The 57,671-nt window shown below is 39.6% G+C and carries 50 protein-coding genes, 1 tRNA gene and 1 pseudogene (2 of these 52 running past the window's edge); 32 read left to right on the top strand and 20 right to left on the bottom strand.

Annotated elements, in window-relative coordinates; genetic code table 11:
- Window positions 1-81, top strand: partial view of a hypothetical protein gene (locus tag KUL10_RS10890; RefSeq protein ID WP_110428952.1) — the end only. 216 nt of this gene lie to the left of the window's left edge; the window shows 81 of its 297 coding nt (coding positions 217-297); its start codon lies beyond the left edge, outside the window; it ends in the stop codon at window positions 79-81.
- Window positions 82-92: 11 nt separating this feature from the next.
- Entirely contained in the window at window positions 93-686 is a 594-nt protein-coding gene (locus tag KUL10_RS10885) for a hypothetical protein (RefSeq protein ID WP_110428951.1), read from the top strand.
- 23 nt (window positions 687-709) lie between these two features.
- Here the strand turns inward: KUL10_RS10885 and KUL10_RS10880 are convergent, their stop codons facing one another.
- The 4 genes from KUL10_RS10880 to KUL10_RS10865 form a co-directional block, all read right to left on the bottom strand.
- Complete coding sequence (locus KUL10_RS10880; RefSeq protein ID WP_233499788.1) at window positions 710-1,102, bottom strand: TerB family tellurite resistance protein; 393 nt, start codon at window positions 1,100-1,102, stop codon at window positions 710-712.
- A gap of 189 nt (window positions 1,103-1,291) precedes the next feature.
- Window positions 1,292-2,224 (bottom strand): WYL domain-containing protein, encoded by a 933-nt coding sequence (locus KUL10_RS10875; RefSeq protein ID WP_110428950.1) that lies wholly within the window; start codon window positions 2,222-2,224, stop codon window positions 1,292-1,294.
- A gap of 87 nt (window positions 2,225-2,311) precedes the next feature.
- A complete protein-coding gene (locus tag KUL10_RS10870) occupies window positions 2,312-3,208 on the bottom strand; it encodes a histone deacetylase (RefSeq protein ID WP_110429027.1) in 897 nt (298 codons plus the stop codon).
- A 14-nt stretch (window positions 3,209-3,222) separates the two neighbouring features.
- On the bottom strand, window positions 3,223-4,647 hold the full coding sequence (locus tag KUL10_RS10865) for an undecaprenyl-phosphate glucose phosphotransferase (RefSeq protein WP_110428949.1): 1,425 nt from the start codon (window positions 4,645-4,647) through the stop codon (window positions 3,223-3,225).
- A gap of 586 nt (window positions 4,648-5,233) precedes the next feature.
- On the opposite strand from KUL10_RS10865, the gene KUL10_RS10860 reads away from it, so the two are divergent.
- The 5 genes from KUL10_RS10860 to KUL10_RS10840 are packed head-to-tail and all read left to right on the top strand — an operon-like array spanning window position 5,234 to window position 10,746.
- A complete protein-coding gene (locus KUL10_RS10860) occupies window positions 5,234-6,436 on the top strand; it encodes an outer membrane beta-barrel protein (RefSeq protein ID WP_110428948.1) in 1,203 nt (400 codons plus the stop codon).
- A 28-nt stretch (window positions 6,437-6,464) separates the two neighbouring features.
- Entirely contained in the window at window positions 6,465-7,007 is a 543-nt protein-coding gene (locus KUL10_RS10855; RefSeq protein ID WP_110428947.1) for a polysaccharide biosynthesis/export family protein, read from the top strand.
- Window positions 7,008-7,018: 11 nt separating this feature from the next.
- Window positions 7,019-9,286, top strand: coding sequence for a polysaccharide biosynthesis tyrosine autokinase (locus tag KUL10_RS10850; RefSeq protein WP_110428946.1), 2,268 nt, complete (start codon window positions 7,019-7,021; stop codon window positions 9,284-9,286).
- Window positions 9,283-10,011: a tyrosine-protein phosphatase gene (locus KUL10_RS10845; protein ID WP_110428945.1), complete on the top strand. Its 729-nt coding sequence runs from the start codon at window positions 9,283-9,285 to the stop codon at window positions 10,009-10,011. Before KUL10_RS10850 ends, KUL10_RS10845 begins: the two co-directional genes overlap by 4 nt.
- Before the next feature lie 9 nt (window positions 10,012-10,020).
- Window positions 10,021-10,746 (top strand): VpsP family polysaccharide biosynthesis protein, encoded by a 726-nt coding sequence (locus tag KUL10_RS10840; RefSeq protein WP_110428944.1) that lies wholly within the window; start codon window positions 10,021-10,023, stop codon window positions 10,744-10,746.
- 1 nt (window position 10,747) lies between these two features.
- Here the strand turns inward: KUL10_RS10840 and KUL10_RS10835 are convergent, their stop codons facing one another.
- From KUL10_RS10835 to KUL10_RS10820, 4 genes are all read right to left on the bottom strand, one after another.
- Window positions 10,748-12,025 (bottom strand): O-antigen ligase, encoded by a 1,278-nt coding sequence (locus KUL10_RS10835; RefSeq protein ID WP_110429026.1) that lies wholly within the window; start codon window positions 12,023-12,025, stop codon window positions 10,748-10,750.
- A gap of 242 nt (window positions 12,026-12,267) precedes the next feature.
- The gene (locus KUL10_RS10830; protein ID WP_110428943.1) at window positions 12,268-12,855 is read right to left on the bottom strand and encodes a hypothetical protein; all 588 of its coding nucleotides are present in this window, start codon (window positions 12,853-12,855) and stop codon (window positions 12,268-12,270) included.
- Window positions 12,856-12,943: 88 nt separating this feature from the next.
- Window positions 12,944-14,881, bottom strand: coding sequence for an EAL domain-containing protein (locus KUL10_RS10825; protein ID WP_110428942.1), 1,938 nt, complete (start codon window positions 14,879-14,881; stop codon window positions 12,944-12,946).
- A gap of 56 nt (window positions 14,882-14,937) precedes the next feature.
- On the bottom strand, window positions 14,938-15,564 hold the full coding sequence (locus KUL10_RS10820) for a transglutaminase-like cysteine peptidase (RefSeq protein ID WP_110428941.1): 627 nt from the start codon (window positions 15,562-15,564) through the stop codon (window positions 14,938-14,940).
- Window positions 15,565-15,790: 226 nt separating this feature from the next.
- Here KUL10_RS10820 and KUL10_RS10815 point away from each other — a divergent pair, with 226 nt between their 5' ends.
- The 4 genes from KUL10_RS10815 to KUL10_RS10800 all read left to right on the top strand — a co-directional run bounded on the left by KUL10_RS10815 (window position 15,791) and on the right by KUL10_RS10800 (window position 19,847).
- On the top strand, window positions 15,791-16,681 hold the full coding sequence (locus tag KUL10_RS10815; RefSeq protein ID WP_158525370.1) for a glycosyltransferase: 891 nt from the start codon (window positions 15,791-15,793) through the stop codon (window positions 16,679-16,681).
- A 162-nt stretch (window positions 16,682-16,843) separates the two neighbouring features.
- A complete protein-coding gene (locus tag KUL10_RS10810) occupies window positions 16,844-17,950 on the top strand; it encodes a glycosyltransferase family 4 protein (RefSeq protein WP_110428939.1) in 1,107 nt (368 codons plus the stop codon).
- Window positions 17,951-18,024: 74 nt separating this feature from the next.
- A complete protein-coding gene (locus tag KUL10_RS10805; RefSeq protein WP_158525369.1) occupies window positions 18,025-19,122 on the top strand; it encodes a glycosyltransferase in 1,098 nt (365 codons plus the stop codon).
- Window positions 19,122-19,847, top strand: a complete 726-nt coding sequence (locus KUL10_RS10800; RefSeq protein WP_110428937.1) for a WecB/TagA/CpsF family glycosyltransferase — start codon at window positions 19,122-19,124, stop codon at window positions 19,845-19,847. Before KUL10_RS10805 ends, KUL10_RS10800 begins: the two co-directional genes overlap by 1 nt.
- A 198-nt stretch (window positions 19,848-20,045) precedes the next feature.
- Here KUL10_RS10800 and KUL10_RS10795 read toward each other — a convergent pair.
- Window positions 20,046-21,058 (bottom strand): annotated as a pseudogene (locus tag KUL10_RS10795) (acyltransferase family protein).
- A 242-nt stretch (window positions 21,059-21,300) separates the two neighbouring features.
- Here KUL10_RS10795 and KUL10_RS10790 point away from each other — a divergent pair.
- The 3 genes from KUL10_RS10790 to KUL10_RS10780 all read left to right on the top strand — a co-directional run bounded on the left by KUL10_RS10790 (window position 21,301) and on the right by KUL10_RS10780 (window position 26,471).
- Window positions 21,301-22,554, top strand: coding sequence for an O-antigen ligase (locus KUL10_RS10790; RefSeq protein ID WP_110428936.1), 1,254 nt, complete (start codon window positions 21,301-21,303; stop codon window positions 22,552-22,554).
- Between the two features lie 92 nt (window positions 22,555-22,646).
- Entirely contained in the window at window positions 22,647-24,512 is a 1,866-nt protein-coding gene (locus tag KUL10_RS10785; RefSeq protein ID WP_110428935.1) for an acyltransferase family protein, read from the top strand.
- A 30-nt stretch (window positions 24,513-24,542) separates the two neighbouring features.
- Window positions 24,543-26,471 carry an acyltransferase family protein gene (locus KUL10_RS10780; protein ID WP_110428934.1) on the top strand — a complete coding sequence of 643 codons (1,929 nt, stop codon included), beginning with the start codon at window positions 24,543-24,545 and terminating at the stop codon, window positions 26,469-26,471.
- Window positions 26,472-26,499: 28 nt separating this feature from the next.
- On the opposite strand, the gene KUL10_RS10775 is transcribed toward KUL10_RS10780, so the two are convergent.
- From KUL10_RS10775 to KUL10_RS10755, 5 genes are all read right to left on the bottom strand, one after another.
- Window positions 26,500-27,306 (bottom strand): sulfotransferase family 2 domain-containing protein, encoded by an 807-nt coding sequence (locus tag KUL10_RS10775; RefSeq protein WP_110428933.1) that lies wholly within the window; start codon window positions 27,304-27,306, stop codon window positions 26,500-26,502.
- A 9-nt stretch (window positions 27,307-27,315) separates the two neighbouring features.
- Window positions 27,316-28,233: a capsular polysaccharide synthesis protein gene (locus KUL10_RS10770; RefSeq protein WP_110428932.1), complete on the bottom strand. Its 918-nt coding sequence runs from the start codon at window positions 28,231-28,233 to the stop codon at window positions 27,316-27,318.
- Window positions 28,234-28,239: 6 nt separating this feature from the next.
- On the bottom strand, window positions 28,240-29,736 hold the full coding sequence (locus KUL10_RS10765) for a lipopolysaccharide biosynthesis protein (RefSeq protein WP_146216776.1): 1,497 nt from the start codon (window positions 29,734-29,736) through the stop codon (window positions 28,240-28,242).
- 65 nt (window positions 29,737-29,801) lie between these two features.
- Entirely contained in the window at window positions 29,802-30,422 is a 621-nt protein-coding gene (locus KUL10_RS10760; protein WP_110428930.1) for a hypothetical protein, read from the bottom strand.
- Between the two features lie 186 nt (window positions 30,423-30,608).
- Window positions 30,609-32,654, bottom strand: coding sequence for a hypothetical protein (locus KUL10_RS10755; RefSeq protein WP_110428929.1), 2,046 nt, complete (start codon window positions 32,652-32,654; stop codon window positions 30,609-30,611).
- A 176-nt stretch (window positions 32,655-32,830) separates the two neighbouring features.
- Between KUL10_RS10755 and KUL10_RS10750 the strand changes: the two genes are divergently transcribed.
- A complete protein-coding gene (locus KUL10_RS10750) occupies window positions 32,831-33,850 on the top strand; it encodes an NAD-dependent epimerase (protein ID WP_110428928.1) in 1,020 nt (339 codons plus the stop codon).
- A 246-nt stretch (window positions 33,851-34,096) separates the two neighbouring features.
- Here KUL10_RS10750 and KUL10_RS10745 read toward each other — a convergent pair whose 3' ends face one another.
- The 3 genes from KUL10_RS10745 to KUL10_RS10735 all read right to left on the bottom strand — a co-directional run bounded on the left by KUL10_RS10745 (window position 34,097) and on the right by KUL10_RS10735 (window position 38,354).
- Complete coding sequence (locus KUL10_RS10745) at window positions 34,097-35,626, bottom strand: peptidoglycan-binding protein (protein WP_110428927.1); 1,530 nt, start codon at window positions 35,624-35,626, stop codon at window positions 34,097-34,099.
- Complete coding sequence (locus KUL10_RS10740) at window positions 35,616-35,960, bottom strand: hypothetical protein (RefSeq protein ID WP_110428926.1); 345 nt, start codon at window positions 35,958-35,960, stop codon at window positions 35,616-35,618. The genes KUL10_RS10745 and KUL10_RS10740 overlap by 11 nt, the downstream gene beginning before the upstream one ends.
- A gap of 63 nt (window positions 35,961-36,023) precedes the next feature.
- Window positions 36,024-38,354, bottom strand: a complete 2,331-nt coding sequence (locus KUL10_RS10735) for a GGDEF domain-containing phosphodiesterase (protein WP_233499787.1) — start codon at window positions 38,352-38,354, stop codon at window positions 36,024-36,026.
- Window positions 38,355-38,697: 343 nt separating this feature from the next.
- Between KUL10_RS10735 and KUL10_RS10730 the strand changes: the two genes are divergently transcribed.
- Genes KUL10_RS10730 through KUL10_RS10710 form a run of 5 tightly spaced genes read left to right on the top strand, consistent with a single transcriptional unit; the run spans window position 38,698 to window position 44,102 of the window.
- Window positions 38,698-39,246: a heme NO-binding domain-containing protein gene (locus tag KUL10_RS10730; protein WP_110428925.1), complete on the top strand. Its 549-nt coding sequence runs from the start codon at window positions 38,698-38,700 to the stop codon at window positions 39,244-39,246.
- Between the two features lie 57 nt (window positions 39,247-39,303).
- Window positions 39,304-41,277, top strand: coding sequence for an ATP-binding protein (locus KUL10_RS10725; protein ID WP_110428924.1), 1,974 nt, complete (start codon window positions 39,304-39,306; stop codon window positions 41,275-41,277).
- A gap of 3 nt (window positions 41,278-41,280) precedes the next feature.
- Window positions 41,281-42,432 (top strand): PleD family two-component system response regulator, encoded by a 1,152-nt coding sequence (locus KUL10_RS10720; protein ID WP_110428923.1) that lies wholly within the window; start codon window positions 41,281-41,283, stop codon window positions 42,430-42,432.
- Between the two features lie 3 nt (window positions 42,433-42,435).
- A complete protein-coding gene (locus tag KUL10_RS10715; RefSeq protein ID WP_110428922.1) occupies window positions 42,436-43,650 on the top strand; it encodes a hypothetical protein in 1,215 nt (404 codons plus the stop codon).
- Window positions 43,650-44,102: a hypothetical protein gene (locus KUL10_RS10710; RefSeq protein ID WP_110428921.1), complete on the top strand. Its 453-nt coding sequence runs from the start codon at window positions 43,650-43,652 to the stop codon at window positions 44,100-44,102. Before KUL10_RS10715 ends, KUL10_RS10710 begins: the two co-directional genes overlap by 1 nt.
- On the opposite strand, the gene KUL10_RS10705 is transcribed toward KUL10_RS10710, so the two are convergent.
- Entirely contained in the window at window positions 44,077-46,161 is a 2,085-nt protein-coding gene (locus KUL10_RS10705) for an EAL domain-containing protein (RefSeq protein WP_110428920.1), read from the bottom strand. The two genes, KUL10_RS10710 and KUL10_RS10705, sit on opposite strands and share 26 nt — an antisense overlap.
- Window positions 46,162-46,411: 250 nt before the next feature.
- Here KUL10_RS10705 and KUL10_RS10700 point away from each other — a divergent pair, with 250 nt between their 5' ends.
- The 3 genes from KUL10_RS10700 (at window position 46,412) to KUL10_RS10690 (ending at window position 49,906) form a co-directional block, all read left to right on the top strand.
- A complete protein-coding gene (locus KUL10_RS10700) occupies window positions 46,412-47,728 on the top strand; it encodes an HD domain-containing phosphohydrolase (protein ID WP_110428919.1) in 1,317 nt (438 codons plus the stop codon).
- 233 nt (window positions 47,729-47,961) lie between these two features.
- The gene (locus KUL10_RS10695; RefSeq protein WP_110428918.1) at window positions 47,962-48,843 is read left to right on the top strand and encodes a DUF1295 domain-containing protein; all 882 of its coding nucleotides are present in this window, start codon (window positions 47,962-47,964) and stop codon (window positions 48,841-48,843) included.
- Window positions 48,844-48,871: 28 nt separating this feature from the next.
- On the top strand, window positions 48,872-49,906 hold the full coding sequence (locus KUL10_RS10690) for a serine hydrolase (RefSeq protein ID WP_306305332.1): 1,035 nt from the start codon (window positions 48,872-48,874) through the stop codon (window positions 49,904-49,906).
- Window positions 49,907-50,303: 397 nt separating this feature from the next.
- Here the strand turns inward: KUL10_RS10690 and KUL10_RS10685 are convergent, their stop codons facing one another.
- Window positions 50,304-51,080 carry a helix-turn-helix transcriptional regulator gene (locus tag KUL10_RS10685; protein ID WP_158525368.1) on the bottom strand — a complete coding sequence of 259 codons (777 nt, stop codon included), beginning with the start codon at window positions 51,078-51,080 and terminating at the stop codon, window positions 50,304-50,306.
- Between the two features lie 119 nt (window positions 51,081-51,199).
- Here KUL10_RS10685 and KUL10_RS10680 point away from each other — a divergent pair, with 119 nt between their 5' ends.
- The 3 genes from KUL10_RS10680 to KUL10_RS10670 all read left to right on the top strand — a co-directional run bounded on the left by KUL10_RS10680 (window position 51,200) and on the right by KUL10_RS10670 (window position 53,649).
- Entirely contained in the window at window positions 51,200-52,234 is a 1,035-nt protein-coding gene (locus tag KUL10_RS10680; RefSeq protein WP_110428915.1) for a M23 family metallopeptidase, read from the top strand.
- 130 nt (window positions 52,235-52,364) lie between these two features.
- Window positions 52,365-53,114 carry a type 1 glutamine amidotransferase domain-containing protein gene (locus tag KUL10_RS10675; RefSeq protein WP_110428914.1) on the top strand — a complete coding sequence of 250 codons (750 nt, stop codon included), beginning with the start codon at window positions 52,365-52,367 and terminating at the stop codon, window positions 53,112-53,114.
- 103 nt (window positions 53,115-53,217) lie between these two features.
- Entirely contained in the window at window positions 53,218-53,649 is a 432-nt protein-coding gene (locus KUL10_RS10670; RefSeq protein WP_110428913.1) for a GNAT family N-acetyltransferase, read from the top strand.
- A 181-nt stretch (window positions 53,650-53,830) separates the two neighbouring features.
- Here the strand turns inward: KUL10_RS10670 and KUL10_RS10665 are convergent.
- A tRNA-Ile gene (locus KUL10_RS10665) sits at window positions 53,831-53,907 on the bottom strand.
- A gap of 192 nt (window positions 53,908-54,099) precedes the next feature.
- On the opposite strand from KUL10_RS10665, the gene KUL10_RS10660 reads away from it, so the two are divergent.
- The 6 genes from KUL10_RS10660 to KUL10_RS10635 form a co-directional block, all read left to right on the top strand.
- The gene (locus KUL10_RS10660) at window positions 54,100-54,429 is read left to right on the top strand and encodes a hypothetical protein (protein WP_110428912.1); all 330 of its coding nucleotides are present in this window, start codon (window positions 54,100-54,102) and stop codon (window positions 54,427-54,429) included.
- Window positions 54,410-54,835, top strand: a complete 426-nt coding sequence (locus tag KUL10_RS19005) for a CidA/LrgA family protein (RefSeq protein WP_110428911.1) — start codon at window positions 54,410-54,412, stop codon at window positions 54,833-54,835. Before KUL10_RS10660 ends, KUL10_RS19005 begins: the two co-directional genes overlap by 20 nt.
- The gene (locus KUL10_RS10650; protein WP_110428910.1) at window positions 54,825-55,511 is read left to right on the top strand and encodes an LrgB family protein; all 687 of its coding nucleotides are present in this window, start codon (window positions 54,825-54,827) and stop codon (window positions 55,509-55,511) included. Before KUL10_RS19005 ends, KUL10_RS10650 begins: the two co-directional genes overlap by 11 nt.
- A 161-nt stretch (window positions 55,512-55,672) precedes the next feature.
- The gene (locus KUL10_RS10645) at window positions 55,673-56,665 is read left to right on the top strand and encodes a response regulator (RefSeq protein WP_110428909.1); all 993 of its coding nucleotides are present in this window, start codon (window positions 55,673-55,675) and stop codon (window positions 56,663-56,665) included.
- A 3-nt stretch (window positions 56,666-56,668) separates the two neighbouring features.
- Window positions 56,669-57,151: a PAS domain-containing protein gene (locus tag KUL10_RS10640; RefSeq protein WP_110428908.1), complete on the top strand. Its 483-nt coding sequence runs from the start codon at window positions 56,669-56,671 to the stop codon at window positions 57,149-57,151.
- 76 nt (window positions 57,152-57,227) lie between these two features.
- A protein-coding gene (locus KUL10_RS10635) for a DUF1566 domain-containing protein (protein ID WP_110428907.1) crosses the window boundary here: on the top strand, window positions 57,228-57,671 show its start. 1,287 nt of this gene lie beyond the right edge of the window; 444 of the gene's 1,731 nt are visible here — the first part of the coding sequence; it begins with the start codon at window positions 57,228-57,230; the stop codon falls past the right edge of the window.

Below are 57,671 nucleotides of genomic sequence, written 5' to 3'. Positions count from 1 at the left end.
ACGCAAACAGCAGGCAGGCATTGGTATATCAAGTGGTATTTTATTGAGCCAAACGCTGTATTTATAAGCGTACATAATTAACAGATAAAAATATGAAAATTTACAAAGTAGGCGAAACTCAACTAGCAGCATGCCAAAATTGTGAGTCATTTCAAAATGCCACCTTTAAGCTAAGAGATGTTCCATTCAGTGATGGAAGTGGCTTAGCGAAAAGAGTGCTAGTGGGTGTTTGCGATTCATGTAATTCTGTTATTTTACTCCCTCATCAATCTACGCCAGCCGTCAACAAACAATATGAAGCCAAACGAAGACCTGTTGAAGGCAGGTTACCTGCTCATTTAATCGATATACTGAATTTAGCTAGTTTAGAAATTGGCGCTTCAACCGATTTTGCACCCTCAATAATGAAATACTACATACATACACTTGCAGAAAATGAGGACGAACTCATTCAGATTAAAGAGTTCTTATCCGACGAACTATCAAAGGGAAAGGCAGATAAGAGAATTTCTTTAAAAGGACGCTTAATTCTTAAAGATATCAATAAGTTGAAAGATTTGACAGGTATAGGCAATACAACCGAGTTACTGAAACTGATCATCCTCAAAATAAAGGACGACGTTTTAGTTAAAAAAGATTCAGTTCACAAAAAACAGCTCAGACTGATAATGACAGCGGTTGCCTAAACTAGCAGTTTATCTAGCGGGCATTAAGCCACCAAACCTCTAGCCAACACCCGATTAGCCAATAAAGCCAACAACTCAACTTCTTCTTCGCTGCGCTCGCCATCAGCTTTAGTGATTTCCATTGCCACTTCTAAGGTGCGGGCTGCATCTAGGTTTAAGCTATCACCAAGTGCGCGGATAAAGTCAGCGGCTTCGCGGCCATCAATAGCTTGGCGTGCTTGATGAATGGCATCATTGATAAACGCGGGTTTTGAAATACCGCTGTGCCATTCCATCGATTCAACTAATTCGTCAAAATAGTCTTGTTCTGTCAGCGTGACTTTACCGTCGATTTGATACAACAACACGCATAATTTAAGCAGGGCTTCGTTATAGGTTTGTTGTTGCATATGCAACTGTTCATTGTTTTCGGTCATACATTACACCATTTGGGGTTGTGCCCGTGAATCGACTTGCCAAAGTGCGAAAAGCCTATCGCAGTTATTGCGAATATTAAAGACTCCGGTTAATGACTATAGTTCAATTATAAATACTTAATTTTTTGTTGCTTGTTGGGCAACATTGGTTTCACGAGAGCTCCCGTTGTACACCGAAGTCAAGCTGCACTAGTTTGCTGAATACCCAGGCGCTAATGTGGGATTTTCGATAAAACTGAGTACCTGTCGATTCTCAAGTGCCAGCTGACAACCTTGTTGTACAAAGCGATAGCCTTCCGAGCAATCTACTTGCCATTGGCGCAGTACGTATGCTGCTAGCGCTGCTTTGGTATAAAGCACTTTACGACCGTTTTGCATATCGTAGTCCATTTCAATTGCACGTGCCTTTTTGATACTTGGATGGGGCATCAATACTAATTCTACTTTTTTATGAAACTGAATATCAGCGGCATCCATTTGATGCGCATCAGCATGTTCATTTGATACTTCAACGTTAGTGAAGCGTGTGCATACAAAATCACGAAAATCTTGATGTCGACAGTCGTAACCGCGCACATGCCACCTATGTCCGTTGTTGATCAATGCATGAGGCACAAAGTCGCGCTGTGTTTCGCCAGATGAAACAGAAACGTAGGACACTTTGCACACTCTTTGGTTATGGATTGCACGCATCAGTGCTGCGATAATTTCTGAATCAGGATGAATCAGTTGAATTGCATCAAAGCACTGTTCAGAGGGCTGAACTAAGTTTGTAATACCATTTCCAAAACCACGGCTAAGAGAAGCTAATATCACTTCAGAGGGGTGTTCAAAGACGGCACAAAACTCGTCCTTGCGCATATACTGCTTAGTAGAATGATCGAGCCAAAGGTTTGCAGGTGCGAGTTCACGATACATTGCAAAATCACGAGTACACGCAGCTAAACCGGTTTGAAACCTATCCACTAAATCATTGCGACTAATATGACCAAAAAATTGAAGACTAAAATCAATAAATGCCAATCGCTCTTTTTGAGCATGAGGCAACTGATTGATGAAGTCTATTTGTGCTTGAACGTCTTCTTTTTGTTTGTCTGGTCGTGATAATACTTGCTCACTCATCAAGGTTTTCCGTTTCAATCTTGATAAAAATATTAAAGTAAGACTACTGTATATAAATACATATTGCAATCATTTTGAGCGGATGTTTTAAAGCACCCCTGCCGCCTTAAACAACTGCAAATGCACTTCAACCAAGGCATCTATATCACGCTGATAGCCACCACCAATTACGGCCGCAATGGGTAAGCCCAAATCTTCACAGCGCGAAAACACAAAATGATCGCGAGCATAAACACCTTCAGTAGATATTTCTAAATGGCCTAAATCATCATTTACATGCACATCAACGCCCGCGTCGTAAATCACAGCGTCTGGTTGGCAAGCCCTGATGGAGAGCTCAAAAGCCTCTTCGACGGTTTCTAAGAATAATCGATCTTGCGTGCCTTTTGGCAATCCAAAATCTAAATCAGATTGTTGTTTGCGATAAGGAAAGTTTTTCTCGCCGTGCAAGGACACGGTATAAACAGCTGGATTATTGGTTGCTAACTTGGCAGTCCCATCACCTTGATGAACATCACAGTCAAAAATCAAAACGCTGTCAACATTTGGTGATTGAAGCATTTTAAGCGCAGCCAAATACAAATCATTCACCATACAAAAACCAGAACCAAAATTGGCAAAGGCGTGATGATAGCCACCAGTGAGATTGAGTGCTTTGCCGTGCTTCAACGCTAGCTCGGCCGTCAGCACGGTTCCACCTGAGGCCGTTAGGGTTCGCTCAACCAACTGTTTCGACCAGGGAAAACCGATACGACGCATTGCTTTTGGGTCAAGCGTACCAGTAGTAAGCTGCTGAATATAGCCGGGGTCATAAATAGAAGCGAGCGCGTCAACATTCAATGGAGATGGCGAAAAAAAGCTACTGTCAGGCACACCCTTTTGCGCAAGTGCGTCCCTAATCCCTTGATACTTTTGAATAGGGAAGCGATGCCTAACAGGTAAGTCAAGTTGACTGTAAATAGGATGAAAGACAAGCGGAGTAATTAACACAAACTCAATTAATAGGCGTTTTTATCAATAAAGCCTTTAAACACCGTCGCGATAATAATTTTAATGTCTAACCAAACTGACCAACGATGGATGTAGTCAAGATCATACTCGACACGCTTAACCATCTTATTCACGGTTTCAGTTTCACCTCTAAAGCCATTAATCTGCGCCCAACCTGTGATACCAGGTTTCACCTTATGACGAAGCATATAACCTTCGATTAACTTGCGGTATTGTTCATTATGCGCAACGGCATGAGGCCTAGGCCCCACAATAGACATTCGGCCTTGTATAACATTAATAAACTGAGGTAACTCGTCTAACGAGGTGCGTCGTAAAAAACCACCAAAAGGGGTAATGCGCGCGTCGTTCTTGGTTGCTTGCTTAACATCAGGACCATTATCTTGAACGCTCATTGAGCGGAATTTGTAGACTTTTATTTTTTTACCATCTAAGCCGTAGCGATTTTGCTTAAAGATGATTGGGCCTTTGGATGTTACTTTTACGCCTATAGCAATTGCAAGCATCGGAATCGCAATAAGCAGCAATATCATCGAACCTACAATAATGTCCTCTGCACGTTTTAGGACATTGTTTGCACCTTGAAAGGGCGTATCGAACACACTGAGTGTCTGAACCGATCCAACCGTTTGCCAGCGAGCATTCAATAAATTATAGATGAAGAAGTTAGGAATGATGTAAACGTTACAGGTTGTATCCGAGCACATGTTAAGGATTTCCATGATACGATCTTCAGCAGACATCGGCATTGCAACGTATATATAGTCGATTTCGCCAGCCTTAGCGGCCTCTAATACACTTTCAATTTTACCCGTGACTTGGTTTTGAAACTCGTGTGGTAAGCGTGAAGGGGCACGATCATCATAAATTCCTTTTAATGAAATTCCTAAATGCTCATTTTCCATTATCTGAACAGCCAGATTATATCCCGCCGGGGTTGCACCAATCACAGCTGCATAGCGCGTATTACGACCTTGTTTACGAATAGAGAACAATATTTCTCTAAAAACAATACGCCACGCGCATAAAGCAGGGTACGTCGCCCCTATCCAAAACAGAGTTACCGGTTGGCCGTGGCCTGTGAGAGAGGGGAAGAAATAAGCGAAACCGATTATCACCACTGAAGTAATGGTCCATGTAATGGCGGTGAACTTGATTAATGTTGTTGTGGTTTGAGTACGCCATGAACGGTATAGGTCGAGGGCTTCGGCGATTAGGTTAAAGCTGATGATGCCGACTAGGAGTAGGACTAGATTATCGGGTCTCACAGCGATGTCGCGATTGAGTAAAACGAAAAAATATAAAGTGGTAATTGATATCATATCAACCAGACGATACAACGTAGAAAAACTACTTTTGTTCGACTGAATAATGCCGCCACCGCGGGATTTATTGGCCTTTTGTTTTTTCATTTTTTCGTCCCTCTTCCCTTCTATTCGTCATTCTAACACTCTATGCTCACTAAGTTAAAAGATTCACTGGGCAAGTTTGTTGAAAACGTATTCATCATGCTTCATTGCACTAATTTAAAAATTTCATACATATGTAACAAGCACTATTTACACTATGGAGACTATTACGCAGGCTTGACATACGATACCTAAGGCACTGTTGTATGACCTCAAGTGCGCAAATAAGTGAAGCTACAACCATGTAAGTATTTTTGATAGTATCATACGATTTTTGTGGTTTTATTACGACAAATTTTAATTTAGTTTGAATTAAGAACTTATTGTTGCGATTAAAAACAAATAAAGTGACTAGCAAAAACACTGATTATTAAACAAAATATTCTATATTTTACAATTATTTAACAGAGCTTGGTTTTCTCAAATCTAAATTGTAAGATCACACGGTAATAGGGTATACTTTCGATTAATAAAAGAACACACAAAGAGATTGGGTGCTGCAACCAGTACTAGTTATTCAGAATTATGGCACGGCAATGGCTTCTTCGAATAAATATTAAGTTTAAAATACAGAGTAAAAGGTAAAAAAATGAAACTATGGAAAGTTGCTGCACTATCAACAGCAGTTGTTACTGCGATGAACGCACAAGCACAACAGTTTGACGACGCTGCGCCTATAGCCTTTGGTAGCTTTGATTTTATTCCTACTGTAGATGTGGGTCTCAGGTACGATGATAATGTAACCAGACAAAACGAAGACAAAATCAGTAGTTTCTCTTCAATCATCTCTCCTCAGTTTGTCTTATTGAACAACTTTGGTGCAAGTCAGACGCGATTTGGGTACAGATTGAGGAATGAGCGTTTCTTTAGTAGTAATGCTGATAACTATACTGATCATTTCTTATCCGTTGGTGTTGAGTATGAATTGAATATCAGACATCGTTTAGATGTTTCCTTTGATTTTGAAGATGGGCATGAGCAGCGTGGTACAGGCTTTTCAATTCTTAACCTAGGCGAAACTCCTGATACCTATAAAAAGTCAGATCTTGGTTTCCAATATAGCTACGGGGCGCCCGGCGCTACAGGAAGAGTCGACCTAGGTTTCGATATTTCAGATCGTAATTATGATTTACAAACAGATGAAGGACTCGCTCGAGATCGAGTTGTCAGTACAACACGCGCTGGGTTTTTCTATAAAATTGGTACCGCGACCGATGCAACGTTTGACGTGATTTTGAGGAACGTTGCTTACGGTTTTGAGCTTGACGCTAATAATCCGCTTGATTCTAGTGTTGCTTCATACCTAATCGGTGTTCAGTGGGAAGCGACAGCAGAAACTTCAGGCTTTGTTAAGTTGGGCTACGAAGAAAAAGACTTTGATTCGTCGCTAAGAGAAGATTACAACGGATTCGACTGGTCGGCCGGCGTAACTTGGGAACCAACAAGCAATTCTCAGTTCAGATTCATTACTTCAAACGATACAAATGAGTCGAATGGTGAAGGAAACTTTATTCGTCAGCGAGATTATACCTTGCAATGGAATCATCAATGGTTAGAAAGGCTGCGTACTAGAGCATCTTTTACTTTGTCGACAGATAGGTATGAAGGGCAACCTACAGAGTTTGGTGCACGAGAAGATGATTTAGAACGTTTAAATTTAACAGCTTATTATCAGTTTAGACGCTGGTTTAACGTTGAAGTAGGCTATGTGTTCGATACGCGTGATAGTAATAGAAGCGAGATCAACTATGATCGCAATCAATTCCTCATTAATGCTTATATAACGTTGTAATAAAGTTTTGAACTTAGAGCGAAGGTGTATGCAAAAGTTTTATCGTTGTTTTTTGGTTTTTATTGCTGTATCTGCGTTTTTTAGCACAGCTCAGAGCCAACAACTTAATGTTGACCAATATACATTAGGTGCCGGTGATATGATTGAAATCACCGTATTCGGTCAAGAAGATTTAACCGTTGAGACTCGTCTTTCTAATACAGGCACAATAAGTTACCCATTCATGGGTGATATTGAGTTGGTTGGTCTTACATTAAACCAAGTTGAGCAGCTAATCGATGATGGACTCAGAGGCGATTACCTAGTTAACCCTTCGGTATCAGTGTCTGTTATCGAATACAGACCTTTTTTTATCGACGGTGAAGTAAATCGGCCTGGCGGCTATCCATACCAACCTGGTCTTACCATAACAAAAGCAGCAGCACTTGCTGGAGGGTTTACAGAGCGCGCAGCAAAAGACAAAGTCACAATTGTTAGAATGATTGCTGGTCAAGAGCAGACCTTTCAAGCAAGCGACAAAGACATGATTTTCCCTGGTGACATTGTTACCATTCAGCAACGTTTCTTTTAGAGGTTAAATCAATGTCACAACAATTAGGCTCTAATAATGAGCAAGACGTGAAGTTATTTGACGAAGATGTGTTCGACCTCGCTCAATACTGGCAAACAGTCGTGAGGTATATCTGGCGCATTTTGGGTCTTGCTGTATTCCTTACAATACTAGTAGGATTGTTTGTTTTCTCTATTACTCCTCGGTATATTGCTACTGCTTCTCTAATGATTGAAGCAGAGCAAGCAAATGTTCTTTCAATAGAAGAAGTATATGGCTTAGATTCGAGCCGAAAAGAGTATTTCGAGACACAATATCAAGTGCTTCGCTCGCGTCAAATTGCGCAAAAGTTGGTTGAAGAACTGTCTCTTCACGAGCATCCCCTATACAACTTAGATATCATTTTAGAGAATCAGAGTGGTATCAGTCAGGTCCCCGCAAACCTAATTGCATGGCTCAAAGAATCCCTTCCGTTTCTTCCACAAAAAGAAGAGGTAACATTAACGGAAGAGCAGCAGTTGGAACGTCGTATATCGTTCGCCGTTAACGTAGTTATGAAGAATCTAACAGTGGCGCCGATTAGCAAAACACAAGTGGTTAACTTGTCATTTGAAAGTGAAAGTCCCCAATTAGCGGCTTCCATAGCAAATACGGTAGCCGACGTATACATCGAGAACTACCTAGAATCAAAAATGGATATGACAACCAAAGCGAAAACTTGGTTGAATGAAAGCTTACAAGGTTTGCGAGAAAAGCTCGATAATGCTGAATCAAATTTGGCGGCATTTTATGAGCAAGAGCAAGTCGTTGATATTGATGGTGTCGTCGGTTTGGCTTCAGAAAGACTACAAAATTTAAGTAACCAGCTAATCAATGCTCAAGTAGTATTGCAAAGAAGTGAAGCGATATATCAGCAAGTCGTAAATGCCGGTGCTAGCTTGGAGCAACTTTCAACACTTCCTGAGGTTTTAAATCATCCTTCTATACAAAACATAAAGAGAGATGAGACCTCTGCTAGAAGCCGAGTCTCTGAATTAAGAGAAACCTACGGTCCTAAACACCCGACAATGATCGCAGCAAATGCAGAGTTAGCCTCAATCGAAGAAAGTTTAATGACACAAATTCGAGCGCTTACTTCAGGGATTACATCAGAATTTGAATCAGCTTCATCAAAAGTGGCATCGTTAGAAAGAAATGTCGAACTGGCAAAGGCTGAGTTCAGAAAACTTAATAACCTTGAAAACCGTCGACGTGTACTTCAAAGAGAAGTGGATATCAATCAACAGCTATACGATTCGTTTTTCACACGTTTAAAAGAAACCGACGAGCTTGGTGGTTTTGAGTCAGCTAATGCAAGATTGCTTGACGCAGCTGTTCCACCTACTCAGGCTGCGAAGCCACGTAAAAAGCTAATTGTTGCACTTGCGTTTGTGGGTAGTTTTGGCTTTGGTATTGCGCTGGCTCTATTGTTTGAAATTTTAAACAGCGGCATACGTTCAGTTGAAGATGTTGAACGCAAGCTTGGTCAGCGCATGTTAGGCATTATTCCTTGGCAGCAACACAAGAAAAAAGAAAATCTTGCGCTACGTCATTTCTTCGATAATAAGCATCATACGTTCAGCGAATCGGTAAGAACACTTCGCACTAGTTTACAGTTATTGAATCTAGATAAGCCATCTAAGACGATACTGGTAACATCAAGCGTGCCACGCGAGGGTAAAAGTACTGTTTCGGTTAACTTAGCATTTGCGATGGGCCAATTGAGTAAAGTACTTATCATTGATACTGACCTTAGACGCCCGTCAGTAGGTAAACTATTCGACTTACCTGGCTTTCAGCCTGGTCTTGCAAACTTAATTGCAGGTACACACACGCTAGATGAGTGTGTGGTTAAAGATGAACAATCAGGCGTTGATGTGATTTGCGCAGGCTCTGTACCGCCTAATCCACAAGAATTACTTGCGTCACCAAATTTTAAATCTTTGTTAGCTGATTTGAGTGAAAAGTATGATCATATCATCCTCGATAGTGCGCCTACGCAAGCGGTCAGTGATTCGGTGTTAGTATCTAAGCTTTGTGACTCAGTCATTTACGTGGTGCGCGCTGACAGCACTAGCCATAAAGTGATTAATCAAGGTTTAAGCCGCTTCTTGCAAATCGGTCACAGAGTAGACGGCGTTGTCTTAAATCAAGTTGACTTAAACAAAGCAAAGAAAACCGGTGGATACTCAGGTTTTTATGATCAATATGGTTATAATGCCTATTCAGAGAGTACATACCAGAGCAATAAGCAGGCTTGATAGATTTACACAGTCACATACTGCCGGGGATCGATGACGGTGCTTCAGATATTGGTGAAGCGCTAGATATTGCGCGTCAGTCCGTCGATATTGGTGTAACTCATATGATGTGCACCCCTCACATCAACCAAGGGGTGTTCGACAATTCTTCAACAACTATCACCCCTTCATTTCTTAGCTTGAAAGAAGCTCTAGAGCATCAAGATATTCCCTTGAAAATTGCGTTTGCTTGCGAAGTCAGAATCGGTGTAGATATTCTACCTTTGGTACTGCAAAAAAAGCTTCCATATATTGGAGAGTGGAATGGGAAGCCTTGTCTTCTGTTAGAGCTTCCCCATAGCCATGTCCCACCCGGTGTTGAAAATCTAATAAAGTGGTTGTTAAATAATAATGTTCAGCCGATAATTCCACACCCAGAGCGCAATCGAGATATCATGGCGGATTATAGTAAGTTACTCTTTTTAAAGCGTTTAGGCTGTTTGTTTCAAGTCACTGCTGGTGTCTTTGCGTCCCGCTTTTCAGAAAAAAGCAGCGAGCTAGCAGAACAAATGCTTGAAGAGGGTTTAATTCATTATGTCGCGTCAGATACGCATAGTGTAAAACGTCGCCCTAATGATATGAACGTAGCGCGAGACAAAATTAGTCGCTTACGCAACGATGCTTGTGCAAAGCGTTTAACTCTAGATACGCCTGCACTTATTACGCAAAACATACATTGGGTTTGATAATTTGTTATGACATCAAATATAAGCTCCTTAAAACACAATGTCCTGCGTTTAGTAAAAAGCCCGCTGTCATTGTTTTTGCTAGTTATTTGTAGCATTGGTTTTTTTCAAGCTGCCCGCTTTGGTGCTGCAAGCCTTGATTATTACCTTGTTAAAAATATTATTGATGATTGGCAAAATACGCTTAACAATACTGATAAAGCTGATTACGCAAGGGCGAACAAAGCCATTGCAGAAGCCCAAACATCTCATCCTAGTCATCCGCTGTATCGTGATTTGCAAGGGCAACTGCTTGAGTGGGCAGCTATAAAAAAATTCTCTGATCCGCAAGGTGCGCTTATTGAGGCAAAAAACTATTATCTAAACGCAATAAAACTGAGACCCGCTTGGCCTGTTAGCTACGCCTCACTTACATTTATTAAATGGAGATTAGGCGAGTTTGATGACGAAATGAAGTTCTATTTAGAACAAGCTAACAAGTTTGGACCACTAAAATCAGAAGTGCATGTCTTATACGTAGAGCTGGGGCTTGCGCTATACGCGGCTAATCATCCGTTTTACTTAAATCTTCAACCTCAGATTAAGCAACGAATCAGCTACGGTATGCGCAATAATCAAAGTAGAGAGCGCGTGTTAGCCAGTATCCGAAGTCTAAACCAATATGACACAGCTTGCCGTTGGATGAAGTCGTTCGACCCCTACGTGCACAAACAAATGCTTGGGTGCCCTAGCTAACTTAATTAGCTTTTCTTCGTTTTCTTTTCAACTTCAGGCTATTTATCACCATCGCTAACGCAAGGAAAACGCAAAAGTAAGTGGCGTTAGCAAATGCTTGTAGCGGGAAGTCAACCGTCATGTGAACAAGCATCCCCAAAATCGCCATTGAACAAGCAAAAGAGGAACCTTTAAAAACCGAATTCTGACGACGGTACATGGGCCGAAGTGCTTTGTAAGATAAGAATATAGTCATTACGGCAATGATAAAAAACGCGGGTAATCCGTATTCAATTGCCATTTGCAAGTAGTCATTGTGCGTATGATCATAAAAATTATGTACTTCTGAGCTCTGGTATTGTGGAAAGCTACTGTAAAAGCTACCACCACCCGTGCCCAGTAGAGGGTAATCAAAGATCATTCTGGAAGCATCTCTAACAACCTCATCACGGCTTTCTTGCTGCAAAGAGGTTTGTACCAAGCGTTCTTGGACTTTTTCTAAGCCAAAATAGGCAGATACAATAAACAAGTCGATAATAAACATGCTGATAACTAGTATTGTTAGCCCTTTGCTTTTATTTTTTATTAGATACAGCGATATAAAACCGATCACAGTCATTGCTACAAAAAACGCAGTGTTACCCATCCTAGAACGCGACATGACCAGACCAATCACCATGATAGCGATAGATATTCTAATGATTGCCTTGCTACTCAGCATAGTTGAGACAAACGCTCTTAGCATGTCTTTAGGACTTGCGTTCCGATTCTTCTGTAATGATATGACTAGCAGTCCGATTCCGGCTGACGCGCACATCATCAAGAAGTTAGCGTAATGGTTTTTGTAGACAAAACTGCCGGTCGCAGCGTTACCCACATCAAAACCGAAGACTAAACTCTTTTCCAAACCAAGCAATACTTCAAACGAACCGTACACCGCTTGTAGCGTGCCAGCAGCGACCATCGTCATCAACAACCATTTAATACGCTTTTCATCAGTGACAAGCATTAGAACGCAACAGAAAAAACAAAAGTAAGCTAGCAACTTAAAAAAGCTAATAACGCTTTGCCCTATATCTAATGAAAAATAAAAACGCGAGGCTCCGGCACTATTTTGAAGCAACTCAGCGTTTGGTGAGAGTAGAGCAACAACACTTGAAGGAAGCGCAATAATTTGTAGGCTAGCAAGTATGATTATTGCAAACCAAAAATAGAGTATTCGCTGATAGGCCAACATCCCCAACAAGGGTTTAGCTTTAAAATGATAAACGCATGCAAAAGTGAGTGCAAATATGAGCATTTGAAACACGCTCCACGCCCAAGGACGATTTGCGCCTAAGGGAAGAGGTAACAAAAAAAGTATCACTAAAAGACAATAAAATAGTTTATTTGAAAAAGTGGTTTGCACAAAGCTCTCTTTTATCTGTTAAAAACAACTGCGTTCAAAGCGTTAAAAGTAAATCCCAAAAATTAACCCTCTAATATCAATGATATTAGAGGGTTATCAATTACTCAACAAAACTGTTTGTTTTACAACGTGACCTAGTTTGTAGAGGCTGTAGTATCACCACCACCTGCGCCACCGCCACCAATGCCCGCACCAATTGGCGGAGTCGCGACAGGAGCCGCAGCAGCTGCCGTTGCTGTTGTGATGGTTGTAGGATCTGCGCCTGAAGCAAGTGCCATTGCAATTGCATCTTCTTCAGTCATTACGCCTGTAAGCATGGCGCCATTTACAACTTCTTGTGCAAAGTCAGGGTAAAGATAAGTACCTAACGCAACAACTTGGCTAGCAAGGGCGTTATTTTCTTCAATCAATATTTTTGTTACTTCTATCAAGCTGTTTGAAACTAACATTTGAGTATAAAACTCGCCCGATAGCTCTATGTTAACTGACACTGCGATTTTAGAGTCAGTAGTTAAAATAGTGCTTTCTTCAGTAAGCGCATCGACAATAGACGCTTGAATAGCTTCCGCTTCAGATGTGCCTTGTTCAATTGACGTGACAATCTGTTGATGAAGTCTATTACCAGGCTGTTGATCGTCGCCAAATAAACCTGTTTCTTGTGCAAAAACGCTAAAGCTTCCTGCTAAGAGCATAAACACACTCAGAATAATACTGCTACGCATGATAATCGTTTCCTTTTATGAGAATCGTGACGTAAATTTCCGACACCACCTAATTTTACTAGTCCATTGACTATTAATCAACCAAGTTCTAAACAATTTTAGGAGCGGACAAATAAAAACCTTGGAAGAAGTCAACACCTGCTGTTTTTAACCATTCATATTCTTCATTGCTTTCAATAGTTTCCGCAATAATTTTAATATTGAGGCCATGTGCAATAGAAATTAGAGAATTTACAAATAACTGGTTATCAGATTCATTCGCAATATCGCGAATAAACCGACCGTCGATTTTAAGATAATCCGGCTTAAGGTTCTTTAAATGACGCAAGCCTGCCAGTTGAGCGCCAAAGTGTTCGATTGTTACTTTTACGCCTAAGCCCTTCACCATAGAAATAAATACAGGTAGCATGGTTTCATCATTAACCAATGCGCGTTCAGGTATTTCAATTGTTAACCTAGCACAAACATCTGGCTTATTTGAAAGTTGATTTATAAACCACGATTGAAACTCAGTATCAAACAATGACATTCTAGAAATATTAAGCCCCACACTCACATTTGATAGTTCAGCCGCTTCAAGCTTTTGGATAGCTGTTGCTATAATCATACGGTCTAGTTTTTCTGAGGCATCTAGACGAATAGAGGCAGGGATCAATTGCGCCATGGGTATTAGTTCATTACTTGCTTTACTTGGAAGCCTTGCAAACCATTCAACGTACAATAAGTCACCCTGTTTGGAGCTAATAGGTTGCGCCGCAAAGTCAGCATTATTAGCAGCAAGTAGTTTGTCGATTTGAGCACGCCATTGTGTGTTACTCATATTAACTTGCGCGTCCGACGCGAACTGAAGTGCAGGTTCAGCATTGGTCGCTATTGCTAGTGCATTGTCTGCTTTTTGCATCAAATCAGCATACTCCATGGCATGGAAAAACGCCGTTACCCCAATATGGGCTGTACCATGTGCATATTCTGATTTTTCTAAACGTTTAAATGACTCACATAGCTGCAATGCTAATTTTTCGCACTGTTCATGCTTCATACCGTCTAAAACAAGTGCAAAGTCAGCACCCGAAAGCCTATACATCGAATAGTCAGTATGTGCTTGCTTAACAAGCTTTTGCGTTTGCTCACATACTGATAGCACATAGTTATCACCTTCGTCTTTACTCAAGGAATTATTGACATCAGATAAGCTAGCCAACCTTATTACCATCATAAAACCTTGTGTTTGCGCTTCTTGATCAGCTAATAGACTTTTAATAAACAAATCAAAAGCGCGCCTGTTTTCTATTTTTGTAAGTTGGTCGGTATAGGCAAATTGTCGGTACTGTTCAGACTGCGCCGTGAGTTGATCAAACATGGTTGAAAGTTTGCCTGCCATTTTATTAATTGCAGTTACAAAGGTTTTTAATTCGGGCGTGCGAGGAATATCTTTAATAACATCAAACTGACGCTTGCTAATATGCTCAGCGCTGTTTACCACATCGTTTATTGGTTTAGTAATGGCCTTAACCAAAAAATAAATAAAGATAAGAGCTAAGGCAAAAATAGCTGTGATTACCCAAAACGTAGAAATTGCATTGCGCCACAACTGCAAGTAACCAAATCCAGGGTTACTCGCTACTTTAAGTTGTCCAGCAATATTCCACCCATTGCTCAATTCAGTTTGTGCAACAGGAGCATAGATTGGAAACATTGACATAAACCACTCAGGCACTGCCTCAATTGCAGTTGGGTTTTGCTTAGACAAAACCAATTGATCGGTAGCGTCCTTTAGCTCGATAGATTGATAATAACCACGATCGAAAATCGCATTCGTCATGGTGTCGATAATCGCTATATCTTTTTCATTGCCAATATAGGGCGTAATCGACAACCCCAGAGACGTTGCAGTATCTTGAGCATGCGATTGGAGCTGCAGTTGAATAAAGTCACGAGTATTCGTCACATTAATCCATAACGAACCAATAAATACCAATACAAGCACAGTAAAAAAGCCAAAGCCTAGCTGTTTTGACAATGACATAAGTAATTCCCTCTTATTTGCATATTCTTATAGTAATTCATCTTTGGTGTATTCCGTTAAAAACCGTTCTTCATGCGTTCATTTAAGTCAACCCATAAACTATTGTTTCCACCCGATTGAACTTGGCGACCTCGCCCCTGTGATTTTGCCAACCATAAGCCATCACCATTAAAACTATAGATTGGGATTAAATCACGACGCAGATTAGCAGGCAGTATTCGCTTGTTGATATTGTCTAAAATCAATGGGATTGAATTAGGTGTTTCGTAGTAACCAAGAACCATATGGGCTTGGCGTGGTCGTAAGGCTGTCACGTAAATGAGGCGTAATTTTTCGTTAGGTATACCCAACTCCAACAAGCTAAAGTATTTTGCGATTGTGTAGTCTTCACAGTCGCCGGCTTGGGTTGCTAAAAACTCGATTGGAGTGGCCCAGTAGTCGGGTTGGTTCCAGTGATCGATGTCATCTTTAAATTCCAAGCGGTTAAAAAAACGGTTAATCTCAAAGAGTTGATCTTGAACATCAGATGACTGATTTGCTTCGATAATAGATTGCCACTCACGCACGCGCTCTGAGGCTGCTTGGTTATATCTTTGCGTGATTTGAGAGAAGAGTTCTTCTGTAAATTGGATGTTGGGGGTTAGTTTAAAGCTGCAAAGCATTGTCAAAAACACTAAAGCCATCGAAAAATAAAACCTTTTTGCTTCAAAACAGAAATGCTCAAATTGTGAGTTAATTCGCTTCAAATGTGCTCAGTCTCAATGATGTTTTGATGGCTAAAAAGTTGTAACACAGTACCTTACTCTTAAAGAGTATAAAGCATAGCTTGCTGAAATCGTATTCATCTTTTTATATCGAAAGATGTAACATTTTTTAAACAGACCTAAAACTTTTAATTTGGTAAGCTATTTGCCTATTGGTTATTTATCAGAATATACAGCGTTCGATGAGGTGTTTTTGTTAGTCACAGTTTATATTACAACGTTTAATCGAATTGCGTTACTTAAAAGAGCAATCGAGTCTGTGCAAAATCAGACTTACCCTAATATCGAAATCATTGTTGCTGACGACGGTTCGTCTGATGGCACATCAGAGTATTTAAGAGAGCAAGAATCCTTAGGGCATCTTAAGGCAGTTATCAATGACAGTGGCGCATCGCGCGGTGCTTGTTATGGTCGAAATGCAGCGATTTTTGCTGCAAAAGGCGAATTTATCACGGGTTTAGACGACGATGACTATTTTGAAACTTGGCGTATTCAAACCTTTGTCGACAAATGGAGCGAATTTGAGGCTAGTAATGAGCCCTTTGCTGGCTTGTTTGACAGCATCGTCGAACATCGCAAATACGGTGTGGTTAAGTGTTATGACACTCCACAAGTAAGGTATCAAGAATTGCGCAGATCAAACCTGATTGGTAATCAAGTGTTCACTAAGACAAGTTTTTTGCGCGAGATAAATGGCTTTGATATTGAAATGCCGGCTCTCCAAGATTGGGATACATGGCTGCGTTTGACTGAAAAGTTTGGAGTGCTTCATAATTGTTTATCTTTTTCTTATGTGCAAATTCATGACCATGGTGGGGTTAGGATTTCTGAAAAGCCTGAGGAAAAAGTGAGGTTTGCTTTTGAACGATTAAAATCAAAGCTTCGCCCAGTCTCACTTAAGGAAAATTTGGACTTGACCTACACAATGTATGGTTACTCTCAGGTTAGACCTATTTTGGGAGAAATTTTGCTATTACTTGCCGGTGGACAACTACGACGTGTCGCACAAGTATTTAAACGTGAACTATTAAAATGAATAGCCTTGACACCGTGATACAAATATTAACTTGCATTAATAAAGAGTTGTGCGAATGAACATTCTCTATCTTATAAACCAATATCCCAAAGTCAGTCACACATTCATTAGGCGCGAAATTCTTTCATTAGAAAAAAAGGTTTTAACATCTCAAGGGTGGCTATGCGCAGTGACGATCCATCTACGCTTGGCGCTGTAGATGCGGAGGAGCACAACAAAACGTTCTATGTACTTGGGCAAGGCACCATAAAAACCATGGTAGTGTTTTTTTCTACCGTGTTTAGAAAACCCATGGCTTTTTTGACAGCACTGGGCCTTTTAAGAGACATGAACAAAGCGTCAAAAACTAGTTTAGTAAAACATTTAATTTATCTGGTTGAAGCTTGTATCGTTGCAAAGCACTGCGAAGATAATGCGATTGAGCATATACATACTCACTTTGGTACTAACCCAACAGAAGTTGCGATGTACGCAAGCGCATTAAGCGACGTCAAATACAGCTTTACTGTTCATGGCCCGGAGGAATTTGATAAGCCTCTTACCTTAAACCTCAAGTTAAAAATACAACAGGCGAGTAGCGTGGTCGCTATCACGAGTTATTGTCGTTCACAATTGTATCGTTGGGCAGCAGTGAGAGATTGGCATAAGGTCACTATTGTTCACTGTGGTTTAGAGGATGATTTTTTTGAGGCGCCACGTTGTCTTGAAAAATCAAAAACTGATTGCATTCAAATGCTTTGCATCGGAAGACTGTGTGAGCAAAAAGGGCAATTGCTTTTGTTAGAGGCTTTTAAACAATATTTGGATAAAGGCTTTGATGCGCATCTCACGCTAGTCGGTGATGGTGAAATGAGATCTGATGTAGAGGCGTATCTAGCGAAACATCGGATGGAAAATAAGGTCACTATCACAGGCTGGGTAGACTCAGACCGAGTAAAAGACTATTTGTCTAAAACCGACGTAATGTTACTTCCAAGTTTTGCAGAAGGATTGCCCGTTGCAATAATGGAAGCAATGGCGACAGGCGTTCCTGTCATTACCACTTCAATTGCAGGTATTCCTGAACTCATCATCAATTCTGCAACTGGATATTTAGTGTTTCCTGGATCTACAGAACACTTGGTGGCTCGCCTTGTTGAATTCAGTGTTTTAACAACAGACGAAAAACGAGTTCTTGTTAAAAACGCATTTGATGCTGTCAAGCAAGAGCATTCAGTTGATACTGAAACCGACAAGTTAAATAAAGTGTTTAAAAAAGGCTTGGCATAATGTTGTTTGAAATAATTATTTATGCTTTTTTGGTAATAGTGCTCTTTTTTTGCCTACAACTTTTTTTGGGCCTTGTGTTCGTTAATAAAGGCGAGCAATCAAAGCAGACAATTCGACGCATAGGTTCTTGCGTTGTGATTATTCCGGCACATAACGAAGAGTCGGGAATAACAGATACACTCAACAATATTAAACAAGAATTAGGTGAAAACGATCGAATGGTCGTAATTGCTGATAACTGCAGCGACAACACCGCTTCGATATGCCGAGAGCTTGGTGTTGAGGTGTTGGAAAGATTCAATAAAGAGCATGTAGGTAAAGGGTTTGCACTTCAACACGGTGTTGACTATGTAAAAGAAAATTATCCAGAAACGCAAACCATTGTGGTGATGGACGCTGATTGCCTTTTTGAAAAAGGTGCCTTTAGTAGAATTGTTTCGAAGTCTCAAGCGCTAGACTCTGTGGTTCAGGGCAAGTATTTAATGCTATCTCCTAATCAAAATAACATTAAGCTCAATATTGCTGAGTTTACGTGGATGATTAAAAACTGGGTGCGCCCAGTTGGGCAAAAAATGCTTGGGATAGGGTGTCATATTCAAGGTAGTGGAATGGCATTTCCTCTTAGGGTATTAAAAGCGCATTCACTAGCGTCATCAAGTATCGTGGAAGACTTGGAATTAGGGCTAAACCTTACAAAAGCAAAAGAAGAGGTGTTTTTTTTCGATGAACCGAGCGTTTATAGTTATTTTCCAGAAAATGAAGTGGGCTTAGAAACTCAACGAAAACGATGGGAACATGGGCACATGGCGATTGTGCTCAAAATGCCAAAAGTTATCTTAAAAGCTATATTTAAATTAAACTTACCGCTGGCGCTAAAAGCACTAGACGCGGCAATTCCACCGACGGTTTTGTGGTTGGCTACATCCATACTCGTAATCATAATTTCTCTTGTCGCATCATATTGGCTCGGATTCGGATTGTTTTTTATATCTTCGCTAATAACGCTAACAATGCTTGGCCTTTTGTTTTTAATTTGGGTAAAGCTTGGAACCAAAATACTGCCTGCAAGGCAATTGAGTGGGGCGCTCAATTTTGTGCTGTCAAAATTCGGTGTTTATAAAAGTTTCATCAAGAACCGTGAAAAAGAATGGAAAAGGACAAATAGAGATTAATGAAGACCCTCAATACTAATATCTGTAAACTTCACGATATCGACATGGCTGCGACCATGGATTATGTTTTTGATAACTCAAACAAGAATCAGTACGAGTATATCGTCACTCCAAATATTGATCACCTTGCTAGATTAGTTGACGCAGAATCGGCGACAAAATATAAGATGCTATACGATAAAGCGGCTTTGTGTATTTGTGACTCAAGAATTTTAAAAAAACTCATTAAAGCAAAGTACTCACAAGATATGAGCGTTGTTCCTGGTAGTGACCTGACTGCTAATTTGTTTAATGATGAACGACTAATTGCTAAGCGTGTCCTCATATTTGGCGGAGAAAACTCAGTGTACGAAGAGTTTAAAACTCAATATAACCTGCCAGATATGCATCACATTAACCCTTCTATGGGGTTTATTAACAAGCCTGACGAAGTAAGTAAACTTGTTGATAAAGTTAAACAAATCAGACCTGACATTATATTTCTCGCTGTAGGTTCACCACGTCAAGAAGAGTTTGCTTTTAAGCTTACCTCCGAGCTTAAACATGGTGTCGCGCTGTGTATTGGTGCTTCCATTTTATTTCTAACGGGTGATGAGAAACGAGCGCCAAAAATAATGCAAAAATTAAGTCTTGAATGGTTGCATCGTATGTTTAGCGACACTCGATTGTTTAAGCGTTATTTGTCTAATGCGCGTTCATTGGTCAGGATTTACAGGGCGCTTTGAAATTTGTGAAACATTGTTTGTTGTGAAATTTTATTGACTAAGTAAATTTAACTTTGTTTTATTTGAACCAAAATTCAAACAAGTTTAAATCGGAATGGATGAGACAGTTAACGAGCGACTAATCCATATGGTGACTACGAACATCAATGACCTGTCTATCGCCCCCAACTTAGAGGAGATTTTACTAAACCACCCTTGTTAGTCTTTCATCCGAGCTACAAACAAATTGCTAATTGGGGCTGATAGAGCGTATTTGATTCTAAATATTCGAAACAGTCTCAACGCTAAAAGAGGGAACATTATTCCCGCTATACAGCCTAGAACCAAGTGAAGTGTCGCAGATTCTAACCCAATGCCTTTTTGCAACAAAATGCGAACTCCGCTCCCTGCTAGGGTATGCATTAAGTATATTGCAAGTGACGATGCTCCTACATAACCTAGTACGTTAGAAGGGGTTTTGCAAAGGTGAATAGAGACGGTTGTCACCATAAAGATCCCAATTGTAGCTACAACTAACGATGCAATCCCCACGTCGAGATAAGTCATACCCAACAAAAAATGAAACCAGTATTGGCTAATTACAAATAATATTGAAACAGTCACTAAACTTAAATTTGAATTAAAAATACGATGAAGTTTATAGTTTGTGAAAAAAACACCTAGCAAAAAGAAGACTAAGTTACTAGCTGTAAAATAAATAATCGCAGTATTTGGTAGTATGTTCTTAAAAATGTATAAGGCACAACTTAGCAAAAACAGAGCAAATATGTGGTCATAGGAAATATATGAAAAGATGAAACCGCTTATCAAAAATATAAAGAACAAAGAGTAAAGAAACCAAAATTGCGCGCGAGGCTCCCACAGTGCGAGCACTTCAGTAAATGTAACACTGCCATTTGTATAGTTTGCCAAAAAAGCTTCTATAGAGCCTTGTAGGAGCGACCACAGAATAAAGGGGTAGACAATTGTATCTATCTTATTCAACGTTAAGTGTCCAAACCCCCTTTTGGATAATGAATTGATAAAAAATAGGCCCGATAGAAAAAAAACAAAGGCATGTGAAAGGTATAAATCACGCTGTCAATCAATTTGAAAAGCTCATTATTCATATCAAGCCCAGCATTAAAAACTCCTCTCGCCGTATGACCATAGACAACTAAAATTATTCCTAGTGCCTTGGCATAGTCTACCCAATCAGTTTTTGAACTCATGTTTGTCTCTTCATATTATCTATTAATGTAGTTTGTTACTGTTACTATCAAAACTTTTACCGAATCAATCAAAACAGAAAAGATTTGACACAATTGTGATATTAATTCTTTGGTGTCGTTGAATATATTTGAAAGTGATGCTTTATAGCTGACTTTTGTTTTGATCCTATCAGTATCTTTACATCAGTGATATATTAACGTTTCTCCATTATCAGTCATACCCTAATCAAAAGACAAAAGAAATGAATTTGTTTAGAACGCCCAAGCTCTATTTATATAGTCCTGTTTTACTTGCTATTTTATTAATACGCCCATCTCTGGATAGCATTGCAAGCAAGTTTAAAATCGCTGGTTTTAGTTTTGGTGCTGTATTCAATTTATTTATTTTAGTTTGCTTATTGACAATATTATTGAAACTAAAGTTTAAGATCTATCGTGAAGCGGTTTGGTGGTTACCACTTCTATTTCTAATGATTATCTCTTTAGCTTGGACTCCCAACCTGACAGCAGGAATACGCCTTTCTCTGGTAGCTGTTACGTATGCTGCGATGTTCACAATTCCATTTCACTTTATAAAAACTGAAAGCGATTTTGTGGAGTGTATCAAAGCTATTATCATATCAGCGATCATTCCTATTTTGTTTACACTCTATGAAGTTGTATTTCCTGCTGGAAGCACAAATCACCATGGGTTTAGACTGTTTGGAAGTTTTAGTCATCCAAATGTTTTTGCTTTTTTTCTTCTCACTATATTTGCGACTTGTTTTTATGCGATAAAAAGTTCACTTTTTATCAAAGAAGTGACACTTCGCAAATTTTGTATGTTGTTTATTTTTATAGTTGGCGTATGTATTTTAGGTACTAAAACTCGATCTGCGTGGTTAATTGTTTTCTTTATAATATTATTGTTTGGATTATTTAGTGAAAAACGCTTCCTTATATACTTAGCTATCGCTAGTCTGATAGCATTGTCGGTACCAAGCGTTCAAGAACGTCTGATTGATCTCACTAAAGGTAATGATATAGATGCATTTGTCGATGATTATCAGGCTCTAAACTCTTATGCATGGCGAAAAGTTATTTGGGCGGGCGCATTGGATAAGTTTTGGGAGGCTCCAATCTTAGGTTTTGGTTATCAGAGTTTTATGAACTATTCGCATGATTTTTTCTTAATTCCCCTTCCAAGCGGAGCAGCTGCACATAACACTTATGTACAATTATTGTTTGAACTGGGTGTTTTAGGAATCATTGCTTTTTTCTATCTGCTCTTCAGTGTCATGACTAAACTATGGCTCCTTGTCAAATTAGAAAGGCATAATATTATTATATTTGGCCTATTTGTTGGTTATATGCTGTCACATTTTTCAGACAATATTTTAGGATACCTAGTTTTTAATTGGTATTTTTGGTTTTTAATAGGGGCGATTATTGCTCAATCAAAAATTAACAAAACAAAAGCTCCTATCCATTCAATTGGCAAGCATGAGTTTTCTTAAATGTTTATTGAGTTTAGTCGAAGTCCAAAATATTTTATCAATTCTGAACACGCCAACTTGTATCGCTTTTAATTAGGTCGGAAAATAAAATTATGCCACAAAAAAGTATTATCTTGGAGGTGCAAGGTTTAAGAGGCCTTGCCGTCATAAGTGTTCTCTTATTCCACGTACAACTTCCATTTATTCATGGTGGCTTTGTTGGTGTAGATATATTCTTCGTGATTTCTGGATTTGTAATAACAAGAATTATCAAAAAGGAGGTTGGCAATAACAACTTTAATTTAAGCGCGTTTTTCATACGACGTTTTTGGAGAATTCTTCCTGCTCTTTTTGTTACAGTGTTTTTCACCGCTTTAGTTTTTGGTCCTCTTTTTCCCTTAAGTAGCAACGATACTTTCTACTATTCGATGTTCTCTTCGCTTTTTGGGTTGTCAAATATCTACTTTTATTTTACGTTGGATTACTTTTCCAGTGGAATCGCAAATCCCCTATTACACACTTGGTCATTGGGTGTTGAAGAGCAGTTTTACTTGTTTTTTCCACTTTTAATTCTTGGTGTTTTAAATATCAGACAGAGTATCAATCATTTATTCTTTGTTATATTTATATTATCTTTTTTTGGCGCTGTTATTGTTACTTACACCAACCAAAGCGCTGCCTTTTACTTGCCGTGGTACAGGGCATGGGAATTCTGTACAGGAGCGATAATAGCTTGGAACGGAATCGCACTTAGGAAATCAGGAGTTTCAAAATCAGTTTCCTTGCTAGGGTTATTAATACTACTAGTCACTATACTTTTTTATAAAAAGTCTTTTGTATTTCCTGGTGTAGGTTCGATATTACCTGTTTTAGGTACCGCTTTATTACTAATATCTTTAGACTGTTCTTCTAACATCAATGGTATTTTAAGAAATAAATTTATGACATTCTTTGGTGATATTTCTTATTCACTATATCTTTGTCATTGGCCAATAGTCTGTTTAGTGGGTATGTTCTTACCGATCACAAATGTTTTTATAACAGTCTCTTTGATCGTAATGAGCGTTTTAGTGGGTTGGTTAATGTATCTACTGGTTGAGTTACCTGTTTTAAGGTTTTACAAGCAAAAAAGTCAATCTCTACCTAAACTTACCCTTGGCAGTGCAATGCCTATTTTTGCCTTAGTTCTATCTGGCTTCATTGTTTTATGGATAGCCTTCGTTAATGGCGTTTGGGAGCGAAACCCAGAGGCTGGTAAATACTTGAAGATCGAAAATGAAGCATCTCTATTTAGACTTAATGAATGCTTCTTTGTAACGAAAGAAGATAATCTCGATGAGAGCTACAATAAATGCCTAGATATTAGCACGGACACAAAAAACGTTTTAGTTACAGGAGACAGCCTTTCAGCAAATATAACGAGTACGTTTATAGATACTTTTCCAAATGTTAATTTTCTGCAAGCAAGTGCCGTGAATTATAAACCCGGTCTAGAAAGTAGTTGGACGAAATCTGCTAAAACGCTTGATCGGTTAGTGAGGAGTAAATTATGGGAAAGAGATGTTAAAATTGATTTAGTGGTCATTTTCGCAATGTGGCAATCTTCAGACCTCCCAATGTTGGTAGAAAATGTGATAGCGTTAAAAGAAAAAGGTACCAAAGTGCTAGTTATAGGGCCCCCAGTAGACTACTACACCAACGTCCCATTGCTTCAAGGAATGAGTGAGCTTATAGATTATGACCTAGTACCTCACGTTCGACGAAAAGGGCGCTCCGAAATGGATCTAGAGTTTCGTTCTGAACTTGAATCAGTTGCCACTTATTATGTTTCTGTAGTCGATGCTTTTTGTCAACAAAATCAATGTATACACAAAAATGATAATTCTGGACTTTATACTGATAAGGTCCATCTAACGCGCCTAGGGACAGAAGTATTAATCAGCGATATTCGTAAACACCTCAATGGCTTTTTAAATTAATGATATATCAACACAAATTAGGGTTTAGTTGTGGGATTTAGACAAGATATAAACGGATTACGAGCAATTGCTGTTTTGGCGGTTGTATTGTTTCATTTCAACGCTGCATGGCTTCCCGGCGGCTTTGTTGGTGTTGATATTTTTTTCGTTATTTCTGGCTTTCTAATGACAGGAATCATATTCAAAGGTATAGAAAATGAAGACTTTTCATTAGCTACATTTTACTTAGCTCGCGCAAACAGAATCATTCCCGCTCTAGCGATACTTTGCATATTTATGACAATTTTTGGTTGGTTTATGTTAGTTCCTTTGGAGTACGAAAAACTCGCGACGCACGTGATTAGTAGTTTAGCGTTTGTTTCCAATATTGTATATTGGAAAGAGTCGGGGTACTTCGATGTGGCATCGAATGAAAAATGGCTGTTGCATACATGGTCACTATCAGTCGAATGGCAGTTCTATATTATTTACCCAATAGTGCTGCTATTTTTAAAAAAATTCATGACTCTTAATTCATTGAAAGTGATCCTTATTATTGGAGTGTTTCTCGGTTTTTTGCTTTCTCTTCTGGCTACACCGATTTGGCCGAATCCTGCATATTTCCTTCTTCCAACTCGAGCTTGGGAAATGATGCTGGGTGGTGTCGCTTTTTTGTTTCCTCTTCGTGCTACTTTGACCGTAAGAAAATTTATAAATATGCTAGGTATTCTTCTGATAGTCTTATCAGTTTTGTTTATCCATGAAGAAGATTTATGGCCTGGTTACCTTGCTGCAGTGCCTACATTTGGTACATATCTAATAATACAAGCTAACTTACAATCGAGTATATTTACCAATAATTTAGCATTTAGATATCTGGGGAAATGGTCATATTCAATCTATTTGTGGCATTGGCCAATAGCTGTTTTTATTTATTCTTATTCACTTGGGCTGGTTTTTAGCATGCTTGGAGTGGCGATTTCGGTACTTGCTGGGATGATTAGTTTTCAGTATGTCGAGCAAATGAAATTTAGAAAGACATGGGGAAGTGGGATCTCAGTTATAAACCACAAGCCTATACTTTTTGCTGCTATTGCATCTGTATTTGGTCTCGTAGTTTATGTGAGTGAAGGAGTTGACTCATCCGTGAGAGAAGTAACTAATTCTGAACAAGCTAAGTATATGGCAAAATATCATCGAAGTAATTACAAAAAATATTTGGATAGTGCATATAGTCAACAGTGTAATTATTTTGATGCGGAAGCGTTTGTTGCAAAATCTGAAGAAATAGCGAGTGAGTGCATCCAAACAGGTAAAGGCGGTATTTTCATTTGGGGAGATTCACACGCCCAATCCATCTCATATGGAGTTCGTCAGACTTTTACGAAGCAACCTATCTCACAAATAGCTAGCTCCGCATGTAGACCATTGGTAAAAGAAGATGATGTATCGACCGGTCAATTTAAAATTGCTTGTGATAGAGCAAACAAGAGAGTTTTGAAAGCGCTGTTAGAGGTGAATCCCAAAATTGTTTTACTTGCCCAACAAACAGACCACGACAAAAATAATTTTATAGATATTGTAGACTATTTACGAAAAAACAAGCTTAATTCTCATGTGGTGCTAGTTGGTCCAGTACCTCAATGGAAACCGTCTTTACCAAGCGCTATCGCTAAAAGACATTTTGATTCAACAACAGTTCGGTTTGATGATCCATCTTTTGTATCCAGAATACTTGATATAGATGAAAAACTTAAAGAAAAGTACGAAGGCTCTTCGATCAATTACATTTCAGTAACAGATGGTTTATGCAACAAGGAAGGATGTTTGGCAAAGGTAGATGATGAAAACACACCTGTAGTTTGGGACTACGGTCATTTATCGTTAGAGGGATCTATAATGGTTAGTCAAACAATATTGAAACCATATATCGATAAGTTCTTTCTGGAGGAAGCAGGCACTGTGATATCAGCACATTGATGCGAAGATAGCATTTAGTGGTAAGAAATTAAATTAATTTTTCGATTCCTTTAAAGATCCTCGTTGTTAAGCTAAGTGTCTTATTAAGTGCGGGTAACACTTTAGCTTGTTTGAAAGCGACCAAACTGGCTCCTTGGGATGCTTCATCGTCTTTTAATTTACCTAATTTATGTGTTTTGATTTCTTGTTTTAACTCTGAAGAGCTAATCACTTCACCATCATCTATTTTTAGCTTTTGATAGCCAAAAAGTGTAAAATCTGCGTCATAAAAGTTTTGTACGCTATTAACCGTCCGGCCTGTTATTGTATATTCATCTTGATTGCTCATGTTGACCTTCGGGCTGGAGCTTTCTTCAATCATACGATTCTCTTCAGGTATTAGAATTGAATTGCAAAACTCTAGTGGCCGTTTAAGTCCCTCTTCCAGTCTAAAGACTTTGGTAGTCTTTAAGTAAAATTCACTTTGGGGACGGATATGGTTGTCGTATGTGAAGGGGTCGAAAGAATATCTAAAGAAAAAGCGTCTTACATGAGCTTCAAATTGTATATTTCCTGAGTAACCCTGTGTTTTTTGATAACCGTGCTCAGACATTACTCTGAGTATTGGATGCCTCACTATCATAAAAGAAGGGATAGTTTCAACGTCATGAATCATTTGCTTAAGTAACGGAGCATGAAAATGTTGTGGATTGCAACGAAAGTCGTGTTCACTAGTTTTATGAAACAAAAATGAAAAATCACTGTGGCGCTTCAAGTGTTTCTCAACACTCGTTCCAGCGCACTTCGGAACATGTATATATAACAACTTTCGGTTACGGTTAAAAAATAATGGCATATGGAAATCTTACTCTACAAGTTCAGCTAATTTGTGATAAGTACTTTGGATATTTTTAGGTGGATTCGACTTCCAGTTTAATTTGTGAAGGCTATCAAAGTGACAAATATTATTATATTTTTCTGAATCAAAAGGTTGGTTGAGGTTCGACAATAATTGATAGCAGTCTAAGGAGTTTATCGGTAAACTGTCAATTTGCTCAGCCGCGACTTCTATATTTTCGTACGCGATTGCAATTAAATAATCTACGAGAAAGTAGTCCAGAAGTGTAGAATTTTGAGCAAAATGTTGCTCAAACATATCGCTTAAGAATTTGAAAACTGGGTTTTTTGAGGATGAACCTAATGCGAACGCAGTCCAGTTTTTATTAGAAACATACTGAGACGCACCTGCTCTTTTAATTGAAAAAAAATCCTGATTCTCATCTGCTGAAGGTTTTTCTGTCACGAAAATCGTTGCATCAAGCCAAAAGCCACCATGTTGATAAAGTAATTTTGCTCTTAACAAATCAGAAAAGGTTTGAATCGTTATCGAGTTCGTTTCAAGCCGTTTCAAAATATTAGAATCTATATCAACATACTTTCCCACATTCTCTTTAGTAATCAAAGTTACGTTCGCAGAGCCAAATTGTTTATTCATGCTTGCAATACATAATTTGCAAATTGGAGGAAGAGTATGTTCGCCTGTCCACCAACATACCCAGACTTTGTTAGGTATGCCTTTACTTGCAGTTAACAAATTATAGGTGCTGAAACGTTGTTTGTTCAAACCAAGGTTTTTGACAATAGCACTCTTGGTCATTTGTTGAGATTTTAACGTAATGCGTTTACCTAGCGTACTTGAACTATTAATTTGTTGCGAAAGCTTTTTTATCAATAGAGCAGAAATACCGTATTCGTTTATTTTTTGCAATATCTCGTTGTTCAAACCGAATTACCTAATATTTTTGAAAAAAGCGAAATTAAGAAGTTTTGGTGGTACTCCTAACTTTTCGAGAGCTGTCTTTATTTGTTTTATTTCACGCCTGCCAAACAGTACCAAAAAGCACAGAAAACTTGCAAGGCCTATTAATATTTTAATGGTCATTAAGATTGTGCCCGACAGTTCTAAATTAGTTTCTAGGAGAACTCCAGATATGAAAACTGTAAAATACATTGAAAAACTGGTAATAAAAGGTGTTTTCATCGAAGCTATGTAAGCTGTCAATTTCATCTGTATATGTTTTTTCAAAAGGTAAAGAAGGAAGACAAATAATAAAGGGTAACAAATAGCCCACGCAGCTGCCGCCCCAAACACGCCATAGTTGATCGCGCCCAAAGCCACAGCAACAGGAATGACTATCGCGCACAAAGTTGTAAAAAGTGCGGTAATATTTTGTTTGCCTGTTGAAATAAGAAGCTGTGTCAAGAGAGGATCAAAACACTTAAAACAGCAAAATACTGCAATTAGCTGGAACAGAATAACGGAATCAGCCCACTTATCACCAAGTAGTAATGGTATCATTTCAGGTGCTATCGCTATTAGACCAAACATTAGAGGGAAACAAACCATAGTTAAGCCAAATGTTAATTGATTAAGAGCCGTAAAGAGTTCATTTTTGTTGTGCTTTAATTTTGCAAAAGTTACTGGCGCAACCCCCATGGCTAGAGAAACGATAGTGTTAGAAGGGAGTCTAGCTAAATTCATCGCCATGGTATAATAGCCGGTGTCTATTGGAGAAGAATACTTTCCGACTAGCACCATATCAGCTTTGTTATATAGCATCCACGTTATTCTTGTATATGTTACACTAAGTCCAAATTTTATTAGGATAAGTGACTTTCGTATTGAAAATAACAAGGATGGAGCCCAACAGCTCGACAATATATAGCTCACACTCCGAAAAGTGCTATAGCCTAAAATACCCCAGGCCAGCGCCCAAGCTTCGTATTTTAAGATAGCTAGAGTTATAGTTAGAATTGATTGAAACATTACAGCTAGAACTTCAATTTTAGCGATTAGAGCAAATCTCATTTGTTTTTGAATGATTGCGTAATGAATCACAGAAAAACCATTTATTAATAATGAAAAAGAGATTAAAACAAAAATTCTTCCTATTTCGTCATTGTTATAAAACTGAGCGAGAGATGTTCTAGTAGATAATGCGACACTGAAAATCAAAATCGAAAGCGCTATTGATAAGAAAAAGCAACTGCTTAATTGCCTTTGGCTGAGTCTCCTTTTTTGCACAACAGCAGCCGCTAAACCAATGTGATTAAATATTTCTGCAAAAGCAATGACCGCCGTTACAACTGCGACAAGCCCAAAGTGTTCTGGTGATAGCAGTCTGGCAGTGACTATTGTGGTTATAAATGATATGACTTTGCTCGCAGATGCCCCTAGCCCAAGAGATGCAACACCTCTGAACATCTTTTTTCTAACTTCATTCAAATTTTTCACCCAAAAAAAAGCGGCATTTCTTATGCCGCTAAAATTTTTAATGTTTTAGATTGTTTTTATCGCTTGCTGCGTCTTGTTCTTGCAGCAGCGAGCAGCGCTAAAAACAAAGCACTTGTATATATAGGTTCACTGATTGAAGAAGAACTCGTAACTTGTTTTGTTGCTTCTAATACAATTTCTCTCAACTCCACCTTATTGCCCTGACTACCGAAGATATTTACCGTAAAACTATCTACTCCGAAAGCGGCAATGCTGCCTAAATCAATCACGCTGAAAGTGTTTTGAACCAACATGCTATTAGACACTGCTATCTGTCCAGTATCTGTATTGAATATAATTTCCAAAGCACTAACCTGCTGTAGGAATAAACTTCCAAAATCATTCGCTATGCCAGCACCGAAAATATCAAATTTACCGTTTAATGCAAATGTCAGCGAGATGGGCAGTGCACTACTAACGCGAGTTCCACCTTGAGCATTCGCAGTAAATGCGACATCAGGGCTCGAAGTTCCAAAAATGCCGTCGAACAGAGCGTCTATATTTGCTATTGTATAATTTGAAGGAGCAGCGTCTACTGAAACGCTCGCAATGTCGCTATTCGTAATAAATGCTGCGTTTGCGTTAGAACCGATAATTGTTATCACCGTTAGCGCTATTTTAATAAAAAGCTTTTTCATTGAATTTCCTTAACCATTGATAATATTTCTATACATGGAAAGCATGAAATATGCCAACATTTAGCTGCATGAATTTAAAGAAGTTTATTTTGTCGGTTTTAAGTAATGTAAAAAATCCTGACTTGTTATTGTTTGCCATAAACCAATAAATTTAGTCGAAGTTTGCTCTTTACTGTAATAATAAATTCAACATCCATCAAACCCCTCCAAAAACCATACATCTAGTTTCATTACTCCACCTACATGCATAAGAACATACGCATACTCACCCCATTCATCAAACTCTATATCAACTGCGCCGCTTCGATTTTCCATGAGGCAAGAGATATCTTTCCAGTTGTCTCCCTGATCAGCGGACATGAGTACCTCGGCGTCTTTTTTTGAGCTCCAGTTAACAGTTGATGCAAACATCAGGCTTCCGCTTGGGTTCGCATTAAACGCCAGAAATGAGCTTGATTGGTCTCGTGTTAATACTGCTTTTATACTGCCGTCTTTTAGTTGATAGATGACAGGCTTACCTTGATCTCCCAAGAGGTATAGTGAATTATTTATTGTCTTTAGTTCAAACACCCACAAGTTACTAGGCAGTAGTATTGTTGACGTTACTTCACCAGTTTCCATATCGGAAAATCTAAGTGTGTTTTGTTCTTCGATATGATACGAAACAAGTTGATTTTCAAATACAACTAATCCTCTAAACACTCTATTGTTTTCATCTTGCCTTAATGCTGCAATTGGCGCGTTTTGCGTTTGTTCATCTGACGTTTTATTTTGGTAATCTGCAATTTTGAATAAACCGCCTGTTTTACCGTCTCTAACGGTAAAGATATCACTATCTCCCAGCACGAGTTGACGACTATACCCGTTACCCCAAAATGCCTTTTCATCGCGTCTGTTTGTATACTCACCAAGTTGCTGCGCCCACTTTACCTCTTCGTTTTCATCAAATGCTAAAACAAAATCACTGGCTTGGTTCCAAGGTGATATCGTTGCGTAGACTTCACCTTGCTGATGTTTAATGGACCATACATGACCAGCCATTCGCCAATCGGTCCCAGTTCTCGGAAAAACGCTATTAAATCTTTGGTCTGAGAATGAGAATTGGGGAGTTGAAACGATGCCATTATCCATACTTGCTATAAAGAGTGTATCTCCGTCTAGCTCGATATCTGTACCTACAAAATTTGATGCATCAAGAGAATATTCTTCAAAGCGCTTTGCGTTTTGTGAGTATTTGTAAACTCCCCAATAATCCGCAAACCACATGTTATCACCGACCATGATGGGCGTACCCAACGGCATTGTTATTGACTTGCGCCACTTACGAAATGGAAGTGATTCATCATAAGAAATGCCCACGCGGTCGCCTACCACCAAAGCATTGTTTTCATATGTTAAATAATGAAGCTTGGTATTCCATTGGCTACCGAGTGCAATAAAGTTTTGGCTGGTTTCTCCGTGTTCTGAAACAAGTACATTTATAATTTTTTGATCAGTGTTGATCCCAAGTTTTGATAAATCACCTAGTTTGTAAATAGCAGTTTCTGTGACCACAAGCTGCATTGAATCTTCCGAAACGGTAACGATTCTTAAAATTTTACTATCGAAGGTGTTAATCAGTTGATAAGTTTGGTCTTGAGTATTTAGGCGATAAAGATTTTTATCTGCAAATCCATAGACATCGTTGTTTTGGCCTTTGTCAAAATGAATACCATGCAGTCGAGATAGTTCGTACTGATGCTCTTCAATAGTCCGTCCATTTATGCAAACTAGCTTTGCTTTTAAGTCGCTTACACAAATAGAATCGTCGTTTGCGACTGAGTAAACTTGTTTACTAGTATTTCGCTTGGTGTTGATTGAGATGTTTAACGATACCCATGTTTTATCATCATCGAGTGTGAAAAGACCCGAACTGCTAATCGCCAATAAGTTCTCGCCATGCACAGCTAAACTAGTGACATTATAGTCTTCTAAGCCATTTACCGTAGGAATCCAACTATCATTATCCAATCGCCAAACACCAGCAACATCAGATGATATGTACGTATCGCCCTTATACATGACAACGCTTGTAAAAGCGCCACCACCACCCCAACCAATGTGCTCAACCGCCTTAGCGGGAATAGGAGCATGAGCAATACCATCGTCAATCGAAACTGAAGAACAGGCTGTGACGGGATAAAGCCCGAAAAATAATATAAATAAGACAACTAACGAATTCACGTTTTTCATTTTTACAACTCAAAAAAAATTAAAATCAACTGGTGAGTCGAAGAATAGTTTTATTTTGTAATGTGTAAGAGGGGGCAAAATGATACAAAGGTATTTGAAATAAATTTTGTGATAAACTTTCGTCATCTAAAAGCCCCGTATTTTGTTGAACTTCAACATTAATTGGAAATAGCTTAATGAAAATCCTAACCACCGGCACCGCCGGCTTTATCGGCGCCCACACCGCCCGACAACTCCTCGACCAAAACATCCAAGTGATCGGCATAGACAACATCAACGACTACTACGATACCAGCCTTAAACACGCGCGTATCGACTGGATTAACGAACACGAAAATGCAGCAAACTTCAGCTTTATCAAAATGGATATCGCCGATCGTGCTGCTATGGAAGCTTTGTTTGCAGAGCATAAGTTCGATCGTGTTATTCATTTAGCTGCTCAGGCGGGTGTACGTTACTCGATTGAAAACCCTCATGCTTATATTGATGCGAATATCCTTGGTTTTATGAATATTCTTGAAGGTTGTCGTCATCATAAGGTTGAGCACCTTGTTTATGCGTCATCTAGTTCGGTTTATGGTGCGAATGAGGCGATGCCGTTTTCGGTTGATGATAACGTTGATCATCCTGTGTCGTTGTATGCGGCTAGCAAAAAAGCGAATGAGTTGATGGCGCATACTTATAGTCATCTTTATGGGCTGCCTACTACTGGGCTTAGGTTCTTCACAGTTTATGGCCCTTGGGGACGTCCTGATATGGCGCCGTTTAAGTTTACTAAGGCGATCAGTGAGGGCAGGGCGATTGATGTGTACAACTATGGTAATCATCGTCGTGACTTTACTTACATTGATGACATTGTGCAGGGCGTAATTGCTGCTACTATGCATATTGCGCAGCCTAATGCTGATTGGGATGGTAAAACGCCTTCTCCAAGTTCTAGTAAAGCGCCCTGGCGTGTTTATAACATTGGTGCGCAAACGCCTGTGCATTTGTTGACTTTTATTGAAACGATTGAAAAAGCTTTGGGTAAAACTGCTGAAAAAAACATGTTGCCGATGCAGCCCGGTGACGTAGAAGCGACCTTTGCTGATGTAGAGGCCTTGGTAAATGATGTTGGGTATCGTCCTTCTGTGTCTTTAGACGAGGGAATTAAAGCCTTTGTTGATTGGTACAAAGACTTTTATGGCGAAGCATAGCGCCATTCATTGTATTTTATATATTAATATCGATTTAAAGGGCTTTCAGGATGCTTCAACGTCCGAGTAAAGCCTTTTTTTCAGGGGTTTATAACCCTTATTTATTATTTTTGTCGGGTTTTTTTACAGCCTGAGGCGGTGGGTAATTATTTAGTATTATGCTTGTGTTTTCTTAATTTGAAGCCTAAAGAATTGAAGCATAAAACTAAGTTGAATAGTGCCAACATCGACACAGTTACGGTTACTTCAAATAAAAACGCGCACTAAACCCAACAGCGCAGCAAAACCCTTGACGCCTGTGCCCAAGCCAATACTAAACTTCAAAAAACTAATCGCGATTTTTAGGCCTTTTATCACTTTGCGAACATTTTGCATGGCCAACTTGAAATCGGATAGTTGCTTGCGAAAATATCGTGTTTTTTTATCAATGACGTTGGCACTGGCTTGATGATTTATTAAAACGACATAGTCACAGTTTTTACTGCGCATTGTGTACCAATCATCAGCGCTACTACCTTGCACGGGGCTTCGTTTTAAAAATTGAACGCCTCGTTTTATTTGTTTTGCCGAGTCTTTGATGACTTTAAGGCCATCACTGGCGAGCATGTGTGTGAGCCTAGCAATGTTTTTGAGCGTTTCGCTGGTATCCTTGATTGTGCTGTTAACGATTGACGCAAACCATTTTATTACGCGTTTTACACCGTCGAAAATTCTGCCTCCAATACTGTTAATGTGTTCCCAAATTTTATTGTGTGTATTAGCGTCTTTAGACTCACTAATTTTTAATAATACTTGTTTAGCTTGCTGCGTTTGGCTTAATTCATTTTGATGGTGAAGCGCGGCTAATTGAGCAATAAATTGATAGTCTACTTTTCGGCTAGTGCTGGCACTTCTAATCGTTGAGACTCCTTGGCTTTGCGCAAAATTTTGCATGGCTTCATACAGTTTATATTGATTGGCTTTAGTGGAAGATACACTGGCAGGGTTGCGCCTGAAAAAAGCAAAACGATTTACGTCTGCTGTACTCATTTTATAGGTTCTTGAGCGTGTAGGCTGCACATCATAACCCAGTAAAAATAATTCTATTTTGGCTAGATTAATTGATACAGGTAAGGTAACGCTTTTCTCAACTTGGTAGCGAGATGTTGAAGTGAGTATCCCTTGTGCATCAAACAACGCGCGGATCAATTTTTTATGCCTTAGCCAGCCAGTTTGAGCGTTTGGCCTAAACTGACTCACTTGGCCCACTTTTAAAGCATGCTGGTAAAACGTCTCAAGTGCTTGGTTAGTGCTTTGGGTACTTGCAAACTGGCGTTTGTCTAAAAAACCTAGTACGTGTAAACGCAGATTTATTGCGCGGTTCATTGCGGCTTGCTTCTCGTCTTTACCTACCCATAAATCGATGCGATCGCCTGCCTCAAAGCTCACCAAGGTTTGCAGCGCAAGCCATGTCTTCTTGCCAACCCATTCATCAACAAGTAATCCAGCTTCTTCTTGAAATTTTCGAAGTGCGCGTTTTAAAGGGCGAGTTAAATGGGGATCGCTATTGTCTTTGCGCAAGTAACCGAGTAGATGCAAGTAAGTGCGCACGCTTTTGTTACGTGCAAACAAGTTATCCACGCCGTCACTAGTTGCCTCATCGTCCCCTTTTGATGAATCGCTTGTTGTAACCGTTTGCCTAAGAGGCTGTCTAGGTTCAATGGCCAGACTACCAGGTGAAACGATCAAGCTGTCGATCAACTCAATCGCTTCGTTCTGGCTAATATCAGCTGACATCGATCAGGTCGTAAAAGGCATCCACTAAGCCTTGTCTTACTTCTAAGCCTGCTGAAACCGCAGCATCATGAGCTTCGCGCATATCGGGGGTAATTGCGGGATTGATTAGCAGCTGAGCATCACCATCAAAATCATACTTTGACGATGCCATTAGGGTAATGCTGCCTTGTGTATCTGATTTTGCGTTTTGGAGAAGGTTTTCCCAGTCAAGGACTGATTCTCCGTTGCTGTCTGTGATGACTGTGCTTAAATCACCAGTGAAAGTTTGAACTTCGACACTTGAAATATCGGCTATGCCTTTTTTGAGTGAAACAAACGCGTCTTTGAGTGACATTAGACTTTCCTTTTTCTGTGTATAAATCTGATTGATTTATGAACACTATAGTCACTTTTTTACTCAACTTGCAAGTGAGTTGTTTCGCTCCTTGTACCACTGGATCAGGTCTGGTGCAGCAATAGGGCGACAAATGAAATAACCCTGAGCCCATTCACATCCCCATTCTTTGAGCAATGCTAACGAAGCTTCATTTTCTACCCCTTCTGCGACAACTTCCATACCAAAGCTATGGGCTAGCTTGATAACGGTTTTAACAATTGTTTGGTCATCTTTCGAAGTGTCTAAGTTAAGTACAAAGCTTTTATCGATTTTAAGCACGTTAATGGGAAGTTGCGTCAAGTAAGCTAGAGACGAATAGCCTGTTCCAAAATCATCAATGGCAATGCTAAAGCCGGATGCACGCAAATAACCTAAGTGTTGAAGCGCTTGCTCTGGGTCTTTGACCAAATCCCCTTCGGTCAATTCGAATGACAATGCTTGCGCAGGCAGCCCATTACTTTCAAGCAAACTGTTAATCATTGTAAGTTGTTCGGGGTTCATCACATCTTGCGCCGAGATATTAATGGCGACGACAACGTCCACACCTTTTTCTCTGAATATGCGCACATCTTTGACCGCTTGTTGATAAACCCATTCAGTGATTTTATTTATAAAGCCAGCCTGTTCGGCAATGGCGATAAAATCTTCTGGTGAAATGAACCCTAAATTGTCGTTTTGCCATCTTATCAGTGCTTCAACACCTAGTATTTTATCGCTGCTAAGCTCCATTTTAGGTTGGTAAAACAACTGTAATTCATGCTGGTTTGTCGACAAAGCCTTTTTAAGTTCAGTAATAATCGACAAGCGCCTTAAGTAACTACTTTCAAAGCTTGGGTCAAAGCGGAGCAGTTTTTCATCAGTGTTTTGTGCTTCATCTAACACAATATTCATCCGCCTAAACAGATCTTCTGCGTTATGGGTATCAGAAGGGCATTCGATCACACCGATAGATACGCGCATAGGAATGCTTAACCCATCGACAAATATCTCTTTTTCAAGATTATCTCTAATTAGGGTTAGTTCGGATTCACTCACCGGTGTATTGGGGATCCAAATCAACTCTCCCCCTGTTAGTCTAGCCGCGAGGCCGCCTAAATCACTGACTCTATCGGCAAGTTCACGTAGACATAAATCGCCATTGTGATAACCAAAGGTGTCATTTATGTCACGAAAGCCAAAGATATTTATGCCAACTGCTTGGAAGCACTCTTTTCCTGCAAATTTATCACTAAGTTTAGTTTCGATATGATTGCGATTGAACAAACACGTGAGATCGTCATGTTGAGCTTGGTGTATGATTTTTTGCTCTCGCTCTCGAATGTTGATTTGCATGGTTTTAAAGCTATTCGCCAATACCGTTAATTCTTGGCTTCTGCTATCGATAACCATTTCTTCATGGTAGTCACCTTTTGCTATGTTGGTGGCAACTTGAGTTAGCTTTTCAATAGGGCGCGTCATTTGACGTGAAATAACCGCAGTTAATGCGATAGCAGCCACCAGCGCGAAGATAGCAATTAATGTGATGTTGAATATCAAACTTAAAAAACTTGAAAACAAACGTTCTACGGTGGTGGATAGCACGATACGCACATCTAAGTCGTCACGCTGTACAAACGAAAAGTCACTCTCGATCAGTTTATTTCTGTCCCATAATAAAAAGCTTAACCACTCTATACTGTCGCCTTGACTGACGTTAACGACGGTTGCTGTACTTGGGATTTCTTTACTCGCTACTGAAAAGGGGTCAGAGTCTTTTGATTCGACTTTCACACGTATATCAAGTTGTGAGATCGCTTCTAAATTTTTGATTAAGGCTTGATTCACTTCAAACCCTAACACTGCAATGGCAACAGGTGAGGGGGCATCTACCGTCACGAATAAAAGCTGGAACAACTTGCCGTGACTCGACACTATCCCAGAAGTCGTGCCCGACTGAAGTGTTTGTTGTGCAAGCTCTCTTAAATCTAATTCGTTTTTGTCTTCGTAGGCCGAGGGATCAGGCACCGTCACAATCGGCTCACCTTGTAAACTCAGTATACTGATTAAATCTGCGCCAATACGCCGCCCGTGGTTACCTAGCACGCTTTTAAGCGTGGCAACATCGTCGCGCGCGACCGCTGATTTGAAAGGCCAATCATCGGTAAGTACATTTGCTGAGGTAAGCAACAACTCTTTACGGTCATCGATGACCCTTGTTAACACCATTTTTGCAGTATTTAGGTCTTGAGACTGCTGTTGCTGCGCATGTTCAGCAATACTCCGAAGTGCAACCATTAAGATCAGCAGCGATGTGATCGAAACCACCCCGACGACTAATCTGAATATTTTTTTCTTTAACGAAGTTTGTTGCAAGTAAGGACCCTTAAAACGTTAACGAAGAATCGTTGATTTATTCTTATCGGATACCTTCGTAAAAACCTGATTAAAAAAAGGAATTTGAAGCTTATTTTTCACAATGGTAGATAGTACTAAAGAATGATGTTAATTTAAACGGTGTAAAAAATACTGACATCAAAGGCACGTTACCTTGGGTATTCAAAGGTTTTGGAGAGGCAATGAGGCCACCTTTTTTTGTGGCTTAGTTCTTTTTTATTGTTTTTTGTTATGGGTAGTGAAAGTTTTGTCGATATGAAGTTATTGGGCATGGCAAAAGCGTCGCGCCCCTTTGTTTTATCAAAATTAACTAGGGTGATCTATGAAAGGAATAGTGTTTACTGAATTTGTGAGTATGGTCGAGAGCCAGTTTGGTGAAGACATGTTCGACGATATATTGGATGCTGTTCAGCCTAAATCAGAAGGGGCCTACACCGCTGTGGGAACCTACGACCATCAAGAGCTGGTAGATATGGTAGTCGAGTTGAGCAAACTCTGCGACACCCCCGTCCCCGCGCTTGTTCACGCTTTTGGATTACACATGGGAAAGGTCTTTAGCGAAAAATTTACTTCGTTTTTTATAGAAGCCGGTAGCACGATTAAATTTTTAGAAGCGATTGACAATCATATTCATGTGGAAGTACGCAAATTATACCCCGATGCTGAGCTACCCGTATTTAGTTTTGAACATGTTGAATCACCTACCGAACACTTTGCTTTGCACTATCAATCGACACGCGGTTTTGCCGACCTGGCATTGGGATTAATTGAAAGCACTTCCGCTTACTTTGGCGAGACTTTTAATATTGATCGTGAAGACTGGGTAGAAGGCGACATTCATCATGCTATTTTTAGATTGACCAGTGCCTAACGTTTAGCATTGAGAAGGCAAGCATCATAAACCACTTATTTCAAAAAGGTATCATGTTTGAATCACGCATCTACTGACCCAGCGCGCTTAATTAGACGATTAGAGCGTGAACGCAAGGCAAGGCAGGAGGCTGAAAGACTACTCGAGGATAAAAGCCGTGAGCTGTTTGCTAAGCACATGGAGTTAGAAGCGTTGAGCCAGAGTTTAGAAAAACTCGTTGCAAAGCGCACGATCGAAATGCAACAAGCACGCGATGAAGCGCTATATGCTCTGCAAGTTAAAACTGATTTCATTGCCAATATGAGTCATGAGTTGCGTACGCCGCTCAATGGAGTGCTAGGCGTTATGGCCCTGCTGTCAGAGCAATCGTTAAACGAGCAACAAAGCGAACTAGTAGCCGTTGCTGAAGCGTCAGGTAAGCATCTGCTCGGTGTTATCAATGATATTTTGGACTTTTCTAAAATCGAAGCCAATAAAATCACCCTTGAATTTGCTGCCCTTAATATTCGTCCATATGTAAAAACCTTATGTGCGCCTTTTGAACTTCAGGCAAAACAAAAAGGGATTGCTTTTGAGGTACATGTCGATGATCGCATCCCCGACTTTTTAATGGTTGATTCGCTTCGACTGACTCAGATTATTTCAAACCTGCTGTCAAATGCGCTTAAATTTACTGATAAAGGTAGTGTGAGCCTTTCTTTCAATGCCTTTGAAGATGTTTATCGAATATCGGTAAGTGACACCGGGATTGGCATAAGTGAAGCTAATCTAGAATCAATTTTTGCTGCGTTTGAACAGGCCGACACCTCAATTACCAGAGAGTTTGGTGGTACAGGTTTAGGAATGAGTATTACTAAACAACTCGTCAGTATGTTTGGTGGCAAGATAAACGTGACAAGTGAACTGGGTAAAGGCAGTTGCTTTTATGTTGACCTGTCTTTGCAAACCGCCGACGAGATTGAATTGTACACAGATACAGTTGACCCATCTGTTGATAACCCTGTCGATACTTTACGTATCTTGTTGGTAGAAGATAATACAATCAATCAAATGGTCGCTACTAAGTTACTAGAAGGTTGGGGGTGTAATGTGTCTCTTGCTGAAAACGGTCAACTTGCGTTAGATCACTTATCAAAAGACACCTTTGATATCGTGCTGATGGATTTGCAAATGCCAGTAATGGGAGGGATTCAAGCCACTGAATTCATCCGTACGGGCAAGGGAGGTGTGCTGAGCGAAAATATGGATGTGCCTATTATTGCAATGACAGCACACAGCTCACAGGCTCATATCGACGAATGCGAACAAGTGGGTATGAACGGCCATATATCTAAGCCGATCGATAAAGCGCTATTACATCAAAAAATTAAAAGCTTAATTGGCAACATGTCAGCGGCTGAGCAAAGCTCACAGCATGAAACACCTATCAATAATTCAGTACCTGAAATAAAGGGAGTGGATGTTGAAAGTGGCCTAGCGAGAGTCAATCATGACCTGGAATTGTATTTGTCCTTACTTCAGCGTTTTTGTAAGGATAATGGCGACTTTTATACGCGCTATGAAGTATGTGTTGAACAAGACAATAAAAAGAGTGCAAGTATGGCGCTGCACCTTATCAAAGGGAGTGCTGCAAACGTCGGGATTGAGAAAGTATCAAAGCTAGCGGCCGAATTAGAAACGGAATTGCAAACCAAGCAATCGTGGCCCACACTCAATAAGGCTGAAAGACTGCAACAACTCATTGAAGAAGTTAAGCATCATTTGGCTTTGGTCGATAACAACAAAGATAAAGCTGAAAAGGCGCCTTTGAGATCCGTGTCTGATGAGCAGATATTGAACTATTTGCAAGATATAAAGATGCAATTGAATCAAGATTTTTTAAATGCCGAGGCAGGCCTTCAAGAGTTATTAACTTGCAAATTAAGTGCTCCCATGCAAGGTATACTCGAAAACGTACAACAAGCTATGGCGCGTTTCGATACGCTTGCAGCTGCAAATGACATCGAACAAGCCCTTGAGTTACTAGGATAAACAATGGATAAACACCGCATTTTACTCGTTGATGATTCGCCAAACGAATTACGTATCTTAATGGAGATACTCAAAGACAAGTATGCCATTGTAGCCGCTACAAGTGGTTTTCAAGCGTTAAAAATGATCGAAGATGACGCCCAAATAGAATTGGTATTGCTAGATGTCATGATGCCAGATTTAGACGGTTATGAAACCTGTGAAAAAATTCATCAAATCTCTCCTGACTTACCCGTCATGTTTGTATCAGGTAACACGCAAACAGAAGAAATTTTAAAAGGCTTTGATGTTGGCGGATTAGACTACCTTACCAAACCAATCGATGCCAAGTTAGTGTCACGCAAAGTGGATGTGGTGCTGGATGAACGCAAAAAGATGCATGAGCTTGAGGACGAAAATAAATCCAGTACAGATATGGTCATGTCTGTTATTGCGAGCGCTGGACACTTAGGCACCGTGCTGGGCTTTTTGCGCTCAGGTTTGAAAATTAAAACCCCCGAAGGTTTAGTGAGTGCTTTGTTTGACGTTTTTGACGGTCTGAATATTGATGCTTGTGTGCAACTTCGCCTCGAAAATCGCGTGATCAACCGCTCAAGCGATATGGTTATGACACCTCTTGAAAAGGACTTGCTTGAGCGCGCCTCACAAATGACGAGCCGTTTTTTAGAAAAGGGTTCGCGTTATATCGTTAATTTTGAAAATGTGTCGGTCATTATTAAAAATATGCCGGTGGATGACGAAATGGCACGCGGTGATTTGCGCGACAACTTAATGATGATCATTGAAGATACCAATGCGTTGAGCATGAAAGTGGGGCAGTTGGGTGCCGATCAAGGGGCTCAATTTAGTGAAGTGAAAGCTAATTTGACCTTAAGAGATGAATTGCTCGATGTGGTTGCTACTATGAAAATGGTCGAGAACATTGAATTGGAGCACAAGCAAAAAAGCTTAGACCTGTTAGACGATATGCTACTAGAACTCGAAGCTAGCTTTTTTAATATGGGTATTACGCAGTACCAAGAAGAAAGCATCACTCAAATTGTTCAAGGACGCGCAAAGCAAATAAACGGGCACATTGAAGAAGCACTACACGTTGAAGAAAACCTTGCCGCGCTCAGAGAGCGAATTAAAGTTGCATCGGAGTTGTTGAGTTAGGCTATGAAGGCAAACTCATTCTTCGTCATTATATTTTTGTTTGGGGTTATTTCTGGCGCTGCAAATGGTGCAACAGATAGCTCAAGTGCTGACAAGCTTGAAATATCAAGCTTTGGGCGAGTAGTCGCAGGTAAATTCGATCAAGATGAAGCCGTGTTCCGAGGTTATGATAATTCACTTTCGTTTGATAATGACAGTTTGGTTGCGGTTAGACTCGACTATCAAGCCAATGATAAATGGGCATTTGTTGCGCAGGCTATTGCAACAGATGACAAACTCAAAGAGTCGGGTATTCAGTGGCTCTACGCTGATTATCGTCCTTCAGATGTACTCAGTTTTAAGTTAGGTAGACAGCGCATACCATTTTATCTGTATAGCGATGTGCTGGATGTTGGTTTTGCTTACCCCTGGATCTCTCCTCCTTCTCCTTTATATAGCAGCTATTTCTTTACTGAGTTTGATGGTGTTTTAGGACGGTTTGATTTTAGTAACCGTGAATTTAGCGGATCCTTCGAGAGTTACTACGGCTTTTTTGACGGTGAGTTTAATACTGTTAACGCGACTAATATGGTCAATATAGACTACGTATATGGTTTGATTGGCTTGTTTAACGTAGAAAATTGGCGTTACCGACTTGCCTATCATGTTGGTCATGTAGACTTGGCACCTGATGAGCAATTAAGCCCATTAATTCAAGCGCTTAGTGATACAGGCTTTAATGCCATCGCACAAAGTCTAAGGGTCGAGGGCGTACCAGAATACGTTTCTATTGGCGTTGATTATGACAGTTTAGATGTGTTTTTTAAGACAGAACTCACTCGCATTAGCGCCGGTGAAAGCATTCCTTTAGTGCCAACGCAGACAAGTTTTTATACAACATTAGGATATAACTTTTATCCCTTTAGTGCTCATCTAACGGTGTCTGCTAGTCGAAACCGCTATTTCACACCAGAGCAAACTATTCCTCAAGGCTTAGCCCCGCAACTTGATGAGCTTAGTCGTTTGGTTGATTTGGTTTATAACACTCGTCCAAATGACGATCTTAAATCAATCACTATGGGCTTACGCTATGATGTTAGTGCAAATATCGCGCTGAAAATTGAGCACACATGGCTAGAAGGCGAAAAGGGAGGACGAGCTCTCTTTGAACAGCTTGATACCACGCAATCAAAGCAAGAAGGTCAACTAATGCAGTTTGCAGTTGAGTGGGTGTTTTAATGCATACGCGCCAAAACGTCCTGCCAAAGTTAACGACCGCGTTCGCACTCTTTGTGATGTTCACGGGGCAGTTACTGCTTAGCTCATCGGTGAGCGCTCAAAATCAACTCTTCATTGTTGTGAATTCGCAAAGCCAGCTTGATTTAAATAAGCAACAAATTAGAAATGTGTTCATGGGCAGTGCAAATAATTTAGGGCTTGAGCCGGTAAATCTGTCGACAGGCGATTTGTGTCGAACGCTTTTTAATCTCAAAGTCGTGGGTTTAACCGAATCGAGAATACAATCATATTGGGCTCAGATGCGCTTTTCAGGGCGAATGAAACCCCCAAAAGAAGTCGACACTGAATTAGAAGCAATTGCATTTGTTAGTCAAAATCGCAATGCAATTGCGTATGTTTCTTCGGTTGAAGCACTTCCAGAGACAGTTAAGATCCTGTTTGTAGTGGATTAGTTTTAGTTGCTTGTGCATGGTCGGCGAGGGTTTCAAGCGGTTGTGGTTTGTCGAAGTAATATCCTTGAAGAGTATTGCAACCGGCATTTAGAAGAAACTCTGCTTGCTCAGATGTTTCAACGCCTTCAGCGCAAATCATCAGGTTTAATTGCTTGGCCAACTCAATAATTGTTTTGGTGACCAAGGTATTGCGTTTAGAAACACCTAGTTTGTCTACAAATTGCTTGTCAATCTTAAGCGTATCAATTTTAATTTGAGTTAAATAGCTCAAAGATGAATAGCCTGTCCCAAAATCATCCAAGGCAATCGTGCAGCCAATTTGTTTGATGCGTTCGAAAAATGCATTGGCTTCGTCAAAGTTTTCCAAATATGCAGACTCAGTGACTTCAAACTCTATACAATGAGCGGGTACGCTGTGCGCTTCGAATAAGGCTGAAATATGATCAGCTAAAGAGGGTATCTTCAAATCAAACGAAGATAAATTGAGTGATAACACAATTTCACTGCCATAAAGTTTGCGTAAATAATTAATATCTTGGCAACATTGCTTTATTACCCATTGCGTTATTTGATGAATTTTCCCACTTTTCTCAGCGATATTGATGAATTCGTCAGGTCCGACAAACCCCAGTTCTTCATTGGTCCAGCGAATCAAGGCTTCAAATCCTACGATTCGACGCGCGTGATTTACTTTGGATTGGTAGTACAGTGTAAATTCATCATTTTTAATCGCATTTGATAAAGAATTAGCGATCGCTAATTTACGTCGATTGACTTCCATTAAATCTTCTGTGAACAGCCTGTAGGTGTCTTTTCCATCAAGCTTTGCGCGATACATTGCAAGGTCGGCATTGGTCACTACTTGACCGACTTGGAAATCACCCGATTCAGCGTAAGCGATGCCAATGCTAGCGCTGACTTGTACTTCCCAATCATCTAATTTAAATGTACTTGAAAGCTCCTTAATGAACACTGTAGCTTTGTCTTTTATTTTTTGTTCGTTAAGTGTTTCGACAATTAACACCACAAATTCGTCACCACCGAGTCGGGCGATAATATCCCTTTCATTTAGGTGAGTTTGGATACGTTTGCTCACGTGTTTAAGCAATGAATCACCTAAATCGTGTCCATAAGTGTCATTGACGTCCTTAAAGCCGTCTAGGTCTATGTAAAATAGTGCTGGGTTTTCGCCTTGAATGAATGCGGATTTCAACTGTGATTGCAGTTTTTCCATAAATGATAAGCGATTGGGTAAGCCAGTGAGCGTATCAAAATTAGCCAAACGCTCCATATCTTTTCGCTGTTTCATCAGTTGCACAGTGTACTTTTTGTTTTTGACCTCTTCACTGTGGATGGTTTCCATCATCGAACTAAACTCAGAGCTCAAATCTTGTACTTCTTTCTTACCATCAACATCTATCTGGATAGTGTAGTCATTGGTTTGTTTTATCTTTCTAGCCAACCTTGCCAATGAACTAAACGGACTTAGCATTTTTGTATTTAACCACCTTAGAATAAGAACGGCAGTGAGCATGACCATCAATACAAGCGGCAGTGTGGACGACAACAAATCTAGCTTGCTTTGTTTAAGTGGTTTGGCTAGATCATTCACAATCAAAAAGTGACCTAAAGGAAGCGTTTTTTCGCCGATAGGGCGCATTGCTATTAGGTTGTTGCCATCTATACTCATACCGCTTTGAAAGCGACTAAACTCTGTCTGAGCCATGATTTCGTCAGCTGTTTTTTCTTCTATCGCTTTACCCGCATAAAATTGAATAGTTTGATAAGTCGGAGACAAAACGACGGCGTATTTTACGTTCTCGTAACCCTCTAAGCGCAATAAAGTAGATGTAATCCCAAAGATGTCGGGTTGTTCTGTGTTGATGAATTTGATTAGGTCATTCGAAATGTTTTCGCTTAAAGGAGAAAAATCGGTTTTTACTGACTCTAGGTAAAGTGCCTCATGTACTTTGATCGAAAAGGCAAGCACAGCTATGCTCACCGCGACAATCGCAATGCTGTTGATGGTTGTGAGCGTCGCTTTGATTGTGCTAAGCATGCTTATAGTTTAACCAATTTTTTATTCTTTAGTATAGGAATCGCGAATTCATTGATATTGAAACGGATTCTTAAGTACCAATTTTAATACACAAATCCAGTAATGATGGTATGTTTATCATTCAAAATTATTATACTTTTAGTTGCTTACTGCTATAGTTTTTGTGGGTTGTGATTAGCATATCTCGCTCATTGTGGTGTGATGTGCTCAGAAGCAAACTACAAGGTGTATTAATCTAAAAGGAAGAAGATTGAATAATTCGCATTATCTAGATCGTCTCGCCGAAGTTAACAAACAACATAGCGTCGTGATCAAAGAACCCATTTTAAACGCAAAAGGTGCGTTAGTCGCAAAGGAAGGAACTCATCTTTGCAAAGAGACCGCAAGAAAAATAGCTAAACACAAACTGATAAAGCCGATTGACCAATCGGTGTCTATTGCCTATTCACTCACTAAACAAAGGCTCATAGACGCATACACAACTCGATTAAAGAGCAAGAACTTACTTGATGAAAGCATAAAAAATGGCAGTTACGACCTTGCAATGTCACTTTTACCTTTAATCAATCGATACGCAATGATTGAAGAAAAGCTAACAATATTTGCGAGTGTATACCCTGACCGTTTTGGTTTTGCGATTACGGCAAGTGTGTTAGCTGCACATATCGCAAAGGAATATGGCTTGTCTGAAGAAAAAGTAGGCAACGTATTTTTAGCCAACGTATTGTCAGATGTTGGTTTATTGCATTTGGATCCTAAAATCGTAGAAAACGAAAGTACTTTAAATAACGAAGCGCGCAAAATGTACCAAGGACATGTCGCTATTTCTATGCACTTTGCAGATATGGTGCCTGGATTACCTCGTATCGTTAAACGCGCGATTTTAGAACATCACGAAAGAGCCGATGGTCTTGGATATCCTTTTGGTAAAACGATTGATGAATTGTGTATTGAAGGTCAAATTATTTGTATCGTCGACGAATTGACTAAGTTTTATTACAGCATTCAAAACAAGGGCAACTTTTCTCTGAAAGTCCTATTCGCAGTATTGAGGATCCCAACTAGCGCTCACGATATAGGGGTTCATAACGCGATGTTACGTGTCTTAGCTAAAGGTGAACTTCCATACAAACCGGCATTTAACCTAGAAAAACTAAAACAGGTAGTGAAAGACAGCTTCGAAAAACTAGCGAGATTAAGTTTGTGGTTTGACATGTTTAGCAATATTTATGAACAGCATAGAGAAAAACTATTGGATACATCGAGGTTTAAACCTTGGGCTTTATTGTACCAATTACAAAATAATATTGACGAAACCGGTGTATTAAGTGAAACACAAAAGACTTGGCTGTTGGGCATCAACAAAAATTTAACGATGGAAAACGCCCAAGACGTAGAAGAGTTTTATTTGCTTTTAGATGAAGTTGAAAAACAATGCTATTTTGTTTTAAACAAAATGGTCGAACAGAAAGATGTAATCAGCGATCTGTTTGGTGGGCCAGAACTTCCAGAAGTTTATTACACGGGTTTATTGAGTATTTTAACCTCTAATCAAGAGCCTGGTTAGAGGTTAGCTCTTCTTTGGCAAAGCTAACTTTAAATTAGGCGTCCAATCTAGCGTTAATCGTAGTTTTCTGTTCACACAGCCTTTTGCGATACCATTTTACGTTAATCGTTTTTATAGCTAACCGTGTATCTATGTGATTAGTTGAGAAAATGAACAGCACTTGCTCCATAGTTGAGCTTGTTTGTCTGCAGTGAATAATTTTTATTTAGGCAATTGAAAAAAGGTAAATATAAATGGACGTGAAAAACGCAGTCAGAGCACTAGTCGTCTTGGTTTTGTGCATAGGTATCGCTGCAGGAATTGCGTTTGCTAGTAGTCAAAACACAATTACGTTTTTATCAATGCCCGTGTTGTATAGCTTAGTTGCTTTGGCTTTCGCGACCCAATGGATCGTGTTTATTCCATCTTATCTTATGAAAACAGAAAAGTGCTTTGACCTAACCGGGAGTGGTACATTTATCGCTTGTACGATTTTAGTGGCGACGGCCGCACAACCACTTAGTTTGTATCAGGTCATTTGTGCTTCAATGGTATTGATATGGGCAGCCAGACTCGGCAGTTTTTTATTTCTAAGAATCCATAAAGACGGTGTGGATACTCGTTTTGATCAAATTAAACACAATCCATATCGATTTTTTGTCACCTGGACAATCCAAGGCTTATGGGTGATTGTGACTGCTGGTGCGCTATATACCGCAATAGCGTCAAACGCAACGATCAGCTTAGGGGGCAATATGACTAGCGCATTGGTGTTTCTTGGCGTGGCTTTGTGGGTGTTAGGGTTCACGCTTGAAGTAGTGGCCGATTACCAAAAGCGCGTGTTTAAACAAAATCCCGAAAACAAAGGTAAATTTATAAACGTAGGCCTCTGGTCAAGGGCGCGTCACCCCAATTATTTTGGCGAAATACTATTGTGGTTTGGCGCAGCACTAACAGCATCTGTTGCACTTTCCGGTTGGCAATACCTTACCTTAATCTCGCCATTCTTTGTGCTGTTTTTACTCACAAAAGTGAGTGGTATACCCATGCTAGAAGCCAAGGCCGACAAACGTTGGGGAGACAATGCAGATTATATTGCATACAAAGCGTCAACTAAGAGGTTGTGGGTGTTTTAGAAATGAACAACTTTTTAATGGAATGATAATGAAAAGAATGCATACCAAAACAATGCTTCGCATGGCCGCGGCGCTTGTAACCATTACAAGTATCTATTTATTCGCCCCATGGGAGTTTGGTCTTTATTACTTAAAGCCACTACCAAAAACAATTGAACAAGAATTGACTAATGCTGTAAATGAAAGGTTAGATGGCATCATTGTCTATGTAGCTCAGGAAGATAAAGACCCTGAATATTATGCTCAAGGCTTTCACAATAGAAATGAAAAAATCAAAGCTTATCCGCAGGCACTATTCAAGATTGCCAGCATTGCTAAGCTCTATGATGCCTCCGCAGCGGTTAAGCTTGTCGCTAGAGGTCAGTTGTCACTAGAGCAGACGCTTGCTTTCTATCTTCCTGAGCTTAGTGGGCGTATTCAATATTCCGACAAAATTACGCTGCGCATGATGATTCAACATAAGAGTGGCATTCCAAATTTTACCGACCACGAAGGCTTTAATTGGGGGGAATCCTCTTTAGACATGCTGGAGTTAATTCTTGATCAACCCGCTGACTTCGAACCTAATTCGGAATACCGCTATTCAAATACCAATTATTACTTACTCCAAAGAATTATGACCAGAGTACTCGGATACGACTACGGGCAATTTATCAAGAATGAAATGTTACGTCCCTTGGGTATTGAGGATACGTTTATGTCGGTCAATGAGGTTAACCAAGATAGGATGATGAGTGGTTATTACATTGGATCTCCAGATGATTTTAAATATCTTGACCAAGGTATGGTTGCAACAGCAGAAGCTGTAGGCAAATTTATCAGAGTGCTCAATGACGGTTCTTTGTTTACGGAGGAAGAAGCCGAGATTTACAAAGGGCTTTATGAGTATCAGCACGATGGCTGGGTATTAGGCTACTGGAGTCGTGCCCGTTACTATGATGATATTGACACCGTTGTTGTTCAGTTTGTTAATACAACAGGCGATGACACCTTGCTGCTATCTCAAATCGTCCACAATCGAATTATTGAAATCATACGCAGAGAGGTAAGTAACAGAGACTAGATTGATGCTGAAGTGATGCTATTAAAAATAATTCAAAAAATTTGTGAGATTGATTTTAATACCGCGAATAATTCATAAAACACATTTTGTGTTATTCGGTTTATCAATTGAATAGTTTATGAATAGAAAGCTTTTGCTCAATGCAGATTCAGAAGAAATATACGTATATTCACCAGAAGTGAAAAATTTTATTAAACTGACGCAAATACAAGATGATTACCGTTACGTCGAAGAATTGGTGGAATATACTAAACCTTAGTTTTTAATCTCGTCTGACATTAAGAGTGCTGTAGCCTTTTTTAACATGTTTTTGTCTTTCTAAACGATTCACTTTAGTCTGAACTAATCCAGTTATTGTTTCGCGAATATCATAGGCGCAAACATTAACTTTATTATTTTATAAACTCACCTTGTCATAATCCTCAACAATTAGACGATGTCCAGTGAAAACGACCTGATAATCTTTGGCTTCATTTGAGTTTGCAAAGGCCACCTCTGACACCTGCGCATATTTATCCATTACCGCTTTTAGCTCGTCAAGTAACTTAAGATAAATAGGCTGTGTTAAACGCATGGGTTTAACTCTTAAAAAATAATCTTCATCTTCCTTGTCATCAACCATGACAGCCTTATAACTGACTTCCATCATGTGGTTTATATGTCGATTTATAACCTTACTTTTTTTATTAAACCCAATAGGCGCTTTTACCAAAATTTCGACATTATTGTGGGGGTTAAGTTGAATGAGTTGAAGGTCTTCAAGCTGTCTTAAGTACTGATAGGTAGAAAGCTCAGTTAATGCATGTTCTTTTTCAATTTCTTGAGGTGATTTACTGTTGTAAAAAAGCTCCACAAAATATGACCAAAGCTTAGGCTCTTCAAAAAAAGCCTTGTCTTGTTCTTCTGTAAAAAAACTTTGCGTGGGTTTAGTTTTCCCCCTTGGAGCTAGCAACTCTGCTAAGTCTATATTTAATAGCTCGCTTAGAAACATCATACGAGATAATGAAATATTTGCGCTGTTCAACATACGCTTGACTGTAACCTCGGAAGTATCCATCAGTTCGGCAAGTTCTGAGTACTTTATGCCTCTGGCTTTCAGTTCTTTCTTGATTAAAGTTAACCCATTCTGAATAGATAAATTCAACGTTGGAGTGTTATCTTGAAATCCATGCATGCTAAGTATCATTATTTGCTTGTATTGGTATCGTATAATGATACCACGAGAGTTCTGGATCGAGAACCTAGGAAAATTGTTAGTATGCCGGTTAACATTAAATAGGGGCGATAACTCAAATGTCTAATAAACAGCAAAATGATCAGTCGACTAGTAGCTTTCAATGGTTATACCCACTGATTGTAGCATTGATTGTTGCGAGTCTAAGCAAGGTAAGCATAACTCAGTTTACGACAATTGACTGGCAAAGCAGTTACAACTGGGGGCTGTATTTTAGTTGTTATTTTTTGGCTGTTTTTGCATTCAAGTTACGACAGAACAACAGCAATAAACAAGTTAATACCAAACACCCTTCCTATTCTTGGCCTATGCCCGGTATGCAAGGAAAGCTGGGTTTGGCTTTAAAAACTGTTATCTTTGTGGTCTCCAATTTACTTTCTCTGTTCAATCCGTTTCTTTTTTCTCAGCAGCTAAGGTTGACCTTTGGCATGATTGGCGTCAGTTATCGGATCAAAGGACATGAAGAAGAGATTAAGCACTATCAGTCAAAAGCCCATTACCGTTTGCCGTTCAACGGCGAATGGTTGATTTATCATGGCGGTGACACTCCAGATAAGTCTCATTCTTGGAATGTTCTCAATCAGCGATACGCATATGATTTTGTTATTTCTGATAATACTTTTAAAAGGCATTCTGGCGCAGGCTTTCATTTGCGTGACTATAAGTGTTATGGCAAAGATATCCTCTCAGCGGCTGATGGTGAAGTAATTAAAGTTGTCAATGGAGTAAAAGACTCACCTTTTGTTGGTTGGTTCTTTATTAATGCTATGTCAAAACAAGCTGCTGGTAATCATTTAATAATTAAACATGAAGAAGGCGAATTTGGCTTTTATGCGCATTTAATTAAAGATTCAATACCACTAAAGGTTGGCGACAAGGTAAAAGCGGGCCAATTTCTCGGTAAATGCGGTTTCTCAGGCAGTACGACCGAACCTCACTTGCACTTTCATCTGCAAGATGGACCGTCATTCTATAGTGCTGTTGGTTTGCCTTTAAAGTTTGAAAACCTTGCAATAGATGGCGTCAGATTTGATAGGTCCACTATTCAAAGAGGTACAGTGGTTAATAATGTCATTGAGTCAGTAAAAGCATAGTTTCGATAGAACAAACCACATGCAAAATCGGCTTTTTAAAAAACTAGTCGAATAATAGGTTATTTAATTTATATAAACCATTTACCCAAAGCTCTCGCCAAACTGCATTTACATTCTATAAGGATTAATAATGAAACTCGTAAAACTAATATTAATTAGCGTCGCTTTGATTTCAATGACGTCTTACGCAAATACTCAAAAGAAAGTGCTCATTGTTGCTTCAAATATGGTCGACATGGGTGATCCCGAAAAACATGATGCACGAAACAATTTGCGGGAGTTTGCTCCACCTTACCACGTATTTGTGAGCCATGGCTTTGATGTTGATTTTGTTTCTCCTAAAGGTGGAAAAGTAGAATTTATGATGTCAGCACAAGGTATAAGCAGTTACACCATTAAGTATGAAGGGTTTCTAGACAAAGCAAATGCTACGTTGAAGCCAGTTGATGTTAATCCTGATGAATATTGGGGTGTATTTATCGGCGGTGGATATGGCGTCATGTTTGATGTTGCTGACAATAAAAATATTCATTCGATTATAAGAAAGATCCATGAGTCCGGCGGCGTAATCGGGGTTGGAGGGCACGGTTCAGCAGGAATTGTCAACGTTACACTGTCTAACGGTGAGTTTATGGTAAAAGGAAAAAAGGTTGCAGGCTTTCCTAATTCTACAGAAACGTCTAAATCTTGGGCAAAACAAGGTACCTTGCTACCTTTTTTGATTGAAACTCAACTAAACAAAAATGGAGCTATTGCGCTAAACAAACGTTTGTTAAAAGACAAACATTCTGTGGTAATCGATGGACGCATTGTAAGCACTATGTTTTTGCCATCAGCTGCCTTAGTTGCAAAAGAAATGATAATTGAATCAGGCCTGTAGCTAATAGGATACATAGCATTTATACATCGAAATAGGCAAGCTTGAACGTTTGGTTTTGCAGAATAATCGAGAGATTTTGATTTGAAAAATTAAAGGAAGCGTAATGATTGTAGAAAAAGTACTACCTGAGTATTACTCTGAAATGCTTGATGTTTGGGAGAATTCAGTAAGAGCAACACATGACTTTATCTCAGATGAAGATATTGAGTTTTTCAAACCCATTATTATTGAACAAGCCTTTCCGGCCGTCTCACTACGATGTGTAAAAAGTGAAACTGGCTCAATTATTGGCTTTGTGGGAGTCCATGATTCCAAAATCGAAATGTTGTTTATTTTAAACGAGGAAAGAGGGCATGGTGTAGGAACATTGCTGCTTAAGTATGCAATAGAAAAGCTAAATGCTTGCAAAGTTGATGTAAATGAGCAAAACCCTCAAGCGGTAGGCTTTTACGAGCATATGGGATTCAAAGTTAAATCGCGATCGCCACTGGATGATATGGGAAAACCATTTCCTATTCTGCATATGGCTCTTTGACCCAGAATACCCCCAATGTAACTCTCTCAGACGGATTTTTAAGCAATGTTACAATCGAGGTTACATTTAAAACGGAGTTGTCAGCGAATGACTATGATCGCTCTGGAATGGTCTTCGGGGGGATCTAGCCTTTGTGTGGTAAGGCTTGAAGTGTCTTTTAGAATAATTTGGAATGTAAAAATGGTGGCCCCTCCCAGACTTGAACTGGGGACCTACCGATTATGAGTCGGGTGCTCTAACCAACTGAGCTAAAGGGCCAATCTTTAAATCGGGGCGCAGTATATGTTTTTTTTAGTGCCTTGTCATCATTGAGCTAATATTTTTCTCAAAAGTTACGATAACTCTTTTATAAGGGCGATTTTTATCGTTTGGATTCGAGTGAAAAATGTGCAAATGATTGTTTCCTTTGCTATATTTGACTAATAACATTCACCAGAAGTGGAGTGAGTAATGGCTGATAAACCCTATTTAATTAGTGGTCGTAATACAATTATTCATAAGATACGCAAATACGACTTGTTAATTATTAATGGGCGTCGCGACCCATTGTTGCTTGTGATGCACAATGAGATTGAAATTTATGATGGCCCTGTGCCCAAAAATAAACTAGAGGCTAAACGCATGGATATGGAGCGCGTGGATATTGCCTCAGGTGATAACTTCAGTGATTACCGTCCGATGTTGTTTGTTCAAACCTTGAATAACAAAGAATACAAAATCGATTACGGTAAAGCGGGTACTGATATGTTCATAACTATTCATCAAGAGAATACCTTTTAAGCTGCTAAAAATATCTTTAAAACCGATACTAAACGTCTCGCTAAGTCTCGCGACCTTAGCATCGGTTGTATACGTCTCTAACCTCTTAGTTTCATACTTTAATCTGCGTTTTTCTGCCGCTATATTATCGATTGGTTTAATGCTGGCCTTTTTTCTGCTGAACAAGGGTGTGCCAAGCTATATAAAGGCGACTTCCGATTTCTTACTGAAACACATGGGACTGTTTTTGATTCCCCCGGTTATTATGGTTCTGGCTTATCAATCATTCTTTTTTGAACATGGATTAGCACTACTGTTGGTTATTGTTGTCAGTACTGTGCTAAGTTTTGTGGTGGTTTTACTTTTTACTCGTAAACTAATAGAAAGCTTAGTAATCGACGAAAATTCGGGTAGTAATGATGAGTAATATCGGCTTTTCTGTTGTGCTTACTGGGTTAACCATACTGGTATACTATTGCTCGCGTAGAGTGTTTTTTGCCTATTCGCAAGCCCCCTTATTGAATCCTCTGTTTATGTCTTCAATCTTCATTGGCACAGCATTAATCATTATCGATATGTCAGTGTTTGATTATCACGAGCATGTCACTTTACTTGAAATACTCATTTGGCCTGCAACAGCTGCATTGGCGATACCTTTGTATTCGCAGCTTAGTACGATTCGACAAATGGGTTGGCGGGTGGTATTTCCTGTGGTGATCGCAGGCGTTATTGCACCATTAAGCGCTTGGTTGTTTGTCTTTTGGTTAGATGCTCCTTTAGATTTGCAAATGACGGTATTAGTCAAATCAATCACCACTCCTCTTGCAATGCAAACCACGGAGCTTGTTGGTGGACTTCCTGAATTAGCTGCGATAATCGTTATTTTAACGGGGATTGTTGGCGCAAGCGTCGCCCCTTTCTTGTTTGCTGCTTTTCATATTAAATCCTCGGTTACTAAAGGTTTAACACTAGGAGCAATTGCTCATGTTGTAGGTACCTCCAGTGCGCTCAATATTGATAAGCGTTGTGGTGCTTTTGCGAGTCTCGCACTATGTCTCAATGGTATTGTGACTTCGATCTGTTTACCGTTGCTGTTTACTTAGTGATTGATGCAGTAGCTTACATCACACACTGAGCGTATTAAGACTGTTTAGCAAAATGAACCCAAATTACGTTTGCTTATTAGTACTAAAGTTTTGCTTATATTTTCCGTTACTTAGATAACGATTGGACATAAGTTGAATAACTTCAGGGCATATTATCGATGTTGTCAGTGCTAATTTGTGATGATTCGCTTGTTGCACGCAAGCAAGTTGCAAAGTGTTTACCCCAAGATTGGGAAGTTAACGTGCATTTTGCAAAACACGGCGAAGAAGCATTGCAAGCGCTTTGCGAAGGCAAGGGGCAGGTGTTATTACTCGACTTAAACATGCCTGTCATGGATGGATATCAGACCTTAGAAGCCATTCAAAAACAACAGTTATTGACTAAAACAATTGTGATTTCAGGTGACATTCAACCTGAAGCAAAGGCTCGAGTCCTAGGGCTAGGCGCCAGCGATTTTATTCAAAAACCAGTCAATGCCGAAGAGCTCACAAAAGTCCTACAAAAGCACAATGTATTGGAGTTAGCTGAAGAGCTTGCGCCGGAACCTGAAGAGCTTCCTGAAATTGTCCGTGACTGTTATCAAGAAGTCACTAATGTCGCGATGGGGCAAGCTGGAGACCATTTGGCGAGATTAATGGGAGTTTTTGTAAAACTGCCTGTTCCAAATGTCAACTTAATCGAAGTATCAGAGTTACATATGATGCTATCTGATGTCGATTCAAATGAACAAACTTCAGCGGTGTGCCAAGGTTTTTTGGGAGATGGCGTTAGTGGAGAAGCGCTTTGTGTCTTAAGTGATTCAAGCTTTGGAGATGTAGCAAAAATACTGAATATAACAGAAGACGTAGATGACGAACTTCAACTAGAAATGTTGATGGACGTCGCAAGCATACTTATAGGCACCTGTTTATCAGGAATTGCTAAACAACTGGATATGAACTTTAGGCAAGGCCACCCAGTTGTACTAGGGCAACATCAAAGCGTGCAAGAGTTGATTCAAGCAAATAAAGGGACATGGCGCAAAACGCTTGCGATTGAGCTCTCTTATGGTTTAGAGGGATACCACGTCCAATGCGACTTAGTGATTTTATTTACTGAGGATTCGATGGATACACTCAATTCCAAACTTTCACATTTAATGGAGGATTAAGCGATGTCGAACAATGCGCTTGATGAAATTTTAGAATTCCATTGGATGATGGATATGCTTCAAACGGTGGATGTGGGTATTGTTGTATTTGATCGAGATTACAATTTAAAAGTGTGGAATGGGTTTATGGAAGCTCATAGCGGTTTGTTGCCAAGTGATGTGCGCGATAAATCTTTATTTTCACTTTTTCCAGATATTAAAGAAGATTGGTTTAGGAAGAAAACGAAACCTGTTTTTGAGTTGCGCACACGAGCTTTTATCACATGGGAGCAACGACCTTATTTATTTAAGTTTCGAAATTATCGTCCCATTACAGGGACTGAACCTTTTATGTACCAAAACGTTGCGTTTTCGGCGCTTGTATCGGCCACAGGCACGGTGGATAACGTGTGTATGATGGTCTATGACATGTCTGATGCGGCGACTGCAAAAAAACAATTACTTGCGCTGCAAGTTGAGCAAAGTGAGAAAAACGAAAAAGCTTAAATCATCACCCTAATCTGGTCTGCATTTTGCTCAAGCCTCGTTGTCGATATTAATTCATAAATGAGGTTTTTTGTAGATGTCCCGCGCAAATCAACTGTTGCAACTTTTCTTCGGCTTGTTGGCTACTTTCGCATTAATAGCTTGCGGCGGTGGAGGCGGAAATGATGTTCCGGTGCCTCAAAAAATTCCCACATTATTAGTTAACGCTGGCCAAAATATTTCAGCAGAAGAAGGTGAAATTGTTGAGTTGAATGGCTCGGCGTCAGGCGGTGAGGGAGAGATCAGCTTTGCATGGAGTTCGGCTGATAACATTGATATTGAGCAATTACAAAATACTGCCGCAGCGGCAAGCCTTACTGCCCCATTGTCAATTCAAGACATGCAATATGAGTTGGTGTTAACCGCTACTGACGCGCGCGGCGTGAGCAGCAGTGACGCTATCACTTTGGCGGTAACAGCAAAGAACAGTTTGCCGGTGGCAGATATCCAAGTGACCCAGGCTCAAGGGTATGCAGAAAAC

The sequence above is a fragment of the Glaciecola sp. KUL10 genome (assembly GCF_003203515.1).
Classification (GTDB): domain Bacteria; phylum Pseudomonadota; class Gammaproteobacteria; order Enterobacterales; family Alteromonadaceae; genus Glaciecola.
Note: the sequence above shows the minus strand (reverse complement) of the source record. Positions and strands in the feature narration are given on the sequence as shown.

Coding starts and splice junctions, on each gene's coding strand:
- KUL10_RS10885 (WP_110428951.1), top strand. CDS start 93: ATGAAAATTTACAAAGTAGGCGAAACTCAACTAGCAGCATGCCAAAAT.
- KUL10_RS10880 (WP_233499788.1), bottom strand. CDS start 1,102: ATGACCGAAAACAATGAACAGTTGCATATGCAACAACAAACCTATAAC.
- KUL10_RS10875 (WP_110428950.1), bottom strand. CDS start 2,224: ATGAGTGAGCAAGTATTATCACGACCAGACAAACAAAAAGAAGACGTT.
- KUL10_RS10865 (WP_110428949.1), bottom strand. CDS start 4,647: ATGAAAAAACAAAAGGCCAATAAATCCCGCGGTGGCGGCATTATTCAG.
- KUL10_RS10860 (WP_110428948.1), top strand. CDS start 5,234: ATGAAACTATGGAAAGTTGCTGCACTATCAACAGCAGTTGTTACTGCG.
- KUL10_RS10855 (WP_110428947.1), top strand. CDS start 6,465: ATGCAAAAGTTTTATCGTTGTTTTTTGGTTTTTATTGCTGTATCTGCG.
- KUL10_RS10850 (WP_110428946.1), top strand. CDS start 7,019: ATGTCACAACAATTAGGCTCTAATAATGAGCAAGACGTGAAGTTATTT.
- KUL10_RS10840 (WP_110428944.1), top strand. CDS start 10,021: ATGACATCAAATATAAGCTCCTTAAAACACAATGTCCTGCGTTTAGTA.
- KUL10_RS10835 (WP_110429026.1), bottom strand. CDS start 12,025: ATGCTCATATTTGCACTCACTTTTGCATGCGTTTATCATTTTAAAGCT.
- KUL10_RS10830 (WP_110428943.1), bottom strand. CDS start 12,855: ATGCGTAGCAGTATTATTCTGAGTGTGTTTATGCTCTTAGCAGGAAGC.
- KUL10_RS10825 (WP_110428942.1), bottom strand. CDS start 14,881: ATGTCATTGTCAAAACAGCTAGGCTTTGGCTTTTTTACTGTGCTTGTA.
- KUL10_RS10820 (WP_110428941.1), bottom strand. CDS start 15,564: ATGGCTTTAGTGTTTTTGACAATGCTTTGCAGCTTTAAACTAACCCCC.
- KUL10_RS10810 (WP_110428939.1), top strand. CDS start 16,844: ATGCGCAGTGACGATCCATCTACGCTTGGCGCTGTAGATGCGGAGGAG.
- KUL10_RS10800 (WP_110428937.1), top strand. CDS start 19,122: ATGAAGACCCTCAATACTAATATCTGTAAACTTCACGATATCGACATG.
- KUL10_RS10790 (WP_110428936.1), top strand. CDS start 21,301: ATGAATTTGTTTAGAACGCCCAAGCTCTATTTATATAGTCCTGTTTTA.
- KUL10_RS10785 (WP_110428935.1), top strand. CDS start 22,647: ATGCCACAAAAAAGTATTATCTTGGAGGTGCAAGGTTTAAGAGGCCTT.
- KUL10_RS10775 (WP_110428933.1), bottom strand. CDS start 27,306: ATGCCATTATTTTTTAACCGTAACCGAAAGTTGTTATATATACATGTT.
- KUL10_RS10760 (WP_110428930.1), bottom strand. CDS start 30,422: ATGAAAAAGCTTTTTATTAAAATAGCGCTAACGGTGATAACAATTATC.
- KUL10_RS10755 (WP_110428929.1), bottom strand. CDS start 32,654: ATGAAAAACGTGAATTCGTTAGTTGTCTTATTTATATTATTTTTCGGG.
- KUL10_RS10750 (WP_110428928.1), top strand. CDS start 32,831: ATGAAAATCCTAACCACCGGCACCGCCGGCTTTATCGGCGCCCACACC.
- KUL10_RS10745 (WP_110428927.1), bottom strand. CDS start 35,626: ATGTCAGCTGATATTAGCCAGAACGAAGCGATTGAGTTGATCGACAGC.
- KUL10_RS10740 (WP_110428926.1), bottom strand. CDS start 35,960: ATGTCACTCAAAGACGCGTTTGTTTCACTCAAAAAAGGCATAGCCGAT.
- KUL10_RS10730 (WP_110428925.1), top strand. CDS start 38,698: ATGAAAGGAATAGTGTTTACTGAATTTGTGAGTATGGTCGAGAGCCAG.
- KUL10_RS10720 (WP_110428923.1), top strand. CDS start 41,281: ATGGATAAACACCGCATTTTACTCGTTGATGATTCGCCAAACGAATTA.
- KUL10_RS10715 (WP_110428922.1), top strand. CDS start 42,436: ATGAAGGCAAACTCATTCTTCGTCATTATATTTTTGTTTGGGGTTATT.
- KUL10_RS10710 (WP_110428921.1), top strand. CDS start 43,650: ATGCATACGCGCCAAAACGTCCTGCCAAAGTTAACGACCGCGTTCGCA.
- KUL10_RS10705 (WP_110428920.1), bottom strand. CDS start 46,161: ATGCTTAGCACAATCAAAGCGACGCTCACAACCATCAACAGCATTGCG.
- KUL10_RS10695 (WP_110428918.1), top strand. CDS start 47,962: ATGGACGTGAAAAACGCAGTCAGAGCACTAGTCGTCTTGGTTTTGTGC.
- KUL10_RS10690 (WP_306305332.1), top strand. CDS start 48,872: ATGAAAAGAATGCATACCAAAACAATGCTTCGCATGGCCGCGGCGCTT.
- KUL10_RS10685 (WP_158525368.1), bottom strand. CDS start 51,080: ATGCATGGATTTCAAGATAACACTCCAACGTTGAATTTATCTATTCAG.
- KUL10_RS10680 (WP_110428915.1), top strand. CDS start 51,200: ATGTCTAATAAACAGCAAAATGATCAGTCGACTAGTAGCTTTCAATGG.
- KUL10_RS10675 (WP_110428914.1), top strand. CDS start 52,365: ATGAAACTCGTAAAACTAATATTAATTAGCGTCGCTTTGATTTCAATG.
- KUL10_RS10670 (WP_110428913.1), top strand. CDS start 53,218: ATGATTGTAGAAAAAGTACTACCTGAGTATTACTCTGAAATGCTTGAT.
- KUL10_RS10660 (WP_110428912.1), top strand. CDS start 54,100: ATGGCTGATAAACCCTATTTAATTAGTGGTCGTAATACAATTATTCAT.
- KUL10_RS10650 (WP_110428910.1), top strand. CDS start 54,825: ATGATGAGTAATATCGGCTTTTCTGTTGTGCTTACTGGGTTAACCATA.
- KUL10_RS10645 (WP_110428909.1), top strand. CDS start 55,673: ATGTTGTCAGTGCTAATTTGTGATGATTCGCTTGTTGCACGCAAGCAA.
- KUL10_RS10640 (WP_110428908.1), top strand. CDS start 56,669: ATGTCGAACAATGCGCTTGATGAAATTTTAGAATTCCATTGGATGATG.